Annotated in this window: 50 protein-coding genes, 2 pseudogenes and 1 riboswitch (1 of these 53 running past the window's edge); of the genes and pseudogenes, 11 read left to right on the top strand and 41 right to left on the bottom strand. The window is 33.1% G+C overall.

Translation table 11 applies throughout. The features are described from left to right. The 7 genes from BLV68_RS15995 to BLV68_RS10705 all read right to left on the bottom strand — a co-directional run. Positions 1-53, bottom strand: partial view of a hypothetical protein gene (locus BLV68_RS15995; protein ID WP_234949891.1) — the beginning only. Its footprint begins 205 nt before the window's first position; the window shows 53 of its 258 coding nt (coding positions 1-53); the start codon lies at positions 51-53; its stop codon lies beyond the left edge, outside the window. A gap of 164 nt (positions 54-217) precedes the next feature. Then, entirely contained in the window at positions 218-640 is a 423-nt protein-coding gene (locus BLV68_RS15990; protein ID WP_234949890.1) for a thiamine pyrophosphate-dependent enzyme, read from the bottom strand. 201 nt (positions 641-841) lie between these two features. Beyond that, positions 842-2,311, bottom strand: coding sequence for an alanine/glycine:cation symporter family protein (locus BLV68_RS10725; RefSeq protein ID WP_093753670.1), 1,470 nt, complete (start codon positions 2,309-2,311; stop codon positions 842-844). Positions 2,312-2,437: 126 nt separating this feature from the next. Then, on the bottom strand, positions 2,438-3,274 hold the full coding sequence (locus BLV68_RS10720) for a response regulator (protein ID WP_093753668.1): 837 nt from the start codon (positions 3,272-3,274) through the stop codon (positions 2,438-2,440). Next, positions 3,249-4,547: a sensor histidine kinase gene (locus BLV68_RS10715; protein ID WP_234949889.1), complete on the bottom strand. Its 1,299-nt coding sequence runs from the start codon at positions 4,545-4,547 to the stop codon at positions 3,249-3,251. The genes BLV68_RS10720 and BLV68_RS10715 overlap by 26 nt, the downstream gene beginning before the upstream one ends. A gap of 105 nt (positions 4,548-4,652) precedes the next feature. Further along, a complete protein-coding gene (locus BLV68_RS10710; protein ID WP_093753666.1) occupies positions 4,653-5,324 on the bottom strand; it encodes a P-II family nitrogen regulator in 672 nt (223 codons plus the stop codon). Continuing rightward, positions 5,311-6,801 (bottom strand): DUF1538 domain-containing protein, encoded by a 1,491-nt coding sequence (locus BLV68_RS10705; RefSeq protein WP_093753664.1) that lies wholly within the window; start codon positions 6,799-6,801, stop codon positions 5,311-5,313. The genes BLV68_RS10710 and BLV68_RS10705 overlap by 14 nt, the downstream gene beginning before the upstream one ends. A 757-nt stretch (positions 6,802-7,558) precedes the next feature. Between BLV68_RS10705 and BLV68_RS10700 the strand changes: the two are divergent. Then, a pseudogene (locus tag BLV68_RS10700) lies at positions 7,559-8,247 on the top strand (SDR family NAD(P)-dependent oxidoreductase); the annotation flags it as partial. A 142-nt stretch (positions 8,248-8,389) separates the two neighbouring features. Here the strand turns inward: BLV68_RS10700 and gatB are convergent. The 5 genes from gatB to BLV68_RS10675 all read right to left on the bottom strand — a co-directional run bounded on the left by gatB (position 8,390) and on the right by BLV68_RS10675 (position 13,241). Beyond that, positions 8,390-9,820, bottom strand: a complete 1,431-nt coding sequence (gene gatB / locus BLV68_RS10695) for an Asp-tRNA(Asn)/Glu-tRNA(Gln) amidotransferase subunit GatB (RefSeq protein WP_093753662.1) — start codon at positions 9,818-9,820, stop codon at positions 8,390-8,392. Further along, on the bottom strand, positions 9,810-11,261 hold the full coding sequence (gene gatA, locus BLV68_RS10690; RefSeq protein WP_093753660.1) for an Asp-tRNA(Asn)/Glu-tRNA(Gln) amidotransferase subunit GatA: 1,452 nt from the start codon (positions 11,259-11,261) through the stop codon (positions 9,810-9,812). Before gatA ends, gatB begins: the two co-directional genes overlap by 11 nt. 13 nt (positions 11,262-11,274) lie before the next feature. Beyond that, positions 11,275-11,559, bottom strand: coding sequence for an Asp-tRNA(Asn)/Glu-tRNA(Gln) amidotransferase subunit GatC (gatC, locus tag BLV68_RS10685; RefSeq protein WP_093753658.1), 285 nt, complete (start codon positions 11,557-11,559; stop codon positions 11,275-11,277). A 789-nt stretch (positions 11,560-12,348) separates the two neighbouring features. After that, positions 12,349-12,822, bottom strand: coding sequence for a chemotaxis protein CheX (locus BLV68_RS10680; protein ID WP_093753656.1), 474 nt, complete (start codon positions 12,820-12,822; stop codon positions 12,349-12,351). Beyond that, a complete protein-coding gene (locus BLV68_RS10675; RefSeq protein WP_093753654.1) occupies positions 12,822-13,241 on the bottom strand; it encodes a bacteriohemerythrin in 420 nt (139 codons plus the stop codon). Before BLV68_RS10675 ends, BLV68_RS10680 begins: the two co-directional genes overlap by 1 nt. Before the next feature lie 385 nt (positions 13,242-13,626). Here BLV68_RS10675 and BLV68_RS10670 point away from each other — a divergent pair, with 385 nt between their 5' ends. Continuing rightward, positions 13,627-14,976 carry a hemolysin family protein gene (locus BLV68_RS10670; protein WP_093753652.1) on the top strand — a complete coding sequence of 450 codons (1,350 nt, stop codon included), beginning with the start codon at positions 13,627-13,629 and terminating at the stop codon, positions 14,974-14,976. Positions 14,977-15,025: 49 nt separating this feature from the next. Here BLV68_RS10670 and BLV68_RS10665 read toward each other — a convergent pair whose 3' ends face one another. The 17 genes from BLV68_RS10665 to BLV68_RS10585 all read right to left on the bottom strand — a co-directional run bounded on the left by BLV68_RS10665 (position 15,026) and on the right by BLV68_RS10585 (position 35,068). Beyond that, positions 15,026-16,366, bottom strand: coding sequence for a TldD/PmbA family protein (locus BLV68_RS10665; protein ID WP_093753650.1), 1,341 nt, complete (start codon positions 16,364-16,366; stop codon positions 15,026-15,028). Position 16,367: 1 nt separating this feature from the next. Next, entirely contained in the window at positions 16,368-17,759 is a 1,392-nt protein-coding gene (locus BLV68_RS10660) for a TldD/PmbA family protein (protein WP_093753648.1), read from the bottom strand. Between the two features lie 63 nt (positions 17,760-17,822). Continuing rightward, positions 17,823-18,365 carry a phosphodiesterase gene (gene yfcE, locus BLV68_RS10655; RefSeq protein WP_093753646.1) on the bottom strand — a complete coding sequence of 181 codons (543 nt, stop codon included), beginning with the start codon at positions 18,363-18,365 and terminating at the stop codon, positions 17,823-17,825. A gap of 265 nt (positions 18,366-18,630) precedes the next feature. Beyond that, the gene (locus BLV68_RS10650; protein ID WP_093753644.1) at positions 18,631-18,858 is read right to left on the bottom strand and encodes a heavy-metal-associated domain-containing protein; all 228 of its coding nucleotides are present in this window, start codon (positions 18,856-18,858) and stop codon (positions 18,631-18,633) included. 86 nt (positions 18,859-18,944) lie between these two features. Further along, a complete protein-coding gene (locus tag BLV68_RS10645; protein ID WP_093753642.1) occupies positions 18,945-20,798 on the bottom strand; it encodes a heavy metal translocating P-type ATPase in 1,854 nt (617 codons plus the stop codon). Positions 20,799-21,070: 272 nt separating this feature from the next. Further along, positions 21,071-22,261 (bottom strand): [FeFe] hydrogenase H-cluster maturation GTPase HydF, encoded by a 1,191-nt coding sequence (gene hydF, locus BLV68_RS10640; RefSeq protein WP_093753640.1) that lies wholly within the window; start codon positions 22,259-22,261, stop codon positions 21,071-21,073. Positions 22,262-22,276: 15 nt separating this feature from the next. After that, positions 22,277-23,647 (bottom strand): [FeFe] hydrogenase H-cluster radical SAM maturase HydG, encoded by a 1,371-nt coding sequence (hydG, locus tag BLV68_RS10635; protein WP_093753638.1) that lies wholly within the window; start codon positions 23,645-23,647, stop codon positions 22,277-22,279. Continuing rightward, complete coding sequence (hydE, locus tag BLV68_RS10630) at positions 23,640-24,695, bottom strand: [FeFe] hydrogenase H-cluster radical SAM maturase HydE (protein ID WP_200773757.1); 1,056 nt, start codon at positions 24,693-24,695, stop codon at positions 23,640-23,642. Before hydE ends, hydG begins: the two co-directional genes overlap by 8 nt. Positions 24,696-24,782: 87 nt before the next feature. After that, a complete protein-coding gene (locus tag BLV68_RS10625; RefSeq protein ID WP_093753636.1) occupies positions 24,783-26,486 on the bottom strand; it encodes a [FeFe] hydrogenase, group A in 1,704 nt (567 codons plus the stop codon). Between the two features lie 3 nt (positions 26,487-26,489). Then, positions 26,490-28,361, bottom strand: coding sequence for an NADH-quinone oxidoreductase subunit NuoF (locus BLV68_RS10620; RefSeq protein WP_093753634.1), 1,872 nt, complete (start codon positions 28,359-28,361; stop codon positions 26,490-26,492). Then, positions 28,362-28,838 (bottom strand): NADH-quinone oxidoreductase subunit NuoE family protein, encoded by a 477-nt coding sequence (locus BLV68_RS10615; RefSeq protein WP_093753632.1) that lies wholly within the window; start codon positions 28,836-28,838, stop codon positions 28,362-28,364. Between the two features lie 424 nt (positions 28,839-29,262). Continuing rightward, positions 29,263-29,637 carry a hypothetical protein gene (locus tag BLV68_RS10610; RefSeq protein ID WP_093753630.1) on the bottom strand — a complete coding sequence of 125 codons (375 nt, stop codon included), beginning with the start codon at positions 29,635-29,637 and terminating at the stop codon, positions 29,263-29,265. A gap of 17 nt (positions 29,638-29,654) precedes the next feature. Continuing rightward, on the bottom strand, positions 29,655-30,200 hold the full coding sequence (locus tag BLV68_RS10605) for a hypothetical protein (protein ID WP_093753628.1): 546 nt from the start codon (positions 30,198-30,200) through the stop codon (positions 29,655-29,657). Between the two features lie 295 nt (positions 30,201-30,495). After that, positions 30,496-31,158, bottom strand: coding sequence for a PHP-associated domain-containing protein (locus BLV68_RS10600; RefSeq protein ID WP_093753626.1), 663 nt, complete (start codon positions 31,156-31,158; stop codon positions 30,496-30,498). A gap of 164 nt (positions 31,159-31,322) precedes the next feature. Then, a complete protein-coding gene (locus BLV68_RS10595; protein ID WP_093753624.1) occupies positions 31,323-32,414 on the bottom strand; it encodes an ABC transporter substrate-binding protein in 1,092 nt (363 codons plus the stop codon). A 43-nt stretch (positions 32,415-32,457) separates the two neighbouring features. Beyond that, positions 32,458-33,429, bottom strand: a complete 972-nt coding sequence (locus tag BLV68_RS10590; RefSeq protein WP_093753622.1) for an ABC transporter ATP-binding protein — start codon at positions 33,427-33,429, stop codon at positions 32,458-32,460. Further along, entirely contained in the window at positions 33,419-35,068 is a 1,650-nt protein-coding gene (locus tag BLV68_RS10585) for an ABC transporter permease (protein ID WP_093753620.1), read from the bottom strand. Before BLV68_RS10585 ends, BLV68_RS10590 begins: the two co-directional genes overlap by 11 nt. Positions 35,069-35,307: 239 nt before the next feature. On the opposite strand from BLV68_RS10585, the gene BLV68_RS10580 reads away from it, so the two are divergent. Beyond that, positions 35,308-36,105, top strand: coding sequence for a hypothetical protein (locus tag BLV68_RS10580; protein WP_093753618.1), 798 nt, complete (start codon positions 35,308-35,310; stop codon positions 36,103-36,105). Beyond that, entirely contained in the window at positions 36,102-37,364 is a 1,263-nt protein-coding gene (locus BLV68_RS10575; protein WP_093753616.1) for an alkaline phosphatase family protein, read from the top strand. The genes BLV68_RS10580 and BLV68_RS10575 overlap by 4 nt, the downstream gene beginning before the upstream one ends. A 1,389-nt stretch (positions 37,365-38,753) precedes the next feature. Here BLV68_RS10575 and BLV68_RS10565 read toward each other — a convergent pair. Continuing rightward, on the bottom strand, positions 38,754-39,266 hold the full coding sequence (locus tag BLV68_RS10565) for a flavin reductase family protein (protein ID WP_093753612.1): 513 nt from the start codon (positions 39,264-39,266) through the stop codon (positions 38,754-38,756). A 215-nt stretch (positions 39,267-39,481) separates the two neighbouring features. Then, positions 39,482-40,573, bottom strand: coding sequence for a glycerol dehydrogenase (locus tag BLV68_RS10560; protein ID WP_093753610.1), 1,092 nt, complete (start codon positions 40,571-40,573; stop codon positions 39,482-39,484). Positions 40,574-40,764: 191 nt separating this feature from the next. On the opposite strand from BLV68_RS10560, the gene BLV68_RS10555 reads away from it, so the two are divergent. Continuing rightward, a complete protein-coding gene (locus tag BLV68_RS10555; RefSeq protein ID WP_093753608.1) occupies positions 40,765-42,438 on the top strand; it encodes a hydantoinase/oxoprolinase family protein in 1,674 nt (557 codons plus the stop codon). Then, entirely contained in the window at positions 42,431-43,738 is a 1,308-nt protein-coding gene (locus BLV68_RS10550; protein WP_093753606.1) for a histone deacetylase family protein, read from the top strand. The genes BLV68_RS10555 and BLV68_RS10550 overlap by 8 nt, the downstream gene beginning before the upstream one ends. 28 nt (positions 43,739-43,766) lie before the next feature. Here BLV68_RS10550 and BLV68_RS10545 read toward each other — a convergent pair whose 3' ends face one another. The 7 genes from BLV68_RS10545 to BLV68_RS10515 form a co-directional block, all read right to left on the bottom strand. Next, positions 43,767-44,117: a hypothetical protein gene (locus tag BLV68_RS10545; protein WP_234949897.1), complete on the bottom strand. Its 351-nt coding sequence runs from the start codon at positions 44,115-44,117 to the stop codon at positions 43,767-43,769. A 39-nt stretch (positions 44,118-44,156) separates the two neighbouring features. Further along, positions 44,157-45,542 (bottom strand): MATE family efflux transporter, encoded by a 1,386-nt coding sequence (locus BLV68_RS10540; protein WP_093753604.1) that lies wholly within the window; start codon positions 45,540-45,542, stop codon positions 44,157-44,159. A 180-nt stretch (positions 45,543-45,722) separates the two neighbouring features. Next, positions 45,723-46,826: a GerAB/ArcD/ProY family transporter gene (locus tag BLV68_RS10535; protein ID WP_093753602.1), complete on the bottom strand. Its 1,104-nt coding sequence runs from the start codon at positions 46,824-46,826 to the stop codon at positions 45,723-45,725. A 12-nt stretch (positions 46,827-46,838) separates the two neighbouring features. Then, positions 46,839-48,053: a Ger(x)C family spore germination protein gene (locus BLV68_RS10530; RefSeq protein WP_093753600.1), complete on the bottom strand. Its 1,215-nt coding sequence runs from the start codon at positions 48,051-48,053 to the stop codon at positions 46,839-46,841. Between the two features lie 3 nt (positions 48,054-48,056). Beyond that, positions 48,057-49,499, bottom strand: a complete 1,443-nt coding sequence (locus BLV68_RS10525; RefSeq protein WP_093753598.1) for a spore germination protein — start codon at positions 49,497-49,499, stop codon at positions 48,057-48,059. 98 nt (positions 49,500-49,597) lie between these two features. Further along, positions 49,598-49,855 carry a spore coat protein gene (locus tag BLV68_RS10520; protein ID WP_093753597.1) on the bottom strand — a complete coding sequence of 86 codons (258 nt, stop codon included), beginning with the start codon at positions 49,853-49,855 and terminating at the stop codon, positions 49,598-49,600. 11 nt (positions 49,856-49,866) lie between these two features. Next, a complete protein-coding gene (locus BLV68_RS10515) occupies positions 49,867-50,076 on the bottom strand; it encodes a hypothetical protein (RefSeq protein ID WP_200773756.1) in 210 nt (69 codons plus the stop codon). Between the two features lie 136 nt (positions 50,077-50,212). On the opposite strand from BLV68_RS10515, the gene BLV68_RS10510 reads away from it, so the two are divergent. From BLV68_RS10510 to BLV68_RS10495, 4 genes are all read left to right on the top strand, one after another. Beyond that, positions 50,213-50,476: a YkuS family protein gene (locus BLV68_RS10510; protein ID WP_159428681.1), complete on the top strand. Its 264-nt coding sequence runs from the start codon at positions 50,213-50,215 to the stop codon at positions 50,474-50,476. Between the two features lie 118 nt (positions 50,477-50,594). Next, a riboswitch (SAM riboswitch) is annotated at positions 50,595-50,696 on the top strand. Positions 50,697-50,818: 122 nt separating this feature from the next. After that, a complete protein-coding gene (locus tag BLV68_RS10505; RefSeq protein ID WP_093753593.1) occupies positions 50,819-51,823 on the top strand; it encodes a methionine ABC transporter ATP-binding protein in 1,005 nt (334 codons plus the stop codon). Beyond that, a complete protein-coding gene (locus tag BLV68_RS10500) occupies positions 51,823-52,464 on the top strand; it encodes a methionine ABC transporter permease (protein WP_093753591.1) in 642 nt (213 codons plus the stop codon). Before BLV68_RS10505 ends, BLV68_RS10500 begins: the two co-directional genes overlap by 1 nt. A gap of 13 nt (positions 52,465-52,477) precedes the next feature. Continuing rightward, a complete protein-coding gene (locus tag BLV68_RS10495; RefSeq protein ID WP_093753589.1) occupies positions 52,478-53,278 on the top strand; it encodes a MetQ/NlpA family ABC transporter substrate-binding protein in 801 nt (266 codons plus the stop codon). Between the two features lie 224 nt (positions 53,279-53,502). Here the strand turns inward: BLV68_RS10495 and BLV68_RS10490 are convergent, their stop codons facing one another. The 3 genes and pseudogenes from BLV68_RS10490 to BLV68_RS16335 all read right to left on the bottom strand — a co-directional run. Then, on the bottom strand, positions 53,503-54,096 hold the full coding sequence (locus BLV68_RS10490; protein WP_093753587.1) for an HD domain-containing protein: 594 nt from the start codon (positions 54,094-54,096) through the stop codon (positions 53,503-53,505). 157 nt (positions 54,097-54,253) lie between these two features. Further along, positions 54,254-56,215, bottom strand: a complete 1,962-nt coding sequence (locus BLV68_RS10485; RefSeq protein WP_093753585.1) for an FAD-dependent oxidoreductase — start codon at positions 56,213-56,215, stop codon at positions 54,254-54,256. A gap of 452 nt (positions 56,216-56,667) precedes the next feature. Further along, positions 56,668-56,766 (bottom strand): annotated as a pseudogene (locus tag BLV68_RS16335) (hypothetical protein); the annotation flags it as partial. A gap of 115 nt (positions 56,767-56,881) precedes the next feature. On the opposite strand from BLV68_RS16335, the gene BLV68_RS10475 reads away from it, so the two are divergent. Next, positions 56,882-57,671 (top strand): helix-turn-helix domain-containing protein (locus tag BLV68_RS10475; protein WP_159428640.1); only part of this gene is annotated, 790 nt, incomplete at its 3' end.

Raw genomic sequence — 57,671 nt, 5'->3', positions numbered from 1 at the left:
AGATAATATATCCTTTTCTTATACCATGCAAAGGTATCTACCCTATTCCACACTGCGCAGGGTTGTAATATATTTACTAATGTATATCCTGTATATTTTATGGCTTCCTTAATTAGACTTATAAATGAGATATATCTCCCGAAAAACCTCTCGTAACAAAACCTACCCCATAGTTAAAGCCAAAGCTAAAGGTTATATAGGCTAAAGCTTTACCCCATCAAATTGTAATGTTTTTTTGCCCCATAGCAGTCGTAGGAGAAGCCTGACCTTTAGTTAATCCATAAATCTGATTAATTATGAACAAAATGGCTATGTCTATGTTTCTCCTAATAGTGTGAATAAAATGATTTCCACCTTGTCCGTATGTATCTCCATCTCCAGACTCTACAATAACCTTTAAATCCCTGTTAACTAGCTTAATTCCTATTGTAGGAGGTATGGCTCTACCATGCAATCCATTAAATCCATTTGCTCTAATATAATGGAGCATTTTAGCTGCTTGACCTATTCCTGATACAATAACCACCTGATAAGGTTGGATTTTCAGTTCCTCTAAAGCTTGTTTTAAGGCTGTCCTTATCATAAGATTACCGCACCCTAGACACCAAGCTGGCTCATAAAGTTTGTAATCACATCCCATAATAAAACCTCACTTCATGGGCAAATACATCACCGGATTACTAATAGTATCATCCCCTGCTTACCTCTTTTTAAAAACCAATGCTAAAATCATTTCTAAACTTTTCATTTACTAATATATAAATAAAAAAATCCGATACAACCCCATATCTTTATAATATATTTCGGTTATATCGGATATGCTTAGCTATAAAATTCTCTATTATTTTATTGTTGTAGTACCCAATTCTCTCCCTAACTTGCGACCTCTATTAGCTGTTTCTGAGGCAATGTTTTGATACTGATAATCCCAATAAATCCTCCCTTTCTTAACGCATGTATCATAATCGTTTAGCATTGTAACTACTTCTTTAGATAATAAGAACAATGCTATAATATTGGGTAGTGCCATTATGCCCATAAACATATCAGCTAATTCCCATGCAAATCCTGCATCAATCATGGTACCTAATATTAGTGCAACCACTACTAAGGCCTTAAACCCAGCTATTGTTATCGGATGTGAATTAAAAACATACTTGACGTTGGATTCAGCAAAAAAATACCATCCTACTATTGTAGTTAACGAGAAAAACGTTAAACATATGGATAAAAATATTCCACCAAATGTACCAAATCCAATTACAAAACCTGATTGGGTCATGATTGTTGCGCTTTGAGACATTTCTGCTGCAGAGATATTTGGATTATATGCGCCTGAAGTAAGGTTTACCATAACCGTAGACAAACAAATTAGGAAAGTTGATATAAATACACCTATCATAGCAGTAAATCCTTGTTCTGCTGGATGCCCTACATCTGCAACTGCGTGTGAATGAGGAGTTGAACCCATGCCTGCTTCATTTGTAAACAATCCTCTAGCCAACCCAAATCTAATAGTTTGCTGTATAGTAATTCCAAGTACTCCACCACCTATTGCTGATGGCTTAAAAGCTCCAAGGAATATACTTTTTATAGCAGGAAGAAAATTGCCTATATTAATAAGAACTACCAACAAACTTCCAACAATATAGAAACCAGCCATGAAAGGTACAATTTTCTCTGCAAAAGCAGCAATCCTTCCCATACCTCCTACAAGTATGAGAGCTACAATTATAGCAAGCCCAATAGAAATAAGAAAATTTGGCACCCCAAAGGCATTGCTAACTGAAACTGCAATTGAATTGGACTGCACCATTATACCAACTATACCTAATGCTAATATACAAGTTATTGCAAAAAACATGGCTAATTTCTTTGATTTTATTCCATTTCTTATATAGTATGCTGGTCCACCAACTAGTTCTCCATTCTTTAATTCTCTATATTTTTGTGCTAATACGGATTCACTAAATATGGTGGTCATTCCAAAAAAAGCAGAAACTAGCATCCAAAATGCTGCTCCAGGACCACCTGCAGCTATTGCCGTTGCTACCCCTACTATATTGCCTGTACCAACTTGCGCTGCAACAGCAGTGGATAAAGCTTGAAAAGGAGTCATTTTTCCCTCTTCAACTGGCTCTTTCTTAACAACATCTAAGATCATCTTCTTCAAGGCAGGAAAAACTCTTGTAAACTGTGGAAATCTAAGTTTAATTGTCATATAAACCCCTATGCCAATTAGCCCAAATATTAAAATATAATCCCATAAAATAGTATTTACAAAACCAACTATTTCTTTGACAAAATCCATAATATAACCTCCAATATTATTGTTGTGACTAATTATAATAGACTATCTTCAAATAGTTACAAAAAGTTTCACTAGAGATAAAAATTTAGTCAAAAAAATAGATGGGATTCTACTCCCATCTGTCCTTTATGATTCCCTCTTGCCATAATAAACCATTCCATCTATGAATTTCTTTATATTTACTTTACCCCTCTTATTACTTTTACCCCTAATATAATCCATTTCCGTCTTAATTTGTTCAAAGCTATATAATCCATTAGAATACTCCGTAAAAATCTCATTCATATAATCTTCTATTCCTAAATTTGCCAGATTTATCAGTCCAACAGTTGCAGTTCTTCTTATCCTCTGTTCCATAGTTTTTGGATTATTAGTAAACTTATTGCAAAGTTCCTTTATCGTTAAATCTGACATATTTTGGTCTGTATCAATTAAATATTTTGCTAATGTGATAATATCTCGGCTTCCTGCCTCCCCAATAATCCCAATCCTTTCCATAACCCTTTCTATTGCCTTAATACTACTATCATAATTCTCATTTGAAACATTAGAATCGGATACAAATAGATTTTGGATCAAATCCAATTTCTTATTCATTTGGAGCTTTTCTATGACCTTCCTAATTACCGTCTCAACTTCAATAGCATTTATAGGCTTTGAAATATAATATTCTATTCCACTTTCATATGCTTTAGCAATCATGTCCTTTGAAGATACTTGGGAAATCATAATATACTGAACATCGCTATAAAAACTCTTTGCTTCCTTTATCAATGTAATGCCATCCTTTCCTGGCATAAGCAGATCTACCAATACAATATCAGGTTTAAGTTTCAGTATATCCTCTAAAGCAGATATTCCATCGTATGCTTTCCCTACAACATCTCCCAAGTTCCTGTCAATGATTATCTTTTCCAATATCTTTACAACGTTGCTGTCATCTTCTACTATGAATATTTTCATCTAAATCTACCTCCAGCGACTCCCTAGGAATATACATAATAAAATTGGTTCCCTTCCCTTTTACAGAACTTACTTCTATACTCCCTTTTAACAGTTCTTCAACTATATATTTAACAACGCTCAACCCTAAACCTCTATTGATCTCACCTGTACTGTAATCGATTTTCGTGGAAAATCCAGGCGAAAAAATATGCTTTAAATTTTCCTCTTCTATTCCACTTCCATTATCAGCAACAATTAATACATGCTGATCCTTTTCCATTCTATGAATTACTTCGATTTTAGCTCCTTCTTTCAAATCAGGCATTGCATCAATACTATTCATAATTAGATTGCGTAATATGGACATAATATAATAATGCTTTAAAGTATAAAAATCATCTTGTAAGTGGAATACAAGTTCAACATTTTTCTTAATCCTATTTATTTCCCTTTTCATGGTCTCAGACAATATGTTTATTATATCCTTAAAGTTCATACCTTTATCGTCAAATTGATTCTCCGTAATCTGTTTAATCCCTCGAACAACTAACAAATTTTCTTTCTTTATTTCATGTATATCTCTAGCAATTGAAAGAGCCATTGAAGCCCAACTTTCCTTTTCTACGTTTAATTTGATTTTCTCAAACAATTTATATGACTCAGACATAACCCTTTCTATATTATCCATATTCTTTTCTATCCAATACACTTCAGTTTTTAATTCAGATGTTAACCATAATAACCTTTTATACCTTTCTTCATGTTCCTCTTTAATGAGAAACATTCTGTAATATTTAAACATATTTAATGCAGCCCAAATAATTCCCGAACGAGCCAAGGCTATTATTAATAAAGTAGGAATAATTTGCCATTGGTAATATGTTATTAAGAATCTAGTTCTAGTAAACATTTCTACCAGATTTGCACTAAAATCGCTAATGATTAAAACCATAAAAACAGAATTTATATTATTTTTATCTACTTTATCTATTAATAAGGCGTAGATGAAGGAATAAAATAAATAAAACAGTATTTCCAATTGATAAGAAACGATCACATCTTTAATATTTCCATTGGTTAATAAATATAAAAACAATCTAAATATATAAACCATGAAACCAGATAAAAGGCCTGTTTGAACTGGCTTCAAGTTTTCATAATAAAGAAGCAAAATGACTAATGCAATAATACCTGCTGAAACTCTAAAATCGTTAATCATCAATCCTATGCTAACTTGGGATGCTAATCCAACCAATAGGGATACAAAAAAAATCCTTCCATTAAATTTCAAATTACGTCACCTCTAGTTAAGTATATAAAATTTGAATAATTACTGCAATCTTTTAAGGGAAAATAAAAATTCGATAAAAAAAGAAAACCCTATAAAGGATTTTCATCATTTGTTTTTTACAAATAATCCAATAGCCCTGTTTACATCTACTACAAATAAAATACCTGCTCCAGGTTTTTCAATATTTAATTTGTCATTAATTGAATTTATTATGGGCTCGGTGTTTTCTGCCTCCGATAATATTAATACTATATCCTTTTCTGGTTCTATTTCCATATTGAATAACTTTTCCTTCTCATGTATTCCAGATCCTCTTCCATGTAATACAGTTCCTCCCGTTGCACCAGCACTTCTTGCCGCTTCTATAACATCTTCCGATAATCCTCTATCTACAATTGTCACAATAGCTTCAATTCCCATAGTATTACCACCTTTCTCTTCATGATTCGACTTAAATTTTAACCCCTTAAACCCTAATACTCTCTTCAATGGAATAGAAAAAGCTATTCCATGGTGAGGCTTGTCAAAAGAGAATTCTTTTGTTAATTCCTTGTGGAATATTTCTTCCAATTCTTCCTCTATAATCATCATCAAAATCTCTTTTCTTGTCTCATCCAAACCAAGAAATTTAAGCAAACTGCTGTTAACAGTACCTCTTCCTAAAACAAATGTACCTCCACTTGTACCTAATTCCTTTGATTTTCTTAAGATTTTTGTTCCCTTACCAAAATCTGCAATAACACAATATAAACAAAACCTCATATCAATAGCTGTCATCAATTTCAACACCTCTTTTCTTGGCTTTAATTTTAAATAGGAAGCCTAACATCTGTATTGCTACTAATGGAGTCATAGCCACCATAGCAATAACTCCAAATCCATCTATCAACACATTGGCCGTTGGAATAGCATCGGCAGCTCCCTGGGCAAAGGCTAACACAAAAGTAGCCGTCATAGGGCCAGATGCAACTCCACCTGAATCAAAAGCTATCCCAACAAAAATAGGAGGAACAATATAACTAATTATAATAGCAATAGCAAAACCCGGGAGCAAAAAATGCCATAATTTTAATCCTGGAAACATTATCCTCATCATAGACATAGAAACAGCAAATCCAATTCCTAAAGACAATGTAGCTAATATAGCCTTTTTCTTGATATAACCCCCTGTAACATCTTCCACCTGTTCTGTTAATACATGAACTGCTGGCTCAGCTAATACAACTACAAGCCCCAATAAAAATCCTATGCAAGGGAGTAACCATGGTTTGCCTAAACTCGCAATACCATACCCCATAACCCTTCCTACTTCCATGAATCCTGCATTGACCCCTACTAAAAACAAAACTAATCCAATATAAGTATATAAGAGTCCTTTTAATATTCTATTTCTGCTAGCTCTATTTAATTTAAATTTGTTGGCATTAAAAATTAAAAATATCACAGTAATGGGTAACAACGTCTTAATGGATTCCTTAGCTAGTTCTGAAAATGCTTCTATATAGGGATATAAAATGCCAGCATGGGGCACAAACGCCTCAGCTTGTCCTTGTATATCGGTTAAACCTGATATTACGCTCATCAACATAATTGCAAGTATAGGTCCAGTTGAAGCCATTCCAACTAATCCAAAGCTATCTTCCTCTTCGGTTTTACCACCTTTTAACTGAGAAACTCCTAAACCGAGAGCTAGTATAAAAGGTGTTGTCATAGCACCAGTAGTAGCTCCCGAAGCGTCTACTGAAATCGCCAAAAATTCCTCAGAAACCATTACCCCTAGAATAAAAATAATAAAATACGCCATTGTGTAGGTTTTATTAAGTGGTACTTCAAATATAATTCTTAATAAACCTACGGCCACCATAATACCTACTCCAACAGATACGACTATTAATATTGAATAAGCAGAAAGAATTCCGCCAGATGCATCTCTCACTTGGTAAGCTAGTATTTGCAAATCTGGCTCTGCTATAGTAATCATAAAACCTAATAAAAAGCCTAATATCCCTACAATTAACACCCTGTTGCTTCTTGCTAAATTTTCTCCCATCAAGTTCCCAATAGGTGTAATCCCAATTTCTGCACCAAACAAAAAAATTCCTAAGCCTAATATAACTGTTGTAGCACCAATTAAAAATCTTATAAACATATCTAGTTCTATGGGGACTACAGTAAGGCTTAATATAATTACTAATATACTTATTGGTACAACTGCAATAGCTACTTCTTTAAACTTGTTTAATAATAAATTCAATAATACCTCCTCCTTTTCATGCAAGTATTTTATTGCTTCATCAAAAAAGTTTCACTCCATAACCTCAAATCAATTAAGGGACATAGAAATCTTTAGGAGCAAAGCCACTAAAAATATCCGACTAATTGGCTTTGCATATAATTGTTAATTTTCAGTAATTTTAAAAATTAAATTTTACTATATTGCCCATTAAGCCTAAATAAACAATCCATCAAAAAAATTAAAAAGAACTTAAACGTACAGATTTCAACACAAATATTAAATAAGTCAAAGTACCATTATCATAAAAAACTTCAATTCCCCATTCAGAATATCAATAGAAACCATTTTAAATTCTTTATCATTAAATATATTATATATTAGAAAAGTTTAATCATACAACCAAAAATGCCATTATAACAAAAAATAAAACCTATTTCCTTGATAAGTACAACTAAAAAATATGTTGGTCATCTTTCAAGATTTAATAATTAAGGAATAAAGCTTTTAATACTGTGCACAATAAATTTGATCATATTTATCGTATAATCCTTAAGTGTTTTCAAGAATTGGTATAAAGTTCCAGAAAGATATTATAGCTTTTCTGTTAATTTTGATGTTTATTAATTAATCGTTTAATCAAATTTATCAATAGTATTAAATGTTGTTTGTTATATAATTAACGTGAAGAAATCGACATAAATTAGAAATATAAGGAGGGACAATAATGAAATTAAAGGGAAAGGTAGCTATTGTTACCGGTTCTATCTCTGGTATGGGGAGAGCTACTGCTGAGTTGTTTGCGAGAGAAGGCGCAAAGGTAATCGTTACAGGCAGAAATGAAGAAAGGGTAAAAGAATTAGTAGAAGAGATAAAGGAGAAGGACATGAAGCCATTTATGTAATTGCTAATATGCTAGATTTAAACGATGTAAAGAGAATATTCAATCGTACTATAGAAGAATACGATACAGTAGATGTATTGGTAAATAATGCAGGAATGCTAAGCATAACACCTCTTATAGATTTATCCATAGAAGAATGGGAAAATATCTTTAGAGTAAATGTAACTGCACCCCTGTATTTAACACAGTTAGTTGCTCCAATAATGAAGAAAAAAGGAAAAGGCGTTATAATAAATATAAGTTCTGTAGCTGGAGCCCATGCACATCATGGAACAGCATCCTACGTTTCATCAAAACATGCACTTGCAGGATTGTCAAAATCCATGGCCTGGGAACTTGGACCTGAAATTAGAGTTAATGCTATATTGCCAGGAGCAATAATGACAGCCATGTTAGAAAGCGTAGGAGGTGAAAACGCAGTTTCTCATCTAATTGAAGGCTCACCACTTAAGAGAGTAGGAACATCACAAGAAATCGCCACAGCAGCTTTATTCCTAGCTAGCGATGATTCTACATTTGTTACAGGACAGTTATTAAGAGTAGACGGAGGAATAGATATTTAAGAAAACTTAAATATCATTGTTTTTCAAACCTAACATTAGTATGGCTATGGTAAGAATATGGCTATTGGCTATATGCCAATAACCTTTCTTTGTTTTGTCACGCTAACCCATCTTAAATATAATATGTCCTTTAAGGAACCTATTATTTTTTATCTATCAAATCTAATATCATTTTGCTTACTAATTGAGGATTAGCCTTTCCTTTTGAAACCTTCATTACTTGACCTATTAAAAAGCTTAAGGCTCTATCTTTGCCATTTCTATAATCTATAATGGATTGCTTATTTTCGTCTAATACATTTTCGACTATTTCTAAAATTTGAAACTCATCCCTAATTTGAGTTAAGCCTTTTTCTTTAACAATTTCTTCAGGATATTTGCCTGTTTCAAATACTTCTCTCAAGACTTTCTTTCCAGTATTATTATTTATTTTTCCAGAATTAATTAAAGATATCAGTTGTGCCAAGGCTTTAGGAGTTAATTTAGTATCTTGTATTTCTATATCTTCATCCTTTAATCTTCGTAGAACATTTCCCATAATCCAATTGGTGACTAGTTTTACATCATCTATATATTTAATTGTTTCTTCATAGAATGAAGCTAATTCCTTTGAGGCTGTTAATACACCAGCATCATATTCTGATAGACTATATTCTCTCACAAATCTTTCTTTTTTATCATGAGGTAGTTCGGGAACCTTATTTTTTATTTCCTCAATCCATTCTTGAGATATTTCTATTGGCATCAAGTCTCCATCTACAGCAAACCTATAATCCTCTGCTTCATATTTTACTCTCATGGTTATAGTTTCATTATTAACTTCATCCCACCTTCTGGTTTCTCTTACTGTATTTTTACCTTCCTTTAGAAGTTGAATATGTCTCATTTTTTCGTACTCAATTGCTTTTACTGCTGCTTTGAATGAGTTTAAGTTCTTTATCTCTGTAATATTTGTCTTTGCTCCCGTTTTAGTATCTACAACATTTATATTTACATCACATCTAAGGGAACCTTCTTCCATTTTACAGTCTGATACTTCAATATATTTTAGCGTGGATCTTAGTTTCTCCAAAAATAACCTAGCTTCTTCTGGAGTATTCATTTCTGGTTTAGTTACAATTTCAATTAATGGTACTCCACATCTATTAAAGTCTATTAAAGTATCCCCATCTGTTGTATGAATAAGTTTTCCAGTATCTTCTTCCATTTGAATTCTTTGAAGCCCTATTTGTTTTGCGCCACACTCTAATTCTATCTCAACATATCCTTCTTCACATAAAGGTATCTCATTTTGAGAAATTTGGTATCCCTTAACTAAATCCGCATAGAAATAGTTTTTTCTATCCATTCTAGTTTTTGTATTAATTTTGCAATTAAAGGCAATTCCTGCTTTAATAGCATATTCCACCGCTCTTGTATTAACTACAGGCAAAGCTCCTGGTAAACCTAAACAAACAGGACAACAATTAGTATTAGCTTCTCTACCAAAGGTATTGGGGCAACCACAAAACATTTTAGTTTTGGTAGCTAACTCAACATGGATTTCAAGACCTATCACAGTTTTATATGCCATTTTTTATCCCTCCTTCAAGTGCAAGACCAGCTTTTATAATGTTCATTTCCTTATATCTATCTCCGATTATTTGAAGTCCTGCTGGAAGTCCATCTACATATCCACAGGGAATACTCATGGCACATAATCCCGCTAGATTTACCGGTACTGCAAAGATGCTTGTAAAATCTTTAACTGTAAACTCATCCTTTAACTTTCCTATTTTAAAGGGTAATATAGGAGATGTAGGTGTTAATATTACATCATAGTCTTTGAAAACTTCATTGAAGTCATCGATAATTAATGTTCTCATCTTTAATGCTTTTTCATAATAATCCCTTCCATGGCCAATACTCAAATAATAAGTTCCCATTAGTATCCTTCTTTTGACCTCTTTACCAAAGGCTTTAGTTCTTGAATTTTTATATAATTCATCTACGCTCTTATACTCTTTTGCCCTATGTCCATATCTTATACCATCGAATCTGGCCATATTAGAGCTTGTTTCTGCTCTACATATGACATGATAAGTAGATAATCCATATTTAAAATGAGGTAATGATATTTCTTCCACATCAGCTCCCAGGGACTCAAATACCCCTATTACTTTACCCATCTTTCCTATTAAACTTTCATCTAATTCATCAATATAAATTTCCTTTGGAATCCCAATTCGCATTCCCTTAACATATTCTGAAGGCTCTAAATTCCTTTCAAATGTTAAATCGACGGGATTTTCATAAGAAGTAGAATCCTTCTTATCATATCCTGCAATGGATGCAAGCATAAGAGCTGCATCAGCGACATATCTTCCAAAAACTCCTACTGCATCTAAAGTATTTGCTAAGGGGATAACACCATACCTAGATACTAAGCCATAGGAAGGTTTAATACCTACAACATCGCAATAAGCTGCAGGTTGCCTAATAGAACCTCCAGTATCTGTACCTAAGGATAAAGCAACTTCATTAGCTTTCACTGCTGATGCTGATCCCCCTGATGAACCTCCAGGTACTAGTTTTGTATTTATAGGATTTTTGGTTGGACCAAAAAATGAAGTTTCATTAGTTGACCCCATGGCGAATTCATCCATATTAGTTTTCCCTATAATTATTCCATTTTGATTTCTTATTCTCTCTACTACTGTTGCATCATATGGGGAGATGAAATTTTCTAACATTTTAGAACCACAGGTAGTTCTAACACCTTTCATTACAATATTATCTTTTATAGCTATTGGAATCCCTGCTAATGTTCCTAATTCTTCACCATTTTTTACCTTTTCATCTACTCTTTCTGCAGCTTTTAATGCTTCCCCATTATATACAGAAATAAAAGCATTTATATCCTTATCAATTTCTTCTATCCTATTGAGGTAAGCCTTTACTACTTCTACAGCAGATAGCTCTTTTTTCAATATTTTTTCCCTAATTTCTACTGCAGATAATTTTACAATTTCCATAGTTTCACCCCTTTTATTCAACGATATTTAGCAGTTTAAAATATCCACATTGCTTTTCTACTGTGTTTGCTAGTACTTCCTGCCTGCTTAAAGTTGGTTCTACAATATCTTCTCTAAACCTTTGAGTATTTTTATTTACCCCAAATGTAGGTTCTACATTTTCTAGATCTACTTTGTTGAATTCCTCTAAGCTTTGTAAAATTAAAGCAAACTCATAAATTATTCTTTCCTTTTCTTCTTCAGAAAGCTTTAATTTGCATAAATCAGCAATATGATCTACTTGTTTTTTTGTTATCATAATTCTCCTCTCCCTCTTCCAATCGAAAATTTATAGATCACAATTATTCAGGATTAGCTTAGATGCTTAAGATTCTTTGCTGACTCTCAAAAAGAGGCTTCATGTTAATTCATATTTTAATCATTCCAAACTATATCTATTATTTTTAGTTTACTCTGCTTAAATATTATATATCATTTTCTACCTTTCAATTTCTTCTATTATTCCTTAAAAATTTTAGCATTTCTTTATGGCTATTAAAAGTTTATCCTTCTATAAATCTTAAACTCTAAAAAAGGCCTATTATATCCTATTCTATAGATAAAACCTAAATATCCTAAAACAAACAAGATGAAAAGCACCTATATTTCACAACTTGTTATTCGATAAATAAATAAAAAGAACTCAAATTTGAGTTCTTCAAATGCATTCTATAACTATCCATTGATTTTAATCTACTATGTCTCTCTAATTCAGTAGCTGTCGTGTCACAACACCTTTAAATTTTTTATTTTGCTGTTGCCCTAAATCTAATTTTTTGTATCCCTCACATAGTTTTATTTCCTCACTTCTGGATCCCTTTACCTATCATCCAATGAACTCATTATCATCTAATCTATCTAGTTTTTCAATATAAATCTTTAGAGTTCTACATCAATAATGTTCATACCTCCCTTAGCATTCTACAACATAATTCATAATAAAACTAGACGTTAAACAATAGGAATAGCTATGGATAATTAATATATAGCTCTCGATAAGTATTTGATAAGTATTATTGAATTACATATCGTTAATAAGCGTAGTTGTTTATAATTTCTTCTTATCATCTGTAATAAAAATATTGATATCAAATTCTCCTATATCCGTCTTAATTGGAACAAGCAAAGCTTTTTTATTAGCCATTGATAGAGATTTATATTCCCCTATAATAACCTGCGGAGGCGCAAGGTCACAAACATAATTATAACTAGTTAAATTAGTTAGAGCATTCCCTCCTATTATATTTGCAACTTCACCCAAGGCAGATGAAACAAAATTATCTATCGTCTTCATCTCTAAACCTGACATTATTCGAACCATCTCCAATATCATATCCCTAGTAAAACTAAAAAGAACAGAACCTTTTAAATCCCCTGTAACGCCTAGAACTACATTGGCATTTTTGCTACTAACTAAACCCTCTACAACTTCTAAATCACCTCTTTCAACATCTAGATCAAGCATTAAATGAAATACATCTTTAGTTGCTATATAAAATGAGTTCACATATTCTGCTTTCATTATGCATTGCCCCCCTTTGATCTAACATATTCTCCGATTCTTTGGTCCATCTTTCCCACATGCATAATCAGCCATGTCATTAATTTTGCAGCAAACTCTTTTATCTTTTCCTCATTAAATTGCCCTTGTTCAAAAATCCTAACATATTCATTTATTCCTTCTCTAAATTTATCATGTGCTTCCCTGTGTTCTTCCAATTCTGGATAATTTATTTCCTCTTGATATCTTTCTTCATCGTTGAAATGGTAAATAACATATTCTTTCATAAAATCTAATGTTTCCTTTACATCATCCATTTTATCTTCCCAGATAGTATCTTTTTGTACAGTTTGAATAAAACGAGATAATCTGTCGAAAAGCTCCTTGTGCTGGTTGTCTATTACATCTACACCTATTCTATACCTTTCCTTCCACATCATAATAATTCTCCCCCTTTTCAGTTTTATTTTTTACCCAAATAATATACCCATTAACTGTTATTTATAAAGCAAATTTCTTATTTTTATCGTATTTATCATGCCCATAATTATATACATAGCTTTATCAAAATCAATAAATAGGGCATATTGACTAAGTTGATAATTTATGTTATCATTCATAATAAGAAAAGGAGTGTTCTATAAAGTGGACGATTCACCATATCCGAGTCAGAATACTTTTATTAATTTACAAAGGGAATATCTCAAAACTATAATTCTAATTTTGTAAAACCAAGACACTTAACAATGGTAGTTGGTTTTTCCATTACTGCCATTGTCTAGGTGTCTTTTTTGACTTTTACTATTACTTTAGGAGGTCGTTTAATTGTCAGAAGGTACGTTATGGAAGCAGCTTATACTTCAAATAATCTTAATATTTACTAATGCAATTTTTGCATGTGCAGAAATTGCAGTTTTATCATCGAATGAAAATAGATTGGAAGCAATGAAAAAGGAAGGTAATAAACGTGCTAGCAGAATATTACATCTAATGGAAGAGCCTTCTCGGTTTCTATCAACAATACAAGTAGCTATCACTTTTGCTGGATTTCTTGCTAGTGCCTTTGCTGCTGATAATTTTGCAGGTCGTTTAGTAGATTTGGTTATAAAATTAGAATTAAATATTAATGTTAACACATTAAATACCATATCTGTTGTGATTATTACTGTGATATTGTCTTATTTTACTTTAGTCTTTGGAGAGTTAGTTCCTAAGAGGATTGCAATGAAGAATCCTGAAAAGGTTTCACTAATGATCTCAGGCCTTGTATTATTTGTAGCTAAAATTACTAGCCCACTTGTATATATACTTACTAAATCCACCAATGGCGTCCTAAGGCTCATTGGAATAGATCCATCTGCTGATGAGGAAATTGTAACCGAGGAAGATATACGTATGATGGTAGACCAAGGAAGAATAAAGGGATATATAAATCCAAATGAACATGAGATGATTAATAATATTTTTGAATTCGATAATAAGTATGCTCAAGACGTAATGACACATAGAACAGAAGTGAGCCTACTATGGCTTGAGGAAAGCGAGGAAGATTGGGAAAAGACTATTCATCAAAGTAGACATACCTATTATCCTGTATGTCATGAAAGTACTGACAATATAATTGGAGTGTTAAATACCAAGGATTATTTCAGATTAGAAGATAAATCGAGAAAGGTAGTTTTAGAAAAAGCAGTACGTCCTCCTTACTTTGTACCTGAAACAGTCCGAACAGATATATTATTCCATAATATGAAGAAGAGTAGAAATCACTTTGCTGTAGTTTTAGACGATTATGGGGGAATGACCGGTATTATAACCATAAATGACCTGCTGGAACAGTTAGTAGGAAATCTCGATGATGATGATACGATTCCAGTAGAACCACCATTAATTGAACGCATAGATTCAAGAACTTGGAAAATCCAAGGAAATACACCAGTGGAATTAGTAGCTGAACAGTTGGAAGTAGCACTGCCTGATATTGAAGAATATGATACTTTTGGTGGATTCGTATTTGGGTTACTAGGAACTATACCAGTCGATGGAAGTACTCCAGAATTGGATGTTGCAAATCTCCATATAAAAGTAATTTCCATTAAAGACCATCGAATGGAAAGAGCAGTTGTTTATGTAGAACCAAAAGAAGAAAATAAAGATAACAATGGGTCAGAATAAAAGAGTAGAAGGTTATAACCTTCTACTCTTTTATTCTGATTATTTATCATTATTCGCCAGCTACTGCTAACTTTTTAACTTTTATGCTAGGGGAACCTACTCCATCCATGGAAAATCTAAGGTCATTTCCTATTTCTTCAATATCCATTAACGTCTCAAATATATTTCCTGCAATAGTTATTTGGTTTACTGGTCTTTTTATTCTTCCATTTTCTATTTCGTAACCAAGAGCTGAAAGGGAATAATCTCCAGATACCGGATCCAATCCAGAATGTAATCCTTGCACATCAGTAATCAGTAGTCCTCTATCCATGGTTTTTAATATTTCCTCTAAAGATTTGTCTCCTTTCCCCACATATAGATTAGAAGTTGAAGTGGATATAGGAGATTTATAGGATGTCCTATACCCATTTCCGGTAGATTCAACTCCATCCTTTAAAGCAGATCTCCAATTATACAAATAAGTTCTTAATATGCCATTTTCGATTATCTTATTAAATTTAGTTGCAGTACCCTCATCGTCAAATGTATTTATAACCAAGCCATCTTCATTAAAAGGGTCATCTACTAATGTAAAATTGCTAACAGCTACTTGTTTTCCTACCTTATCCTTAAGTAAGGACAGCCCTTTTTGAACATAGTCAGCAAAGAATATAGATTTAAATGCTGACAATATATCTGCAAAAACTGTATTTTTCAATACAGCCGAATACTCATTAGATTTTATTGATTTAGCCCCAAGATAGGATAAGGCTTCTTCAACAGCTTCTTGCGCCATTCCTTTATAGTCAAGACATGAAAAATCCTTAGCTATTCTATAGCTAAGTCCAGTTTTTGTTTCCTCTCCTTCTTTTGCAACAACCATAATATAAGCAACGGCTAAATTCACATTATTGCTTAAATTTAAACCCTTAGTATTATATAAGTACTTGCTGCTTTCCATTTCCTTATATATACAATAGCTTACAGCTACAATTCTAGAATCCAACTCAAAGGCTTCCTTTTCTAAAGCTTTAATAAATTCTATTTTATCCTCTAAAGGTGTTTCTTTAAGACTAAGATTGAAACCATCTAAGTCTTTGTATTTATCTGAGCCTTCAAAAATTATTTCCCTATCTTGTGCATCAATATATTTCCCATTTTCATAAGCTTCTTCAATTAGCATGTCAATAGAAGATTCATCCACCTTCTCAGTATAGGAATAGCCTAGTTTGCCATTGTTAATTCCTCTGAAAGATAGCCCTTCTGTTTCAGAGATATTATACCTATCTATTTCTCCCTTAAACACTGCTATTTCAATTTCCTTGTTATTTTCTATATAGACTTCCATATCCTCAAATTTGCTCTTTCCCTTTTCGAATATTTTATCCACTAATCCTTTATATTTCATCCTATTCATCCCCCTTCCTTCCACCAACGGTTAGTGCTTTTATCCTAATAGTGGGTTGCCCCACATTGGTAGGTACCATACCGCTTAAGGATCCACATACGCCTTGACCAAAGGTTTGGTTATTGCCAACCATGTCTATATTCTCTAATACTTTAATTCCAGTTCCTATCAGAGTTGCACCTCTTACTGGTTTAGTAATTTCCCCATTTTCTATTAAGTACCCTTCCATTACTGCAAAATTAAATTCTCCAGTAGCTGGATTTACACTACCTCCCCCTAACTTTTTAGCAAATAATCCTCTTTCAGTATTGGAGATAATTTCTTCAAAGGTTGAATTTCCGTTGGCAATAAATGTATTATTCATCCTTGAAGTAGGAGGGAACTTATAGGACTGCCTTCTTCCAGAACCAGTCGATTCCATACCCATTCGTTTCCCATTCAATTTATCAATTAGATAGGATTTTAAAATCCCATTTTCTATAAGCACATTCCTTTGGGTTGGAGTTCCTTCATCATCTACATTTAGAGAACCCCATTCATTAGGCAAAGTGCCATCATCTATGGCGGTGACTAAAGGGGATGCTACTTGCTCACCTAATTTACCAGCAAATACAGAAGTACCCTTAGATACAAAGGTTGCTTCTAATCCATGACCACATGCTTCATGGAATAATACTCCCCCAAACTCATTATGAATGACTACTGGCATAACTCCACTTGGACAATAATCAGCCAGTATCATGGTCTTGGCAATCCTAGAGGCTTCTTTACCTACTTCTTCTACATCAATAACATCGAAAAATTCAAATCCCATAGATGCTCCAGGCCCATAATACCCAATCTGGGTCTCTCCATCCTTTGAAGCCACCGACTGGATTTTAAATCTAGTCCTTATTCGCCTGTCTTCAACCATCAATCCGTCTGTATTGGCTATTAATACATGCTGTACTTCATCAAAATAGTTAGATGTAACTTGGCTTATAAGGGTATCATAGGACTTTGCACTTTCATAACCCCTTTTAAGCAACTCTACTTTCCTTGCCTTTTCAGCCTTATTAGGCATTATTTTTACTATATGTCTATTATCCACTTTAGATTTCATTAAATTTAATACGAGGTCCTTTTTACTAGATTTTATTGCCAAGGCTGCTTCTTTTGCTACCTTTATCAGATTATCTTCCTCTGAATTGTTAGTATAAGCATAAACACTATTTAATCCATGGAATATCCTAACTCCTATACCAAAATCCCTGCCAGAAATGCTATTTTCTACATATCCTCCAACCATATCGATATTTGTACTAAATCTATCCTCTACAAATATTTCTGCAAAATCTGCGCCAGTGGAAAGAGCTGCAAGAAGTACATTTTCTATAACCTTTTTACTAAGCAAAAAATTACCCCCTTTATAAAATTTATATTAACTATCCTATATTATTAATTTAAAATATAGATCTTAAAAATTAATCTCTTTATAGATATTCCCTTCCAAATCCTTAACTCTAAATATACTATTTTCCAATATTCCATATGTATGAGGATTATTATCCTTTGGCAATGTAATGCTGCCTGGATTAATTATATATAAGTTTTCCTTCTTTTCTAATTGTGGTATATGAGTATGACCAAATATGAATACATCTCCATCTTTGAGCTTAGGCACATTCTTCTCATTATATATATGCCCATGTGTCAAAAATAATCGCCTATTATCATATAGTATTGTAGAATAAGTAGCCATTATGGGAAAGTTCAGTAACATTTCATCTACTTCACAATCACAATTTCCTCTAACTGCAATTATTCTATCTGCAAAGCTATTAAGAATTTCTATTACCTTTTTGGGGTTATATTCAGCAGGTAATGGATTTCTGGCACCATGATACAAATGGTCGCCTAATATAATGATATAATCTGCTTTTTCTTCTTGGAATCTTTCTATTGCTTTGGCCAAATAATAGGCTGATCCATGAATATCTGATATAAAGAAAAGTTTCATATCCATTTCTCCTTTCCAATGTTATTCCATTAATAGTACTGCAGAAACTTTTATGTGTTTTGAATTTATTGTGTATAAATCGAATTTATAAAGAAAAAATTATTTTTGAAAATTATAGCAACAAATTAATTATTCTATTTCAATTAGAAAAATCCTTCTTTTTTATAAAGAATACCTCTTTTTTCTCCCCAATAATCAATATTTTTCATAGCAAAACCCCTAGAACCAGAAACTCTTTAATCTTTCGATTCTAGGGGAATCATATTTATTTTACTTTAGATTTCAATACATCAAAACCTACCCTATTAATAGCCAACTCTATATCTTCTATTGAAACCTTCTCTTCATCAAAATTTACCTTTACTTTGCTAGAATTAAATAATACCTTTAATGTTTCTTTATCAACTCCATCTAAATTCTTTAATGCACCTTCAATTTTTTGCATACATGATGGACATGTTAAAGTTTCCAATTGGATTGTTGCTGTTTTCATATAAATTCTCCTTTCATAAATACTTTATTATCGTATTTAATTCTACCCCAATTTTTCTAAATATGCTTTAGTTTATTTAAATTTCATTAATATTTTAACTTATAACTTAATAATCTCATACCATTAAGGATAACTGCTAAGATGCTTGCTTCATGTACTAGCATACCGATTGACATATTTACCCATTCACTAAATAATACTCCTGCTAATAATATAAATACAACACTCACTGCTATAAATATATTCTGTTTCATATTCCTCGCCGTAGCCTTTACTAAGCCTAAAGCATGGGGCAATCGACTGAAATCTGAATTTATCAATACTACATCAGAGGTTTCAATGGCTACATCTGTACCGCTACCCATAGCTATGCCTATATCCGCTAAAGCTAATGAAGGGCTGTCGTTAACTCCATCCCCAACAAATGCAACAATTTGTCCTTTTCCTTTTAACCTCTTAATATATTCGGATTTATCTTCTGGTAGCATGTTCCCGTATGCCTCGGTTAGCCCTAATTCTCTGCTAACTATATCAACCGTTCCTTGATTATCGCCTGATAGCATAATCAAGTTCTTTACTCCTAATCTCCGTAACCTTTGTAAGTCTTTTTTGACGCCTTGACGAATTTGGTCCCGAACTCCCATTAAAATCTTTAATTCTCCATCAACAGCAGTTAGGACTAAAGAATTCCCTTTTCCTTCGAAACGAGCTATATCGCTCCTAACCTTTTCATTTAGTTCAATATTTTCCCTTTCCATCAAGTGTACATTGCCTACTGCTATCTTGTGACCATTAACATTTGCTATTATTCCTCCGCCTTTAATAACCTCTGTATTTTCAACAGAAAAAAAGGTTGTTTCTCCAATTTCTTCCAAAACCGCTTTAGCTAATGGATGGTCCGATTCCCTTTCAACGCTGGCAAGATAACTAAGTACCTCTTCAATATTATCCCCATAATACTCTGTCTCTGCAACTGTTGGATTCCCTAAAGTTAATGTGCCTGTTTTATCGAATACAATTGAATCCAATTTACTAAAATCATTTATTACTTCGCTCCCCTTTAATAGCACACCATTTCTAGCACCATTTCCTATGCCAGCCACATTGGATACAGGTACACCTATTACTAAAGCTCCTGGACATCCAAGAACTAGAATGGTAATTGACAACTCAATATCCTTTGAGATTAACCACACCAAAAGGCCAATAACTAGAACAGCTGGTGTATAATATTTGGCAAATCGGTCTATGAATCGTTCTGCTTCGGATTTTGAATCCTGAGCTTCTTCCACTAGCTCAATAATCTTGCCAAATGTTGTATCTTCTCCTACCCGATCAGCAACAATTTGAAGGGTTCCGTTATCTAATATGGTACCTGCATAAACTTTTGAATCTTTAATTTTCTTCACTGGAACCGATTCCCCTGTAATGCTGGCTTCGTTAATGTAACCTTCACCAGATATTACCGTACCATCAACAGGAACCTTTGCACCCGTTTTTACAAGTAGAATGTCCCCTACTTCTACCTCGTCTACTTCTACTTCTTCATACTCACCATTCTCCATTAGTTTTAATGCACTCTCTGGTGCCATTTCTATTAACTCCTTAATAGCTGAACGAGTTTGATTTAAGGTACGTTGCTCTAAATAAGCACCAAATAGGAATAGAAAAGTTACAATTGCGGATTCTTCATAGTTGTGAATTAAAAATGCACCAAAAACTGCTATGGTTACTAAAACATCAATACTAATTACTTTTACCTTTAAGGCCTGATAAGCTTGAATAACTATAGGCGCAGCACCAAGTAAGGAAGCAATTATTAATGACCAAGTAAAAATGTCCATATTCTCTACTGTCCATTTGCTGGTAAACGCAACTGCAATTAGAATACCACTAATTAATGTGATTGTGTTTTTTTTACTTAAGATATATCTTTGCATATTTCCTCCTTTAATCTGTCATATTGTTTTGTATACTTTAATATCCTACATATACGATAACTTACGGATAATCCATTGATCAATTTATCCATTAATTAACTTTCTTCCTATAAACATTCTAACATGACTTTATTAAAAACAAATTGACTTAAATCAATTATCATAAATTTCTCTTATTTCCAATCCTTATATATAATAAAAAAGGATACATTATACAAAATATAATATATCCCCTTTTACATTTACTAAAGCTAATTTATCATAAATCATATCTATATGAAAACCTCAACTGCTCTATCCAGTATGCCTGTCAAATACGCTAATAATATACCATAATTTGTAATAGGAACCCCTTCTTCCCTGCAGGCTTTAATTCTATTTTCCATAGTCCTTTTATTCAACATACATGAACCACAATGTACTACTAAGTCATAGCTTTCAAGATCTACAGGAAAATCCTCTCCCATTCTAAATTGGAATATAATTTCCTTATCTAAATATTGGGTCAACATTTTTGGAATCTTGACCTTCCCAATATCTTCATGGGAAGTGTTATGGGAACAACTTTCCATAATAAGAATTTTAGGAGTTCTCATTTCTTTCAATTTTTCAATAGCTTTAATTCCATCTAAAAAAAAGTTTAAGTCCCCTTTTTGCCTAGCCATAATAATTGAAAAACTAGTAAGCTTTATGTTCCTAGGAACTATCTTATCAACTTCTTTAAAAGCCTGCGAATCCGTTATCACAAGGTCTGCATCTTTTAAATCATCTAAAGCAGATTTAAGTTCCTTGTCTCTTACCACATAGGATTTAATTCCATGGTCTAGACAATCTCTTATTAATTGAACCTGAGGGAGAATTAATCTACCCTTTGGTGCCTCTTCATCTATTGGAATTACCATTATTACTTTGCCCCCATAGGGAATAATATCTCCAATTAAAGTTTCTTCTTTAACCATACCCAATTTTTTTATTATCTCATCCTTAAGATTAGATATGGTAATGCTATCTTTTGTTGAAATGAAAACGGCATTATTCCACCTTTCTTTTATCTTTTTTAATACTCCATCGGATACCTTGTCAATTTTATTCATAACCGTTATATGTGGAATATTTCTCTTATTAAATTCGTCAACTATTTCCTCATAGAATTCATCATCTACATTATCTACTTCCATTACATATAAAGCTAGGTCCACTTTCCCTAGTGTTTTTATAGTCTTTTCTACTCTTAATTTGCCCAGTTCTCCTTCATCATCTATGCCACCTGTATCTATAAAGACTACAGGGCCAATGGGAATCAGCTCCATTGCTTTTAACACTGGATCAGTTGTAGTCCCTTTAATATCCGACACCAATGATATTTCCTGCCCTATTATAGCATTCATTATAGATGACTTTCCAACATTTCTCTTTCCATATAAACCTATGTGTATTCTATTGCCTTTTGGAGTACTCTTCACATTTCTCACCCAACTTTACAAATACAAATCTCTTTGTCCTTTTCTAATTCTACTTATTTTATCTACCACAACATTTCTAATATCTTCTCTTTCTATCTTCAATATTTCTCTCTCAATCACATCATCTACTATAGCTTGAAATTCTTCATCTCCATAATCTAGTGCATACTCCAACAGGGTCATAATCGCATTGGGGGTACATACATTTTGAATCTCCCCTGATTTCGCCAATTTCATAAACCTGTCACCAGTTCTGCCCTTTCTATAGCATGCTGTACAATAAGATGGAATATGACCTTCCTCAATTAATTCCTTTATTACATCAAATGCTTTCCTATTATCCGATACCTTAAATTGGATTTTACTCTCTCCCTTTTCACTTGCCTTATAACCTCCTACTCCAGTACAGGAACCAGCACTTATTTGAGAAACTCCGTATTTTATTACCTCTTTTCTCATTTCGGGGCTTTCCCTAGTAGATAAGATAATTCCTGTAAAAGGAACAGCCAACCTTATTATTGCAACTATCTTTTTAAATTCTTCATCAGTAACTATATGTGGAAAAGAATTCAAATCTACACCTTCAGCTTGTTTAAGCCTTGGTATAGAAATAGTATGAAAACCCACTCCATATTTACTCTCCAGATATTCATTGTGAAGCATTAAAGCAAGTACCTCGAACTTGTAGTCATATAGTCCAAATAGTACTCCTGCACCTACATCATCTATGCCAGCTTCCATTGCCCTATCAAAAGCGGTTAGATGATATTCATAATTTGCCTTTGGTCCACTTAAATGCATCTTTTCATAAGTAGCTTTATGATAGGTTTCTTGGAATAATATATAGGTCCCAATTTTCGCTTCTTTTAATTTTTTATAATTCTCTACTGTAGTTGCAGCAATATTTACATTAACCCTTCTTATTTCCCCTTTATCAACATAAGTATCATATACAGCTTTTATGGCATCTACAATATAATCTATATCACAATTAACAGGATCTTCTCCAGCTTCTAAAGCCAATCTCTTATGTCCCATTTTTTCTAGCAGTTTTACTTCCTCTTGTATTTCTTCCCGTGTAAGTTTTCTTCTTTTAAAATTATTTTTCCTCCTATAGCCACAGTACACACAATTATTTACACAATAATCACTCATATAAAGCGGTGCAAATATCACTATTCTATTACCATATATTTTCTTTTTTATCTCGCCGGCTATTTTAAATATTTCTCTTAAATCCTCTTTATCTTCTGCCTGAAGTAAAATAGCCATATCCCTATGAGACAGCTTAGTTTCTTTAGATTTATTTAATACCTCTCTTATATCCTTTTTAGTTGCCTTCTTCCCTTCCTCTAATAGACTATATATATATTCGTGATTAATCATATCTTTTCCTCCAATTTATATGATCTCCTCGAGACATATCTACTGAAAAACCTGCTGATACTATTCTCTTTTCTATACAATTTCTACATTCTGCAGCTTCATCTCCTGTACAAATCTTTCCATCATATAAGCTGTATTTCTCCCTCACACTAGTGGGGGATAAGTTTGGCATAACTACATTAGCTCCAGCCTTTAACCCCTTTTCTCTGCCTAATGGGTCTATAGTTCCTAAGGCTGTAGTTGCTGGCAACAAAGAATAGGGTAAAAACAATCTGGTCAATGCAATCATAGTAATAGTATCCTCAAGGGTTCCCGCTTGTTCATCTTTATAGATGGTATCCTTATGGGGGATAAATGGCCCAATACCTACCATTTCTGGTTCTAACTCCTTTAAAAATAAAATGTCTTTAGCTAGATCCTCTTTGGTTTGACTTGGTATCCCTACCATGAATCCTGCTCCTACCTGGTATCCTATCTTCTTTAAATTCCACAAACATTTCATTCTATTTTTATAGTATGAATTAGTGTGTATTTTTTTAAACAATTTAACATCAGCTGTTTCATGTCGCAAAAGATACCTATCTGCACCAGCCTTAAAATATTTCTCATAAGATTCATAAGACTTTTCACCTATGGAAAGGGTTATGGCCACATCGAGATATTTATCCTTTATAGTTTTGATGATTTCAATCATCATTTCATCTGTATAATAATCATCTTCTCCACCTTGTAATACAAAGGTCCTGTAACCTAAATCATATCCAATTTCACAGCATTGGAGTATTTCTTCTATATTCAATCTATACCTTTCAATATTTTTATTTGCTACATTTATTCCACAATATTTACAACCCTTTTTGCAATAGTTAGTAAATTCTATTAGGCCTCTCATATAAACTTTGCTTCCATAGGTTTTCATTCTAATCTTATTAGCTTTCTCGAAAAGGTACTCTTTACCATATTCATCCATGTTATATATCAAATATACCAACTCATCATGTTCCAAGTAATTAGTTTTATATAGTTTGTCTATCAAATCTATTATCATCCTTTATCCTCTTCTTACGTTATTTATAATTATATGGCAATATGGGTAAAAACCCATACTGCCATGCAATCGTATTTTTCATAGCAACTAGGATTCTACTTCCATTTTTTTATGGACATGCAATAATTCATGATTGTCCTTTAATATACCTTCAAATAATGACATTACTAAAGGATTTGTATCTGAACTTTTAATATGTGATATCCTATCGAGCCTATATAGACCCTTCGCCCTTCCCTTTCTAGTTTCTAAATTCATAGGTATTGGTTGGCCTCCTCCTGCTATACATCCGCCTGGACATGCCATTACTTCTATGAAATCATAATATCTTTTCCCAGATTTAATTTGCTTTATCAGTTCATCAGCATTATTTAAACCATGGACAACTGCAATTTTAATTTCCTTACCATCTAAATTAAAACTTGCTTCCTTTATGTTGTCCATTCCTCTAACATTGCTAAATAATAAATCTTTAGTATTATGGTCAGGCTTATTTTTCAATAGCCTAGTAACTACTGCCTCCGCTACTCCACCAGTAGCTCCAAATATTATACCGGAACCACTTGCTAATCCAAAAGGCATATCAAAAGATTCCTCTTCTAATTGTTCGAAATTAATTCCAGCCTCCTTGATTAGAAGTGCCAGTTCTTGAGTTGTAATTACTATGTCTACATCCCTAACTCCATTATGCTCAAACTCTTCCCTAGCTGCTTCTGCTTTCTTAGCAGTACAAGGCATTACTGAAATCAATATGGTTCCCTTATTTTCATCCTTATCTTTTTCTTTATAGTACTCTTTAATAACAGCTCCAAACATTTGTTGCGGAGATTTGCATGTAGATATATTATCTACCATATCTGGATATTTGTTTTCTGCAAATTTTACCCAACCTGGACAGCAAGATGTAAATAAGGGTAATTTTTCTCCTGTCTCGAATCTTTCTAAAAATTCCTTACTTTCTTCTATAACAGTCATATCTGCAGAAAAAGCAGTATCATAAACTTCATCGACACCGATTTTCTTCAGGGCTGCTACTATTTTTCCGATAGTCACTTGACCAGGTTCAAGGCCAAATTCCTCCCCTAGCGCTACCCTTACTGCTGGGGCAATCTGTGCTATTACCCTCTTTGATTTATCATGAACTACTTCCCACACCTTGCCATTATCATTTTTTATAATAATGGCTGCTGTAGGGCATACTGCTCTACATTGACCACAGTTTACACAGTTTACTTCTGCAATATCTCTATTAAAAGCAGGAGCTACTGTTATATCCGACCCTCTATTTACAAAGCTTAAAGCTCCAACCCCCTGTACTTCTTCGCATACCCGAACACAGTCTCCACATAGTATACATTTATTAGGATTTCTTATAATACTTAAACTAGACTTATCAATTGGAAGCCTTTTTCTGATAGGATCAAACCTAATATCTTTTATTCCAAATCTAATAGCTAATTCTTGTAGCTGACATTTTCCTGTTCTAGTACAGGTAGTACAATCTCTATCATGATTTGCTAAAATCATCTCTAAAATTAATTTTCTATATTTTTGAACCTTTTTAGTGTTAGTAAATACCTCCATGCCATCCCTTGGCAATTGAGAACAGGATGCAAATATATTTCCCCATTTATCTTCTACTATACACATTCTGCAAGCACCATATATACTTAACTCCGAATGATAGCAAAATGTAGGTAAATCAATACCAGCTTTTCTAACTACTTCTAATACATTCTTTTCTTTATCAAACTCCACCTGTCTACCATCTACTATCATTGTACCCTTCATACCCTAAGCCTCCTTTATAGCTTTAAATGCACAGGATTCTATACATGCACCACATTTTATACATTTGCTTTGGTCTATTAAAAATGGTTCTTTTATCTTTCCACTAATAGCACCCACAGGACATATTCTGCTACATTTGCTACAACCCTTGCAAAGTTCAGGCATTATCTTTATTACCTTTAACCCTTGACAAGTCTTTGTAGGACATTTTTTATCGACTACATGGCTCAAATACTCGTCTCTAAAATACTTTAAAGAGCTGACTACAGGATTTGAAGCAGTCTTTCCTAAACCACAAAGAGCTGTTTCAGTTATTGTATTTGACAATTCCTCTAATAGGTCTAAATCTTCAACTTTTCCTTTGCCATTAACAATTTTTTCTAATATATCAAGCATCAGCTTTGTACCCTCTCTACAAGGCACACATTTACCACAAGATTCATTTTGGGTGAAATTCATAAAGAATCTGGCAACTTCAACCATACAGGTATCTTCATCCATTACTACCATACCTCCGGAGCCTATCATCGCACCCACATCTTTTAATGAATCGAAATCCAATGGTAAATCTAAATGTTCTTCGGTAAGACATCCGCCAGATGGTCCACCTATTTGAACAGCTTTGAACTTCTTGTTACCCTTTATTCCTCCCCCTATATCAAAAATTATTTCTCTAAGGGTTGTTCCCATTGGAACTTCAATTAGTCCAGTATTATTTACATTTCCTGTTAAAGCAAAGGCTTTTGTGCCTGGACTCCCATTAGTACCATAGGATTTATACCAGTCTGCACCATTCATAATTATATGTCTAACATTGGCAAAAGTCTCAACGTTATTCAAAACTGTAGGTTTCTTCCAAAGCCCTTCCTCAACGGTTCTCTTTGCCTTTACCCTAGGCATTCCTCTTTCGCCTTCAATTGAAGCAATTAAAGCACTTCCTTCACCGCATACAAAAGCTCCTGCTCCTTGATTAATGTGTATATCAAAGTTTAAATTGGACCCTAAGATGTTTTTTCCTAATAAACCATATTCCCTAGCTTGTTCAATAGCTTTACTCAACCTTGCAACTGCTAGCGGATATTCAGCCCTCACATAAATATATCCTTCACAAGCTCCTGTAGCATAAGCTGCTATGGTCATTCCCTCAATTATATTATGAGGGTCTCCTTCCATAATGGACCTGTCCATAAATGCACCTGGATCCCCTTCATCGCCATTACATATTATATATTTTGTATCACTTGAATAAGAAAGGACTTGAGACCATTTCCTACCAGTAGGATATCCTCCTCCGCCTCTCCCTCTAAGATTAGCTTCTGTAATCTCTTTACATACTTCTTCTGGTGTCATTTCTTCTATCGTTTTAGCTAATGCTTGATAACCACCATATGCAATATATTCTTGAATTGATTCTGCGTCTATGTGGCCACAATGTTCTAATACAACTCTAGTTTGAGATTTATAAAAAGGTATTTCTTCTTGCTCATGATAAACCTTGTCTTCTAATCTGTACATAAGTCTCTCAACAGGTTTTCCTTCTATTAAAGTCTTGTTCACAATCTCTTCACAATCTTCAACTTTAACCTTTAAATATAGAAATTTATCTGGCTCAATCCGGACCAACGGACCTGCTTCACAGAATCCATGACAACCAGATTTTTTGATTCCTATTCCATTATCCTCTTCATATAAATCCACCTTAGCCAATAAACCCTTTTCTTCTATTAATCTCTTTATCTCAGCATATACCTCTAAAGAACCTCCTGCTACACAACCAGTTCCTCCGCAAACTAATACTTGCTTACGCTGTTTATCTAAATTACTCTTAAATTTTTCAGATATTTCCCTAAGTTCATCAACGCTATTAATTCTCATCTATGCTTCCTCCCTTAACTTATTTATAAGTTCAACTGCATTTTCGGGAGTCATCTTCCCATAAACCCTATCATTGATATTTAAAACTGGTGCCAATCCACATGCTCCAAGACAAGACACAGTTTCTACTGTAAACAATAGATCTTCTGTAGTGTTTTTCTCATTATCAAGCCCTAGCTCTTTTTGTAACGCATTAAGTATGGGGATAGATTTTTTAACATGGCAAGCTGTTCCATCGCAAATTTTAATTACATACTTACCTTTAGGCTTTAAAGAAAAGTTCTCATAAAATGTAGCAACGCCGTAGATTTTAGCAGGACTAATATCCATCTTATTTGCTATGTACTCTAGCACATCCTCGGGTAAGTAATTAAATCGCTCCTGAATATCTTGAAGAATTGAAATAATTGAGGATTGTTTGTTACCATGCTTCAGCACAATATCATCGATTATATCTTTCATTTCTTGATTAAGCATATAAAACCTCCTAACCACTTATAATGATGTTAAATTTTTAACTTTAAACTTTGCAAAAACATTGTTAGCCTAATTAACACATATTTTTATTACCTAAAAAACCACAATTCAATCTTATCAAAATGTAATTTTTAGTCAATAGTAACTTTTATTCTCAGGGTTTTTATAAAAAATTTTTATAATTCATATTCAGGTTAATATTTTGACTAATAATGACATAATAACCATATTTATTACGTTAAAATATTGACATATATTTATGGTTAAACTCCATTTTGATAATAAATTGAGTCCCCTATCTAGTAAAGTATGATTAATTCAAAAAAATATTATTCTTTATCTAATTTTCAGTTTCAAGATTACAATAAAATATCGAAAAAAAACTACCAAAAAGAAAAAGCCTTTTATTTTTGGCTTTTCCTTTTTATAAAATCCTCTCTTTTGCTTTCTTAATCCCCAACCATGTAAAACATGAAATGGCCGCTATGGAACCTAATCTTCCTCCTACTCCTACAAATGCTTCTTCAGCTAAAATAAATACTATGCCAGATATAATTCCAACAAATATCATATCTGTTAATTTAGGAAACCTTTCCCTAGAAACCATAGCTGCATAGGACCCTGTAGTTGCAACGGTAGCAAGTAATACCCCCTCCTCAGGAAAAAAATGAGGTAAAATAATTCCCGATGCTAATGTTACTATTGCTGAAGCAAGTACAGGCCCTTTATTTAATTTGAATATGATAAAATAGGTCAAACTGGTTGCAAGCACTGCTACAGCTATTATCTTTATTGCCACAATTAATCATCCCACTTTCATATGAATAAACCCATTAATAGTCTAACTATCTGAGTGGATAGAGCTGCAATTGTACCACCCTTCCCTCCAATGCCATCATATACCTCTTTAGAAAAGATTATTACAAAACCTGCAAACAAACCAATAAGGCCTGCCATAAACATAGAAGAAACTATTTTTTCTCCTGACATGCCTACAAAAGAAGCTATATAAAAAGCTCCTGCCTTTTGTTTCGAAAACAATAATCCAACAAATATACCAACTATTCCATTGGCTATTATATGCCCATATCCTAATGTATGGTTTATATGCCAGGTTATAGATGCAGCAAATGTAGTTCCTAATATTAGTAATATGTTTTCAAAATTTACCTTCCTTATTTTGCTTTTCACTTGGATTAACTCTTTTATTTCATAGAAATGATCCCATATAGCCATTCCAAAAAACACTATTATCCCTAATATCAAAATTCTATTTATAATTGAATCATTATTTTTAAAAGCAATATAAAGTATACTTAAGCTAATCAATATATAATAAAAAAAGAAATTTTCTTTTCTCATTACCTCACCTCATCAAATTTATGTCCTAATTAATCTTTCTTATGTCAAAAATAATAGAATATAAACCTTCTCTGAAGCATAACAAAAATAATTATACCACAAATATACCCAATATCAATATTAATATTAATATTAGTATTAATTCCTACTATTTTAGTAAGAATTAATATAATTAAATTCTATTCAGGTCATATTAACTTAATAATCTGAAGATAATCTCATAAACTTTATCTGAGAATTAAAGGTAATTCTTTTATAGGAAAGTAAAGCTAAGATAATCGAATGATTCTATATCTTAGCTTATCTCAATCAAATTAAAACTCTCTTCTATTTCAGGGCATGCTAAAACGAATTCAGTATCTTTTTTCATCACGGGATAACAGTTTGAGCATTTTATTGCTTCAATAAAATCTATATGGTCCCTAATTCTCCCTTCAAAATAAGTAGCATAGGTTCCTAATTTTTCTAACTTGTGGGCATCGCTTGCTCCTAATATAGGAAGGTTCAATCTATTAGCCAGTTTATAAGCTTTCATATTATAATCATAATAAGTGCTTCCATTGAAAGCTTCTACTCCAGACAATAGAGGGGCTAATCTAATCATGTTGTTTCCTATTCCCCTATTGTTATTCCTAAAGGGATGGGCAGCAATAGCAATTCCATTATTCTTTTTCACCAAATCTAATAATTCCTCTGAACTAACCATTTCCTTAGGTATGCCCTTTAGTCCGAAGGTCAAAATATCACCTTCAAAGGTTAATACCTCAGCACCTACTATGACTAGAATCCCATCTATATAAGCAGAATCTCCTATTTCGTTTCTTAGAAGATTGTTATCATGGTTTGTAACACAAATACCATCTAATCCTATGCGCTTAGCTTCTTCAATTGCTTCATAGAAATCCAACTTACTATCGTCAGAATACTTGTTATCATGTACATGGCAATCAATTATCATTTTGCCCTCCCCCTTTTTGCACACTAGTATTATAGTACCACATTATGTATTAAATTAGCTCATGTATAGATTTATTTCATATTAAGTAATTTGCTATAAATTTTGCTAATAGTACTTCAACATATAAACAGGCATATTCATTCTTATATGCCTGTTTTTTTATGCTATTTGTCTCCTACTAATTCAACCCATCTTTCAATAATTCCTTCCCTTCTTTCTCCAAATACGCTTAAATCTTGTTCTACGAATCTATCCATCGGTACCCTTAAGTCATAAGCAGTTATACCTGGTTTAATCATCATATTGGTATCCTTCATATCTATTTCAGCCAACATTTGCATATTTTCATTCTTTAGCATCCAATCAAGAAAAGCTTTTGCCCCTTCCTGATTTTTAGCATTCTTAAATATAGCCATACCTTCTGCAATCCATGGTATAAAATCTTCAGGATAAATTATAGATACATTGTATTGCTCTTCTAACTCCAATATCGATTTATTAATGTATGTTATACCAATTGCTACTTCCCCTTCAACTACCTTTGTATAAGGATCTCTCCCCCTCTTGCCATAATAAGGAATATTCCTATCTAGTTCTTTAAAATATTCCCAACCACCTTCTTCTCCCATTGTTTCTAATACTCCTGCAACAAAAGCAAAAGCATTTCCTGAAATAGCAGGATTTGCAGCCATTATCTCTCCCTCATATGCTGGATTAATCAAATCTGACCACGTTTTGGGAACGGGTAGATTTTTCTCCTCTAAAATATCATTGTTAACAATAAAAGCTATAATATTTAAGCCCTTACCATACCAATAGCCATCTTCGTCCCTATATTGAGGATAGATTTCTTCATATCCTTCAGGAAAATATTGTTCCAAGAGACCTTCGTTCTTTGCCATCATAAATGCATCTATTCCACCACTAAACCAGAGGTCTGCCATTGGCTTTCCCCCTTCAGCCCTTGTCCTAGCTAAAACCTCACCAGATGACATTTCCAAAAATTCAACTTTTATTCCGGTATCTTTTTCAAATTTTTCAAATAGCGGCGAATACATCTCACCCGATGTGGTAACTATGTTTAGCGTGGTACTCCTTAAGTCAGTTTTTTCATCAACATCCTCAACTTCATCTACAATGTCCTGAACTTCACTCTTCCCAGAAGCCTCTTTTGATTCTGAATTGCCACATGCTGCTAAAGCAAGTGATAATACCAATATTAGTATCAGAATCATCATGAATTTTAACCTTTTCATTCTTATTCCCCCTCTGATATTTAATATATAATTAATTGTGAACTTAAATATTGCTATGCTTCTCTAAACTTATATATCTTTCTTTATAAGTAAGATATACATATTCACCTAATTCAAATCCCTCATTACCAACATTTTGAGCTTGGACATTTAGTTTATTCTTTTCTGTCTGAACTACATAGGATATATAGGAGCCAATAAATTTTCTTTTAACAACTTTCCCATAAGTATTCCCTTGATGCCTATCCATAATTATTTCTTCAGGTCTTACAAAGCTAATTGATCCCGAACTTTCTTCTATTACATTAGAATTCCCAATAAAATCTAGAACAAATTTACTTTTTGGGTTACAATAAACTTCTTGCGGGGTCCCAATTTGTTCCAACTTGCCTTCATTCATAACTGCTATAATATCAGCAATATACAATGCTTCTTCCTGATCATGGGTAACGAATATCATAGTTATCCCTAGTTGCGACTGTATGTCCTTTATCTCTTCCCTCATCTTTACTCTAAGCTTTGCATCTAAATTAGAAAGAGGTTCATCTAATAAAAGAACCTTAGGAGTTACAACAAGAGCCCTAGCTAAAGCAACTCTTTGTTGCTGTCCACCACTTAACTGTTGAACATTTCTATTTCTATAAGGCAGTAATCCAACTATTTCTAAGTACTCCTCCCCTTTCTTTATCGCTTCTTTCCTAGAATAACCCTTAAATTTTAATCCATAGATTACATTTTGAAGTACTGTCATATGGGGAAATAGAGCATAGGATTGAAAAACTGTAGAAGTTGGTCTTATTTCTGGAGGCAAATTGGTAATATCCTGACCATCAATGATTATCCTTCCACTATTTATCTTTAAAAATCCACCGATAGATTTTAAAGTAGTTGTTTTACCACATCCACTAGGTCCTAATAAACACATTATCTGCCCTTTTTCTACTTTGAAACTTAATCGGTCTACAGCAATTACTTCATTGAATGTCTTTGTAACATTTTCTAATTTAACAAACATTTTTCCACCTCATTATCAATCTAGACATCAATAAATTTATGGTCAGTGTTATAAAGATTATCATAACAGAAGCAGCTGCTCCAACCCCATATTTACCTTCTCTAATTGCAGAAAACATTTCTAGTATAGCTAATTTCTTTCCAGGATATATTAAAAATATAATGGCTCCCACCGTCGTCATAGTATTTTTGAAATTATTAACAAAATTAGTCATAAATGCAGTCTTACTCATTGGAAATATAATATCTTTAACTATATAAATACTAGGTGCACCCAAATCCTTTCCTGCATCAGCTAACTCTGGTCCTAGTTGTGATAAATTAGCATTATAGATCCTAGTATTAGATGGCAACTGTCTAAACATAATATTTAATATAACAATTGCAGATGTGCCCGTAAGCTCTAAGGGTTTATTGTTGAAAGCAAGTATATAAGCTATCCCCATAAAGACACCTGGTACTATACTTGGCAACGTAACTACAAAATCTATCAGTCTGGATGCCCTAAATTTCCTTATCTCAACATAATAGGAGATAAAGAAACTTAAAACACCTCCGCCTATTCCTGTGATAAATCCATATGCAATACTTCGTATGAAGCTATCGCTTAAATACTTTCTTAGATGTATAAAATGCTCTAAAGTAAAATACATCTCCCCATGGCTATATTTTGTAATTGCAGTTAAAAAAATTGTCAGGTATTGTATTATCATTGTAAACAAATACAAACTTGTAAAAATTTGAATGAATTTCCATAAGAATCCACTTACCTCTATGCTTTCATCTGCATCTTTATTAAACATATCATTTGTCACTGTATTTTGCACATATAAGATGTTTTTTCGTGTAAAAATTCTATACTGGGTAAAAGCAATTACAGCAGGAATTAGTATCAAAACACAAATTGCTGCAGCTAATTCCATCTTTGAATAAGCTATAACATTTAAATAGGCTTGTGTTGCTAGAACATTAAATGCTCCCCCAATGGTCATGGGAGTCCCAAAATCAGATAAAGACCTAACAAAAGTAAGAAGTGCAACATTTAATATGCCAGGTTTCATCATAGGGAGGATAATACTTCTTATTGTATAAGAAGTGCTTGCACCTAAATCCAGAGAACTCTTTATTATATCTTTATCTATTCTATTAATGATGCCTATCAATATGAAAGCATTCATAGATGAAGTGCTTAATGACTGCATTGAAACAATGCCCTGCCAACCATAAGTGTTGAGAGCAAGACCTAATAATTCATGTGTAATAAATCCCCTTCTCCCAAATAGCTTTATATAAGCTAAAGATGAAAGAAATGGGGGCGATATCATGGTTAACATCAGGAGCAATATTAATATTTTTCTAACTTTCCCTTTTGAAAGGCTTGCATAGATTGCTACATTGACGGAGATTACTACTGATATTATGGTGGTTAAAGTGGCAACAAACAGGCTATTTTTTATCAACCTAATATTATTGCTAAACAAATTTCTGTATACATCTAAGGTAAATTGACCATCAAGTATAAAGCTTGTCCTAATAATGGAGTATATTGGTCTCAATATGAATATAAATAGGAGTATTAGTAAAAGGGTAAATATGAAATAGTCTATAATTTTATATGCTACAATTTTGCTTTTACACATCCAAATCTACCTCTATGTTTATATTTGTCCTCTAGCCCTTCTATATATTACCATATAATTTATAATAATTACTTATTATATATTTTTTTTATATCAATTCTAATTCTATAGATTATTTTTATATATGTTATTGAATTAAATAATTTTTCTCCCTTTATCAGCAATTTTCTCTGTAATTGGGTAAATATATGATATATTATGTATAATATTAGCAAATTACTTCAAAGGAGAAATGAATTATGGAAGAAAAAAAATTGTTCGAAATATATGATTTAACTAAAGATTTGCCCAAAGATACGGTTATAGGTGAATTTGCTGGAAGAGATAGTGTTGCTGCTATTTTAAAAGCTATGGAGGATAGCTCAATCAGTAACATATTACCTATAGCTTCCTTTGCCCCTACAGAATATGGTAACTTTGAAATACTTAAATTTAATTATGAAAAAATGATCAAAAGAGCAAAAGAACTTTATGGCAGTAATAAAACCATATATCCGCTTGTTTATTATAGCAATTTTGATTTATGGAGTGTCATAAATGGCAGATTTGTTGACTCCATTATTGAAGGATTTAATTTCTATACCCCCTGTGTAGGCTGTCATGCATATTTTCATCTGCTTCGAATTCCCATCGCCCTTAGACTTAGCAAAAAAATAATAGCTGGCGAAAGAGAAAGCCACGACGGAAGGATTAAAATCAATCAAACTGCTGAATCACTTGATGCCTATGAAAAAATGGCAAAAGCTTTAAATGTAGAGCTAATAATGCCACTTAGATACGTAGAAGATGGAAATAATGTAGAAAAAATATTGGGCTGGGAGTGGAAGGAAGGAAAAGACCATCAAAGATGCGCTTTCAACAAGAATTATGTTAATCCAAAAGGTAATGTTACTTATAATAAAGATAAGATGAAAGAATATATTGACAAGTACCTGTATCCTGTATGTGTTGCTCTAGGAGAATTATTAATCGGTGAAGGAGAACCTACCAAGGAAAGAATGATACAAGCCTTAATGAATAGGAGTGGTATATTTTGAAAATAGTACTTTTACTATTAGATGGTTTAGGTGACAGACCTCATAGTATTTTAAAAGGAAAAACCCCATTAGAATATGCTAATACCCCTAATTTAGATAGACTATGTAAAAATGCTGAAACTGGTATAATGATTCCTTGGAAACAAGGGCTCCCATTAGGTACTGAAGTGGCTCATTTCATCCTATTTGGTTATGATATGAAGGAATTTCCTGGTAGAGGTATTATCAATGCATTATCTAGAGATGTAGAAATAGAAGAGAAAGCGGTTTACCTTTGCACCTCCTGGGCCTGGGTTGAAGAAAAAGATGGTCTTTTCATTGAAGAGAGATTTACTGAAGACCTGTCTACAGAAGAAATTTTAGAATTAATGAAATTGCTGCCTAAATCGGTTAATAATTATTCATTCAAGTGGCAACAATCCATCGGCATCCATGGAGTTCTCGAGATAAAAGGAGAAAATATAAGCAGTGATATTTCCGATAGCGACCCCTTTTACGATAATAGCTACGTAATGACTGTTGAGCCATTTGAAAGTAATAGTTCATCTGCTATTGAAACTGCAGAAGCTCTTAACATTTTTTTGAAAAAAGTTTATAGGGCCCTGAACGCTTCAGAAATCAATCAAAAAAGAAAGCAGAATGGTAAGCAACCTGCTAATTTTCTCTTAACTAAATGGGCAGGTAGAAAACCTGATTTACTTAACTTCGAAGAAAAACATGGACTAAAGGCATGTATAGTTAGCTCTGGAATATTAATGTATGGCATTGCCAAACTTTTAGGTATGGATTTCATTAAATATAATAGTTTTAGCGAAGGGGTTAATCTAGCATTAAAAAGTGACTACGATTTTATCCACCTTCACACTAAGGAAACAGACGAGGCAGCTCATACTAAAGATCCCAGAAACAAGGTGAAAGTATTAGAGGAAATTGACAGCCAAATTGGTCCATTAGTTGAAAGTGCTTTAAATGAAGATATTTTTTTAGTTGTAACAGGTGACCATACTACCCCTAGTTTTGGACCTATGATCCATTCTGGAGAACCGGTGCCAATTATGTTCATTGGCAAAAACACAAGGGTAGATTATGTGGACACATTTGGAGAAAGAAGCTGTACTAGAGGAAGTATTCGAATGTATGGTTCTGATTTAATGCAAATGTTATTAAATTATACGGATCGGGCTCAGTTTTATAATTACAGGCAAGGGTCTAAACAGCTAAACCACATACCAAAAAAAATAAATAAATTCTGTCCTTAAGATGTGTAATTGTGATAATGTCAATCACTGATACTATCACGATTACACAATCACTCCTATTTTTATCTAATAATACTGACTATTCCTTTAAATCCTTTTATTTTAGTTATAACTTATTGAAGAAGTGCCTAGTAGAAGTAGAGCTGATTAGAACTATAAATCTGTTACTCCAAATTTTTTACTCATCAGCATAATTTTCTTCTAAAGCAATAGCACTTAATCCCATGTATGCTAATAATTTTAGACTTTTCTTTATGGTATTATGATAATATCTTTTCTTCTATTTTTCGTTATAAAATAAACTCCTCCAACAAAGTCACTGTTGTATGAAAGCAATTGACTTAGCGATATCCAGTTCTTTATATGGCAGTTTTCCAAGAATATACTACTGGCATACACGTTCCACTAAACCATAGCTGATTCTTACTTTTTTAAGCAGGGATAAAGCCAAAAACTCATTATTAACATCAACGTTTACAGTATGTAATGCCATATAAATTGTCCTATTATGTCTGGCAATTTGTTCTTATTTTATAGGGGTAGGTATCACCATTAGTATATCACAAAGATATTGTAAAATTAAAATACATGAAATAAACTTCATATTCTATTGATAATCTAAATTAAGTGGTTTATGCTCTACATGTGAAATTTATACTATATGTAGGAGGGGTAATAAAGTTTAGGTGGACAGTTCACAAGTTGAGGAAATAGCATAGGTTAGCGACGCGAAATAGCTTTATGGAACATTGGCATTATCGTTTCAATCATTTTAACACTTGCAAAAAACATCGAGTATATGAAGATACTAACCTTTCAATCGACTATTCTCTGTTAGGTATTAGGCTCAAACCATCTTATTTTATTTTTGCAGGATTTTTCATTTGCTTACATAATTCACATTATAGGTATTTTGGAGGTTTTGCTCTTAGGTGGTATTTTGAGGCCATTTTATTATGCAAATCCAAATGGTAATATTTGCCCTTACCACTTTTATAACTTTAGTCCAAAAAATTTATTACACATATGATACATATAATGTAAAAGATATGCCTTAATTATTTATTTTTAATATAATACATACCTAAAGAAACCCCATTTAGCACAAAAGTGCTTATTAACAAAATTATAGAAAGTAAAGTGCTCGTGCCGCTTGTATCCATAAGTGCAAACCAATCTCCTACCTGAACAATACAATTGCTATAATTTACTTGAAAACCTATAGCAATTGCACATGCAGTAATAACTAACAATAGAATAAATACTCCAGTTCTTATTATGGTTAATTTTATACTTAACTATATCCACACCGGATAGTATTAACCCAGTAAAAGACTTCCTAACATAAGAAAATTAATCATAATAATGCCTTCTAATCTTAAGTATTTTTTACCCCTTAAGCAAATAAGTATCTAATATTTCTCCAAAATATAATACATGATAATCGTTATTTGGATAAATGCTGTTCTTTATCTCTCTATCTAACGCTGACGGTTCCATGGCTTGCTGATAAATAACTCTACATTCATAATGTAATTCACATTCTCCGATTATTGGTGTAGATATCTTTTGACCTTTTATAATAGTTAAATTGCATTGTTCAAATTTATTCATATCTCTTCCGGATTTAGTTCCACAATAGACTAATTCATTTTTTAAATCTTTTTCCAAAGGGATACTAACTGTAAACTCTTTTGCATTTTCTATTAACTTATAAGTATATCTTGAATATCTAACTGCAACCATGAATATTGGTTTGTTCCAAATATAACCTATGCTGCCCCAACCTATTGTCATTGTATTTACTTCATTTCCATTTTTCACAGTTAGAAAGGCTCCTTTCTTTAACTGTTCTAATGTTTGTAATGAATATTTTTCAAAATTAATCTTTTTGATTTCCATAATATTATCTCCTTTCCTTTTTTATCATAGTTTTATTATAGCTTATGCAAACTATTTGCAACTTCATAACTAAACGATAATATCGTATATTTTTCTTAAAAACATAATTCTATAGGAATTTCACACAAACACAATAGTTTAATAGTCCAAATATTTCAAATAAAATTTTTATAAAATAATAAGGGTCAGTTAAATAGGAAACTGACCCATTTTTGCTATAGCTTAAAATTTTCGCCCAAAGCATCAGCTGCCAATATAGCTGCATAAACATCTTCCGGTGTGACTTCAAAAGGCATATTGAAAATGGTCTCTCCTTCCGCGCAGCTTAATTTTGCAACATCCATTAATTTTTCTTTCGATACTTCTTTAATATTTAATTCTTTTAATGTAGTTGGCAATCCTACTTCATTGCAGAAATATAGCACTTCTTCTATTTCGTCTATAGGCGCATTTTCCAATACCAATTGTACTAAAACACCAAATGCAACCTTTTCGCCATGATATAATTCATGAGTTTCTTCAATGGCTGTTAAACCGTTATGAATAGCATGAGCAGCTGCAAGGCCACCACTTTCAAATCCAATACCACTTAATAGAGTATTTGCTTCAACTACTTTTTCAACTGATTTAGTCACTACTTTCTTATCTACAGCTAATTTAGCTTTTAACCCTTCGTTTATTAATGTTTCGTAGCAAAGATTAGCTAATGCCATTGCAGCATCTGTAGGATATGCCCCAGCCATATTCTTAGCCCCAGCTTTTGCTGCAGCTCTAGCTTCAAATTTTGTGGCCAACGCATCTCCCATCCCTGCTACCAACAATCGTGAAGGAGCATTAGCAATTGCATCAAGGTCAATTAATACCATATCTGGATTTTTAGGTAAGAATAAATATTCATCGAAAATTCCATCATCAGTATAAATAACAGACAAAGCACTACAAGGTGCATCGGTACTTGCTATAGTTGGCACAATAACTACAGGCACCTTTTCATAATACGCAACCGCCTTTGCAGTATCTAGAATTTTACCTCCTCCTACTCCTATAATTACATCGGATCCCTTTGCTTTAAACTCATCACGCAATCTATTTATTTCATTTTTTGAACATTCGCCATTAAATTCGACGAAGTCTATTTTTACAGAACCTCCAAAGCTTTCTTTTATTGAATCCCCAAACCTTTTATACCCTGATTTGCTAATGAGGATAAAAAATGAACTTCCTAAATGCTCTACATGATTTTTAATTCTTTTTAGTTCTCCACTCCCCTGAACATATCTTCCAGGGAAAATTGCTGTTTTTGTCATAAAAACCCCTCCTTTTTCTCTGAAAAGTAATATACCCATAATTGACAATAAATAAACAATTTAATCTTTTTTATATTATTTTTTTAATATAGAATCTATTCTTTAAGAATATGGTAAAAACTTGATAGCTAACTGTTAGCAGGGATATAATATTAATAGATAAAAAATTATGTAAATAAGGAGGATTAAAATTGATTATCGGCCTTGATATGGGTGGAACCAACGTTGACGGAGTTATTATAGAGAACGGAAGAATAATAAATAGGGTTAAAAAAACAACTAACAGGAATGATCTATTTGACTCCATTTGGGCTGCTTTAAAAGAACTATTAATTGGAATTGACAGGTCTAAAATAGATAGAATAAATCTAAGTACTACCATTTCCACTAATGCCATTGTGGAAAATAAAACGGATCCTGTAGGAATGATTATACAACCAGGTCCTGGAATACCTTGTGATTTTTTAGCCTGTGGTGATGAAAATATCTTTATTTCCGGATATATAGACCATAGGGGTGAAATAATTGAACATTTTAAACAAGAGGAAATTGAAAAAGCAATTAAACTATTTAGGGAAAAAAACATAAAATCCTGCGGAGTAGTAACTAAATTTTCTACAAGAAATCCAAAGTTTGAAAAAGATATCAAAGAAATTTTAGAAAAGGACTTTTTCCCCATTAGTATGGGACATACTGTTTCTGGTAAATTAAATTTTCCTCGAAGAGTATATACCACTTATTTGAATTCAGCAGTGCACAATACTTTCAATGAATTTTCTAGAAGCATAAAAGAATCCCTATATCAGGAAGGAATCGATGCTCCAATATTCATATTAAAAGCAGATGGTGGAACTATGAATATTTCTACTGCAGAAGAAAGACCAGTAGAAACCATATTATCCGGTCCTGCTGCCAGCTTTATGGGAATGAATGCAATGGTTCCCACCAATGAAGATGCAATTCTACTAGATATAGGCGGAACTACTACAGACATATTCTTTCTTGTTGATGGAGTTCCCTTATTCGAACCTTTAGGAATTAAGATAGATAGATATAAAACCCTTGTAAGGGCTATTTATAGCGTTTCTATTGGTTTAGGCGGAGACAGCAGCATTAATATTGAAAATGGGCAAATAAAAATAGGTCCATTAAGGGAAGGAAAGCCCTATGCTTTTGGAGGTCCAAAGCCTACTCCTACTGATGCTATGATAACCTTAGGATTGATGAATACAGGTAATAGGAAAAAAGCCTATGATTCTATGGTTTCATTAGGGAGGGAATTAAACATATCTCCAGAAGAAGTTGCCCAATTGATCCTCGATACCATGGGGGATATTACAAAAGATAAGGTAGAAGAACTCTTAGCAGATATTAATAGCCATCCCGTTTATACCATTAAAGAATTATTATACGGAAAGAAAATTGAGCCAAAAGTTGTAAATGTAATAGGAGGGCCTGCAAAAATATTGGCTCCAATACTAGAAAGAAAATTCAATTTGCCCTGCTGCTTCCCCAAGGATTATCATGTAGCTAATGCTGTAGGAGCTGCCTTAGCAAAGCCTACTACAGAGATAAACATGTTGGTAAATACTTCTAAAGGAATACTTTCCGTTCCTGAATTAGAACTATTTGAAAAAATAGATAGAACATTTACCATAGATAAAGCTAGAAGAAAAGCTATGGAACTAATAAGAGAATCGGCTCTATCTTTAGGAGCTATAAACGAAGAGATAGAAGCAGAAATCGTCGAAGAAAGTAGTTTCAATATGGTAAGGGGATTTTATACTACTGGAAAAAATATTCGAATTAAAGCACAAGTTAAACCAGGGCTTATCTTTGAATTGAGGAGTGATATTAATGATTAAGGCTAAAAATAGATTAGGACTTGTTTTCTTCCCCGCTTTTGATTGGGCTATTAGCAATACTCACCCTGAAAGAGAGGAAAGACTTTTATATACTCAAGACCAAATATTTGAGGAAGGAATTGAGGATATAGAAGGAATAAAACTATATAATCCCATTGTAGCTGATGAAAAGGATATTGAAAGGGTACATTTCGCCATACCCAATGTCAGGTCTAGGGTTACAAAATCCCATCTTATATCCGCTGGTGGTGCTTATAAGGCCTTTCAAGTTTTAATGGAAAAAGAAGTAAATAAATCCTTTGCCTTAGTTCGTCCTCCAGGACACCATGCCCAAAAAGTAGTTTATGGAGATAGAGGTTTTTGCATAGTCAATATTGAGGCAGTAGCTTTAGAAAGGATTAGGCAAGAATATGGTGATTTAAGGGTAGCAATAGTAGATACCGATTGTCACCATGGAGATGGCACCCAAGATATCTATTGGAATGATAAGGACACTCTGTTCATATCCTTCCATCAGGATGGAAGAACCTTATACCCCGGCACTGGATTTATAGAAGAGGTTGGGGGACCTAATGCCTATGGTTATAATATAAATATCCCTTTACCTCCTGGTACAGGAGAAGAAGGCTTTTTATATGTTTTAGATAATGTGGTAATGCCCATTCTAGATGAGTATAAACCGGATATAATTATAAACTCAGCAGGTCAAGACAACCACTATACTGACCCAATTACCAACATGAATTTTACTGCCCAAGGTTATGCAAAGTTAAGTGACAGGCTTAATCCAGATATTGCAGTTTTAGAAGGAGGCTATTCTATCGAAGGAGCCCTCCCCTATGTAAATCTTGGAATTATACTAGCTATGGCAGGTATCGATTACTCCATGGTCAAAGAACCCGATTATGATAGAGAAAAATTAAAACAACCTAAACAGATTACTGAATACATTAAGCAAATAAGCAATGTGGTTTATAAAAGATGGAAAATGAAAGAGGATTTACGCCTAAAGAATATAAATGGTAAAGAGTATGTCCATAGACAAAAACAAGTCTACTATGATACGGATGGAATAATGGAATACCAGGTACAGAACTTTAAGGTATGTAATAGATGTTCTGGGGTTAGCACCATCGACTCTAGAAGCGATAGGGGTTATCATATATTAGGCATAACCATCCCAAGAAATGCTTGTTCTAACTGCGTAGATGAAGGATATAGCTTATACAAACATGCTCCAAATAAGTATACTAATGTCTATTTACAGGACAGAGTTAATGATGAATATCTAGCTAAATAAGCATAAGGGCAGAGGTTTAGATCTGCCCTTATGACTTCTTACCTATTGAAAATTGAACGCCATAATCTTCCTCTTTGATGTTTATATAATGATTTTCATAGTTGAATACTAGGTTCATTACTGTAGATCTTAAATCTATGTTTCTTAAGAAATGAATTGTGCAAAGATTGTTGTTCTCCTCCGTAGTAAATCTTATCAACACGCTTCTGATATCTAATAGCTGGATTCTATTATCCATATATTGAGGCATGCCTTCCAAATATAGGTTTAAAGTTCTATTTCCCAATGGAATGAACAAATCTATATCTGCCTCTTCTTCCATAAAGGGCTTAATTTCATAATCGCTTTTTATCAATAGATTTCCATTCCTATATTCCATCAAATAAATCATACTCCTTTGTTCCTCTATTAAAAATCATCATTCAGACTCAATAGAAGCATCAAATCGTGCTTCCATATATGGAACTTTTTTGAGAACTACAATATACCAAATGGTCAACACTAAACCCTTTAAGGCACTACTTATACTTATGCTCCACCATATTCCATCTAATCCGAGGAATGTAGAAGAAAACACTAATGCCATTGGTATGCGCAAGGCATTAAAGACTACTCCCACAATAGAAGGTGGAATGGTTTTTCCAATACCATTAAAAGCTCCCCTGCTTGCAATTTCAAAGGTCATTAGTATTTCGGATACTCCTAATATCCTTAAATACCTAACCCCAATTCTTAAGGCTTCTAAGTCATCAGGGATGAAAAATCTAAACAGTGGATTTGCTCCAAAAATGAGCACTATGGTGGAAAAGAGTCCTATAGTCCCCACTATTTGCAGCCCTTTTTTATAACCTTTTCTAATTCTGTCCCACTTATCTGCTCCATAGTTTTGTCCTATAAAAGCAGATATGGCGGTAGAAAATCCTGAAGCTGTCATCCAGGATATGGACTCAATCTGATTTCCAACCTTCTGGACAGCAACTGGCGTAGGCCCCCATTGGGCAATTATTCTAGCCAGTATCATGCCGATACCTGCAAAAATACCTTGTTGGACTGATGATGGTAGCCCAAGTTTAAATATGGTCTTTACACAGTCTTTATCAAAAGGTATTTTTACTATATTTAAATCCTTAAATAGTTGATTCTTTTTGTTACTAAATAATACAAAGATTACAGTTACAATTGTTTGTGCAATTACCGTAGCCCAAGCAGCCCCTTTAACTCCCATTTCAGGGAAAGGACCTATCCCCATTATCATTAAGGGGTCAAGAATCATATTAGTTATTAGCCCAATGGAGTTTATCTTAAAAGGTGTGGTACTATCACCAGCCCCATTAAAAATTCCTGAAAAAACTGGATTAACAAAGTAAAAAACAAGTCCATAAGATATAATCAGTAGATAATCAATGGCCATAGTTATAACTTCAGCATCTCCTAGTTTAAAAAAACCTATAATCTGATGTCTAAATATTATAAGTATTAATGAGTATATTAATGCAATAAGAACACTTAATTTCAAAGTATTTGATGCAAATTTTCTGGCAGAATCCATATCTTCTCTTCCAAAGGATTGAGCTACACCTACTTCTGCACCAATTTTGGGTATCATAAATAAAGCCGATGCAAACCATGTAAAGAATCCTGCTGTTCCCGATGCAGCTACCGCTTTAGTTCCAACTCTTCCAAGCCATATCATATCTGTCATATTATATGCTACTTGTACAAAGGATGTAGCCATAATAGGCAAAGCAAGTTTTATCAAAGCTTTAGAAATATTGCCTTCTGTTAATTTTACACTCTTGTCCATTCTAAGCCTCCATATCCAACAAATTATTTCCTATCACTAACCTAGTATATTCTACAATATTGCTTGATATTGTTCAAGCAATTTAAACCAATAGCTTTACAAATAAATAATAAAAAAACGGTGTTAGATGAATGTATAATTGTTGACCTGATTGATACCAGTCTATAATCAATAATGCCCTTATAATTTATTTTTCCTAAAAAAATAAGCTATTAACAACACTATAGGAATAAGTATTATAGAAATAACCGATATAATCAGTGTAATTTGACTAAAGGGCTCATTCACACCTAATACAGGCCTTCTATCCTTTATTAATTGTACAGCAATAAATATTAGAATAGCAATTGGAATTATAAATCTATCATTTCTAATTCCCGTAAACTGCTCTAATGATACTGAAGTAATGAACAGATATCCTGAAGTTCTAATTATGTTCCCTATTATCCAAGATACTATATATATTGATTCAAAACCCTGTATTGTCTGCTCAAAGTTAATTAGTCTTGTATAGGTCAAAAATGGAAAATTAATTCTTTTAGCAAATTCCGTTCCCAATGTGCATTGAATAGTAATTACTATGATTAAGATAATTAGTAAAGAAAATAGAGTTGACCTAATGTAGATCTTGTTCAACTCCTTCTTATTTGCCAAATAAGGGGTTAACATAGTAGCTATAAGAATATCTACAAACCTTAAACCTATTATTATAGCACCTTTGTTGATTTGACTGATGGTCGAATCGCTTAAAATTGGAAATAGATAATCGAATTGATAATTGCGAAGACCTAATATAACAAATATAAACATAGTTATAATCATTATTGGTATTACAAACTCCCCAAATCTAGCTAAATTCCTAAGCCCCTTATAGCCTATATAAACACAAGTTATTAATAATAAAGAAGCGGTTGCCCAGGTTGGTGTCTCCCTAAACAATGAATAATCTAATATTTCTACAAAATTACTTGAAAACATGGTGAGATAATATAAAAATACCAAAATATAAAAGGCCCCAAGTATTTTCCCAAATATTTTACCCATTAATTTTTCTATTATTTCAATTAAGCTCAAATCACTAAACTTATTGCTTAAAAATAATAAAGGAAAAGATAAAATTATTACATAGGGAATAGATAAAAGCAACACAATCCACGCATCTTGGTTGCTGGGAGGAACTCTTAATATGGGTAAATTGTTTAAGCCCATAATAATTCTAAAATTTATCAATAGTAATAGAGCTTGATTATAGTATATTTTATTCCTTTCCCTCATATCATACATAGCATACTACTCCTAATCTATAAATATAGGGGTATTGATAAGCCCAGTCCCTACTAAATTAGTTTCTACTTCTATTTGAAAGTCTGCCTGGGAAAATATTTCATCCCAGTGGTCCTTAATCTTTTTATATTCTTCAGGATACTTTCTATGAAACACATGGCCAAACCCAAATATGTCTAATCCTATTTCCCGCTGTACCTTCCTGACGGTTTGGCTGATAGCGGTCTTAGTGGTATTAGAACAAGCCTCTTCTAGCATTTTCAATTCCTTTTCATTATATACATTAATATCTCCTGCAACTTCTCCTATAGAACCCTTAATTTTAATTTTAGTCTTTAATCCAATATTGCCATCTTTTAATTCAACATCATTCTTTGCTTTTACCTTTATTAATATAATAGAAGTTAAATGCCTATGATGTGGGTCTGATCCCTTTTCCTTTGTGACTCCTCCAAGAGTTGGAAATGTTATCAATCCACTGGTAACATTATTCCTAATAAAGTTAAGGGATTTAGTATCATTTCCATCTAAATAACCAACTAATATATCATCTCTAAAGATAGCTGCACCTATAACAGTCAATTCATATTTTGAATCTTCACTGTTACTCACCTCTCCATTTATGCCTTTCCTTTCTATCTTTTCCACTACTCCAGCCATTGTATGACGTCCACCTAGGTAGTGGTCTCTAAGATATCCCATTATGTTCACATCTACAGTTTTAGGATTATCCCTTATATTTTGAACCAGTCTTAATATATAGCTACCTGGTATTTCTTCTAAACCACTGTCAATCCCCATTACCTCATAGGCTTTTGCTCCTTTGGCAATTAACATGTAGGCAGTTTCCCTCTGTTCCCTATCCCTAAATAATTGATCCGTATGGCTGACCAAACCCCTTCTAGCAAATTCTTCCCCAAATATAATGACCTTATTATGGGATGTAAAAATTCTCCTATCAAATTTTAAAGTTATATCCCTAAAGGCTTCAAAAATTGTATTCCCTACACCTTGTACATATTTAACAGGACCACCTTCTTTTCCTCCACTACTTTTTTGAGCATAAGAGGGATCCACAACTTCTAAAGTAATTAATATCTTATTATCTTCAATATCCAAACCCATTACCAATGAAATTCCTAATTCATTTAGTTCTCTGGCATTCCAACAGCCCGTTAATAAAATTATAAAGATAAGAAGTAAAACACAGGCAATTTTTCTACTCATATCCTATTTCCTCCACGGGGAAATTTGCCTTCTTACATTCCTCTTTGCAATGGCTCTTGGTCTAAAAAGTCTCTTCCATAAAGGAAGTCTGACAAAAGTATCTTTTTTAAAACCATCCCATTCTCTAGGTGCAATGGGCCAAGTATATGGAACTCCAAAGGAATCTAAGGATACCAGCTGCATATTTATGAAAACAAAACCACAGGCAATTCCATAAAGTCCCATAAGCCCTGCAAGAAATAATATGAATAATCGATATATTACTATACCTTCCATAAATCCAGGCACAACAAATTCAGCTATTGCTGCTGTAGACACAACTATTAAGGTTATTGCATTAACAACTCCAGCTTCTACTGCTGCCTGCCCTAATATCAATGCCCCAACTATGCTCACTGTGGTACCAACGCTCTTAGGCAACCTCAATCCCGATTCCTTTATCAACTCTAAAGCTAAAATCATAATCAATACTTCTAACATTACAGGTAAGGGTACCCCTTCTCTTGCACCTGCCATATTGATCAAAAGAACTGTCGGAATCATTTCCTGATGGTATAATTGTAAGGCTACAAATGTCCCTGGTAAGTAGACTGATATAAAAATGCTAATGCCTCTTAGTAGTCTTAAAAAAGTAGCATAAAAAGGCCTTATATAATAATCTTCACTAACCATTATCCCTTCAACAAGTATTCTTGGTACAGTCAACACATGAGGGGTTCCATCAACTAATATGGCAACTCTTCCTTCTAGAAGTTTTCCAGCCACAATATCAGGCTTTTCCACATTGGAAACCGTACCCATTAAGGAAAATGGATCATCCTCTATTAATTCTTCTATATAACCACTTTCTAATATTGAATCTACGTCAATCTTTTCTAATCTCCTTTTTAATTCCTTCAACACATCTTCATTAACAATACCTTTAATGTAAGCTATGCTTACCTTTGTATTGGTTTGTTTCCCATATTTATAATCTTCAAAGACCAGGTTATTGTTTCTCAATTTTCTCCTTAATAATACCTTATTTACTTCTATATCCTCTATAAATCCTTCCTTAGGCCCCCTGACTACTGCCTCTGAATTTGGTTCTTCTACCATTCTTTTATCCCATTTAGTTAATTCGACTACATAACAATTAGCATTACCTTCAACAAATATAGCAACCTTCCCGTATACTATTTCATTTTTTACCTCTTCCATGGAATTGACTATTTGAATTTTAGGAGTGAAAATTACCTTTCTTAAATTCTTTGGATCATCAAGTTGTAAAATTAAAGGACGAAGTATATCCCTATCAAATAAATCCTCATTAACAAATCCCTCTATGAAGCATATTAATATTCTTATATTAGATCTGGTCTCAAACTCATAGGCAACGAAATCGCAAGAGTTATTGAAAATTTTCGTTATCTCTTCTCTGTTAAAGCTAACACTCTTTGAAATCATCTAAATCACCTTTCAATTATACCCTTAATTAGTATGACCATATTTTTTTGGATTATTATTCGTACAAATAGAAATAGCCCGAAAGGGCTATTTGGGAATTATTTCATTCCTCCACCAGTAAGACCTGATTTTACCTGCTGAACATCATTTGAATTAGCCGGAGGTGCAGGCTTATAATAACCTTTTTGTTCTGCTATCTGGAATAACTGGTATTGTAGTTGCTCAGCTTCATTCCTCAACTGTTGTAATGTGCTTCTTAACTGCTGATTAGCACATTCTGTTATGGCTTTATTATACATTTCTATGCTTGCTTTAGTAGTAGTAATAGCATCATTGACCATATCTCGTTCTTGCATTTCATTCCCTCCTATTTTAATGAATTTATGAAATTAGTAACGGTAGTCTGCGCATCTTGACTAGATTTTTTAAACAATTGTTTAAGCTGAGGGTCGTGGCATTGGTTGGAATAGAAATCATATTTAGAAACCATGTTCTGATGAACTCCTATAATTTCCCTTAAATTTTGCAACTCTAATTGGTTTATATTTCCCATATTAATAGGATTTTGAAGGGTCATATTGTTACTCCTTTCTTTAAATTATTTTAATTTCATTTAATATTCTGGCTTGTGGGCTTTTTATTTATTCATGGAAAAAAAATATAAATATTATAGTAGACTTAAGAACATAATAATTTTAAATGGAGGTGAAAATATGAAAGATAAAATTGTAGTTGAAAATACATTAACACCTTTTATTGAGCATTTAAAAAGTTTAGGCTATGACGTTTATACCCTTTATAAGAATTCCAATTTAGAACACATTACTTCTGATGAGTATAAAGCAATAGTTGTGTCTGGAATAGATGTTTTATCAAGTAGCGATTCTACTGGTCAAATTCCCCCAGTTCCAATTGTTGAAGCTAGAGGTAAAACACCTGAGGAAGTCCACCAAATTATACAAGATAAGCTAGTATAAGGAATAATTTGTCATTAATTATTCCTTATATTAAATTAAATTAAATTTTATAAAAAAAGATGTTGACAAATATAGAATTAAGTATTAGAATTGGTTTTAAATAAAAGTTAATAACATGCTCTTATCAAGAGTGGTGGAGGGATCTGGCCCAGTGAAACCCGGCAACCTGTGTACACAAGGTGCTAAATCCAGCGGTATGTGTTATACCGAAAGATAAGAAAGAGTATTAGACCTCTTTCTTGTAAAGAGGTTTTTTACTTAACCTCTATCTTTCATAGAGGTTTTTTTATTAAATAGAATGTACATTCTTTATGACATCACATAATGTAAGGGGGACTCTCATTGATTCGAATAGAAAAGCTATCCAAAAGTTTCGAAACTTCAGGTGAAAAAATCTGGGCTTTAAGGGATATAAGCCTTCAAATAAATGAAGGTGAAATATTCGGAATCATCGGTTTAAGTGGTGCAGGAAAGTCTACTCTAATCCGATGCATCAATAGATTGGAAGAGCCCACTAGTGGCAAAATATACATCGATGGAATAGACATTACCTCTCTTGACAAGAAGGCTTTGAGAAAATCTAGAAAAGATATGGCGATGATATTCCAACATTTTAATTTATTAAACCAAAAAACTGTATATAAAAATGTTGCATTCCCCTTAGAACTTGAAAGGCTTCCAAAAAAGGTGATTGACGATAGAGTAAATACATTGCTTGAATATGTAGGACTTTCCGATAAAAGGGATGCTTATCCTTCTCAGTTAAGTGGTGGGCAAAAGCAGAGAGTCGCCATTGCAAGAGCTTTGGCCAATAATCCTAAAATACTATTAAGCGATGAAGGAACATCAGCACTAGATCCTAAAACCACCAAGTCCATACTGGAATTGCTTAACAGAATAAGGAAAGAGCTAAATGTTACCATTATACTAATAACTCACCAGATGGAGGTTATAAAAGATATTTGCGATCGAGTAGCCATTATTGAAGATGGTAGGATAATAGAAATGAATACTGTAGAAGAATTATTCAAAAATCCAAAAACTAAGACTGCTAAATCCTTCATCTCCAGTTTGAATCCAAATGATGATAACGGCTTGATAAAGCCAGAAAATTATGATGGCACTCTCATCAGATTAAGCTATTTAGGGAAAAGTGCAAAAAAGCCTATTGTCTCACAAATGGTCAAAAAATTTAATATCCATGTAAACATATTATCCGGTAATATTAATCAACTGATGAGCACAAGTGCTGGATATTTAATACTAGAACTTTCAGGAAGCGATGAAGAAATAGTTAATGCAATAGCATTTCTTAAAAGTAAAGATGTAGGCGTGGAGGTGATATAATGGCTGAATTAATTATTCCTGCTCTATTTGAAACTCTATATATGGTGTTTTTCTCAACGCTTTTTTCCTTAATAATAGGTTTCCCATTAGGAGTACTATTGGTTATCACGGAGAAAGGCAATATATGGGAAAAACCTTTACTTAACCAAATATTAAATGGGATAATTAATATATTGCGTTCCTTCCCATTTATTATTTTAATGATTATTGTATTTCCCATATCCAAGTTAATTGTGGGACAAAGTATTGGCACTACTGCAACTATCGTGCCTCTTTCCATAGCAGCTGCACCATTTGTAGCTAGGATAATGGAATCTTCTCTAAAGGAAGTGGACAAGGGAATAATTGAGTTCAGCCTATCTATGGGAGCAAGCATACCTGAAATAATATTCAAGGTGCTCATTCCAGAAGCCTTACCTTCCTTGATACTGGGAATAACTTTGACAATAATTAACCTAATAGGCTATTCCGCTATGGCAGGCGCTATCGGTGGCGGCGGATTAGGGAATTTAGCCATCAGATATGGCTTATATAGATTTGAAACAGGGATTATGATTGCATCAGTCTTTGTAATCATATTGTTAGTTCAAGGTATACAATTTATAGGAAATAGATTATCAACAATTATAAATAAGAAGTAAGGAGGAATTTAAAATGAAAAAATTCGTATTAATTGCAATAGCCTCTATATTGATTTTAACAACTTTAGTAGGGTGTAATAGTAAAAAAAGCGCAGATAATGTTATTAAAATAGGAGTTTCTCCAAAACCTCATAGGGAAATAGTTGAATTGATCGTAGATGATTTGAAAGAAGAAGGAATTGAGCTTGAGATTATAGAGTTTGATGATTATGTTAAGCCAAATTTAGCATTGGCTGAAAATGAATTGGACGCTAATTTCTTCCAACATAAACCTTATATGAATAATTTTAAGGAAGAGAATAATATTGACATCATTTCCATCGGCGGAGTTCACGTAGAACCAATGGGGTTATATTCGGTCAAATATTTAAGCATTGAAGAACTTGAAGATAATAGTGAAATTGCCATCCCCAACGACCCAACTAATGGAGGAAGGGCTCTACTACTCCTAGAAAAATACGGATTGATTAAATTAGATCCTGATGCAGGAATTCTTGCTACTGAAAATGATATAATTGAGAATCCAAAAAATTTAAAATTCACTCCACTAGAAGCTGCCTATCTTCCCAGGGTATTAAATGAGGTAGACGCTGCAGTTATAAATGGAAACTATGCTTTAGAAGCTAGTTTAGTACCTACTGAGGATGCATTAATATTAGAAGATAAAGACTCCCCTTATGCCAATATAGTAGCTGTAAGGACAGGGGAAGAAAATGAAGAAAAATTTGCTAAACTGATGAAAGCTCTACAAAGCGACAAAGTAAGAAAGTTCATAGAAGAAAACTATAATGGCGGTGTAATACCAGCTTTCTAGTTCAAAAAGAGTGGCCAAGCCACTCTTTTAATTTTGTAGTTGTGAATTGTGAACTTTATGTTGCTTTACCTATAGCATATTTGGGAAGAACTCCCCCTCTATTCAAGATTCGGGAAGCATCAAGAATATTCCATAAGTCAAGGCTTATCTTCCCAAATATATAAATTGAATTTTAATTGTGCATTGCGTATCATAAATTATACTTTATTAAAAATTATCCATTGTCAGTTATCTGTAATGTATCCTTTTCTACAGGCATCTTCTATCATGTTAATAGCAATTTGCCACAATTCATCTGAGGCTTCTTTCAATGGTGCTATTCTTTTGTAAACTTCACCTTTTGGGATATTGAATTTTTTCCAAGTCCCACCACCAGAATAATAGTTATTAAAAAAGGGCTGAAGTCTATCCATAGAAGCTGCAAATATTGCCTCTTTAGTTTTCATCTCTTCAAATTCCTCCCACAGCCTTCTTAACTCTGATCCTTTATCTTCATCCAACATTCCAAATATCTTATCCGCTGCCTTCAACTCCCTTTCCCTTTTATTCATATTGGCTTGTTTATCATAACAGAAAGTATCTCCAGCATAAATTTCCACTAAATCGTGTACCAATAACATCTTTATTACCTTACAAATGTCTATTTTCTCATTAGCATATTCAGCCAAAACTAAAGCCATTACGGATATATGCCAGGAATGCTCTGCATCATTTTCTCTCTTGGAATTATCAATTAAACTAGTCTGCCTTAATACAGATTTCATCTTATCCAGTTCCACAATAAAATCTATATCCTTTAGTAATCGTTCACTAAGCAAAATATCATCTCCCCATTGTATGGTAAAAGTATTATTCCCATATTAGTTTAACATATTTTATAGGCAGGGTAATACTACAAGCAATCAACCTGGCAATATGTTTTACAAAAGATAAAGGAGACCTTAAGTCTCCCAAATATTCAATTAATATCTATAGCTATTGCTTTGAATTTTTAACATATTCAGCTGAATTTATCCCTGCTAGTCTGCCCGATGTATATGCAAAACCCAAGGTTCCACCTTCAAAATCCACATATGATTTACCATACATTCCTCCTGCATCAGCTCCTGCAACATATAGACCAGGAATAGGCTTCCCGTTTTTATCCATAGCTTCTATCTTTTCATTGATTCTCACACCACCAAGGGTACCCAGATTGCGTGCAACATATTTAACAGCATAGAATGGTCCTTCTACTACAGGGATTAGACGTTCCGTATCTGCAAAAAACATATTATCTATACCCTCTTCTATAGCTTTGTTATATTGATTGACACTTTCAATAAACCTATTAGCATCTACACCCATATTTTTAGCTAATTCTTTTAATGTATTCCCTTTAAATACTACACCAGTCCCTACTGCAGCATCAAGAAGGGGAGTATAATCTATTGGAGTATTTTCCCATTTGATCAACTCATCTGTGTCCGTTGGCATATTAAATTCCATAAAAAACTGGCGATTGTCCTTCCATATTCCATAATGCTCCTCTACAGAAGCATATCCCTTTTCTGCAATTTGCTTTAATACACTGGTATCTAAAATTATGAATTCCGTCTGATTAGGTTGCATATGAATTTGTGCTCCGTGAATTACAAAGTTGCTGGCCATTGTTTCATCAGAAAAACGTTGACCTAATGTATTTACTCTCAAATGAGGATAAAATGTAAAATCTGTAAGGGACATATAATCATAACCTAGAACATTGGTTAATGCCTTTACATCACTTTGTGTAAATTTCTGCCAAAAATACTGAGCAGTGGAAGTTCCATATTCATCTGCACCAACATCCCAAGCCATCCTAATGCCGTCACCAACATTCTGTGTAATTTCACCTAATGTATATTTGTCTCCAAAATATTTTTTCATCATCTCTTCATTTCCACCAAATCCTCCAGTAGCCAATATTACAGCTTTAGCATATATCTCAAGTATAGTTCCGTCTTCCTTCTCAGCTACAATCCCTTTAATATTTCCTTCGCTATCTTTCATAAGCTCTTTAGCAGGAGTTGAAAACATCACATGGCCACCATTCTTTTTGAAGGATTCTATTAATTTTTCAATTGCAACTCTTCCTCCCTCTTTATAGCCATGAAGAGTAGCTGGCATACCTACATGAGCATAACTTCCTCCGGTCCCTGCATCAACTAAATTCAATTCACATCCATTTTCAATCAACCAATCTACCGTTTTACCCGATTCTTCAATTATTGTGCGGACTAATATAGAATTCATATATCCAGATGAAGCCTTCATATACTGGTCAAAAAGCCATTTCTTATCTACCGTTTTTCCTGCTTTTTTCTGCAAAGAGCTATCAGCAGCAAACAACCCTCCTGCAAATACACTAGCACCCATTGGTCTAGCTGTTTTTTCTAGTAATAATACGCTATCATTCCTCTCGCTTGCAGCTAATGCAGCAGCAGTTCCAGCTGCACCTGCTCCAACAACTACTATATCGTATTCTAGCACTTCAACTTCGGGAGGTTTATCATCAGTTTTTCTCTTTATTAAAGTATCTAAATTTCCACCCGCCTGTCTTACACAATCTTCAACTGCTCTCAAAATAGCAGTACTTGTAAAGGTAGCACCACTTATGACATCTACCGCTATACTCTGCTCTGATACAATCCTCTTAGGAATCTCTTCTACTGCCAAATCACCGATCCCTGCCAAATCATGATGTTCTACTACTTTAACCGATTTAATCCTATCGGATGTAAAAGTAACTTCTACAACCACATCTCCATCTCTTCCAATACCCTTTGCTTTATATGTACCAGGCCTATACCTTTTTTCACTTTTAACTCCTAGTGATGGTAATAAGGGAAATTGAAGAATAAGTATTGCTATTATTAATGCTATACATGTCAGGGGAAACAATAAATTTCTTTTCAAGGCTAATCACCCCTTTATAAATATTTTAAATTCCTTACAAAATTCTCCCCCATGCCAATCTTTGTTATTATTTTATCAGATAGACTTGTTGTTTTCAACTCTATCAGGGTTCTTTGATTTGCTGTCTATAATAGATGAAAAAAACTAGGAGATAACTTTATCATGACCTAGTTTAAAAAATATTGAAAAACAAAAGAAAGGAACATATTATATACAAAATATGTCCTTTCTTTTTCACAAATCTCAAAACTTGTTAATAGATTTGATTATAATCTTTTGATACATATAATATCAATAATGTGAATTATTTTTCTATAATGCAAGAGTGCAGATTTTCTACTTTATGTTTTGTCTGTAATTTAATGTCTTTTCCATGTAATACTTCTCATTTATTATAGGGTATTCCTTTTGAACATAAACCACTCTATTCCCATATTTGAAATAAATGGTTTTTATTGGAAATTCATAGTAGTTAGGAAGGCTTTTGTACACCCGTTATCCATACCTATTCTTTCCGCTTCAAATAATAACTTTTTACCTAAACCTCTACCACGATATTCATCTTTTGTTTATGTTAATCTAAAAGTGGTCCACCATTTCAGTTGAAAACTGGTCCACCTTTAAAATATAATACCCCTATGAATGTTTTTTAGGGGGAGATGGAAGGTGATAACACTGGACCAGAAAGCAGAAATATTACTAAAATATTTCAGAGAAAATAAGTCACAAAGGGCAATAAGTAAAGAGCTTGGTATTTCAAGAACCACAGTACAAAAATACATTAAGGAATTTCAATCTAAAAATGAAAGATTGCAAGAATTAGCAAAAGGCGAAGAAAGAAATAAAGCTGAAATACTTCTTTTAATTGAAGAAATGGCATCTAAACCTAAATATGATACTAGTAACAGGAAAAAAGTAAAATTAACAGATGAGGTAATGGAAGAGATAGATAAGCTTATCTTGCTAAATGAAAGAAATAAAGAGCTGGGAAGAGCTAAGCAACTAATGAAAAAGATAGACGTACATGAAGCCTTAATAGATAAGGGATATGATATTGGATATACAACAGTCTGCAACTACATAAAAGAAACTTATGAACAAAAAGAAGCATATGTTAGGCAAGAATATACTTTAGGAGAAGTATTAGAATTTGATTGGGGTGAAGTTAAGCTTACCATTAATGGGAAAAATACTACCTTAAACATGGGACTTTTCACAACTGCAAAAGGTTCATACCATTATGCAAGGCTTTACCATAATCAAAAGATGGAGAATTTCTTAGATATTCATGTAAAGTGTTTTAATCACATTGGGGGTGTTCATAGGGAAATAGTTTATGACAATATGAAACAAGCAGTAAAAAGATTTGTATGTAGAAATGAAAAAGAAGCCACTGAAGACTTAATTAAAATATCCTTGTACTATGGCTTTAAATACAGGTTCTGTAATGTAGCTA

The organism is Tepidimicrobium xylanilyticum (assembly GCF_900106765.1).
In the GTDB taxonomy this organism is placed as follows: domain Bacteria; phylum Bacillota; class Clostridia; order Tissierellales; family Tepidimicrobiaceae; genus Tepidimicrobium; species Tepidimicrobium xylanilyticum.
Note: the sequence above shows the minus strand (reverse complement) of the source record. Positions and strands in the feature narration are given on the sequence as shown.

Bases quoted from the DNA above. Each gene is read 5' to 3' on its own strand.
- BLV68_RS10560 (WP_093753610.1), bottom strand. From the start codon at position 40,573: ATGACAAAAACAGCAATTTTCCCTGGAAGATATGTTCAGGGGAGTGGA.
- BLV68_RS10550 (WP_093753606.1), top strand. From the start codon at position 42,431: ATGATTAAGGCTAAAAATAGATTAGGACTTGTTTTCTTCCCCGCTTTT.
- yfcE (WP_093753646.1), bottom strand. From the start codon at position 18,365: ATGAAACTTTTCTTTATATCAGATATTCATGGATCAGCCTATTATTTG.
- BLV68_RS10725 (WP_093753670.1), bottom strand. From the start codon at position 2,311: ATGGATTTTGTCAAAGAAATAGTTGGTTTTGTAAATACTATTTTATGG.
- gatB (WP_093753662.1), bottom strand. From the start codon at position 9,820: ATGGCATATAAAACTGTGATAGGTCTTGAAATCCATGTTGAGTTAGCT.
- BLV68_RS10680 (WP_093753656.1), bottom strand. From the start codon at position 12,822: ATGAAAGCAGAATATGTGAACTCATTTTATATAGCAACTAAAGATGTA.
- BLV68_RS10605 (WP_093753628.1), bottom strand. From the start codon at position 30,200: ATGAGAAAAGAAAATTTCTTTTTTTATTATATATTGATTAGCTTAAGT.
- BLV68_RS10510 (WP_159428681.1), top strand. From the start codon at position 50,213: ATGAAAGATAAAATTGTAGTTGAAAATACATTAACACCTTTTATTGAG.
- BLV68_RS10665 (WP_093753650.1), bottom strand. From the start codon at position 16,366: ATGAAATATAAAGGATTAGTGGATAAAATATTCGAAAAGGGAAAGAGC.
- BLV68_RS10580 (WP_093753618.1), top strand. From the start codon at position 35,308: ATGGAAGAAAAAAAATTGTTCGAAATATATGATTTAACTAAAGATTTG.
- BLV68_RS10625 (WP_093753636.1), bottom strand. From the start codon at position 26,486: ATGAAGGGTACAATGATAGTAGATGGTAGACAGGTGGAGTTTGATAAA.
- gatC (WP_093753658.1), bottom strand. From the start codon at position 11,559: ATGATAACAAAAAAACAAGTAGATCATATTGCTGATTTATGCAAATTA.
- BLV68_RS10495 (WP_093753589.1), top strand. From the start codon at position 52,478: ATGAAAAAATTCGTATTAATTGCAATAGCCTCTATATTGATTTTAACA.
- BLV68_RS10585 (WP_093753620.1), bottom strand. From the start codon at position 35,068: ATGTGTAAAAGCAAAATTGTAGCATATAAAATTATAGACTATTTCATA.
- BLV68_RS10615 (WP_093753632.1), bottom strand. From the start codon at position 28,838: ATGCTTAATCAAGAAATGAAAGATATAATCGATGATATTGTGCTGAAG.
- BLV68_RS10710 (WP_093753666.1), bottom strand. From the start codon at position 5,324: ATGACAGCTATTGATATGAGGTTTTGTTTATATTGTGTTATTGCAGAT.
- hydE (WP_200773757.1), bottom strand. From the start codon at position 24,695: ATGATAATAGATTTGATAGACAAACTATATAAAACTAATTACTTGGAA.
- BLV68_RS10530 (WP_093753600.1), bottom strand. From the start codon at position 48,053: ATGAGTAGAAAAATTGCCTGTGTTTTACTTCTTATCTTTATAATTTTA.
- BLV68_RS10675 (WP_093753654.1), bottom strand. From the start codon at position 13,241: ATGATGTGGAAGGAAAGGTATAGAATAGGTGTAGATGTAATAGACAAC.
- gatA (WP_093753660.1), bottom strand. From the start codon at position 11,261: ATGGAAATTGTAAAATTATCTGCAGTAGAAATTAGGGAAAAAATATTG.
- BLV68_RS10720 (WP_093753668.1), bottom strand. From the start codon at position 3,274: ATGAAAATATTCATAGTAGAAGATGACAGCAACGTTGTAAAGATATTG.
- BLV68_RS10520 (WP_093753597.1), bottom strand. From the start codon at position 49,855: ATGCAAGAACGAGATATGGTCAATGATGCTATTACTACTACTAAAGCA.
- BLV68_RS10500 (WP_093753591.1), top strand. From the start codon at position 51,823: ATGGCTGAATTAATTATTCCTGCTCTATTTGAAACTCTATATATGGTG.
- BLV68_RS15990 (WP_234949890.1), bottom strand. From the start codon at position 640: ATGGGATGTGATTACAAACTTTATGAGCCAGCTTGGTGTCTAGGGTGC.
- BLV68_RS10515 (WP_200773756.1), bottom strand. From the start codon at position 50,076: ATGACCCTTCAAAATCCTATTAATATGGGAAATATAAACCAATTAGAG.
- hydG (WP_093753638.1), bottom strand. From the start codon at position 23,647: ATGATTAATCACGAATATATATATAGTCTATTAGAGGAAGGGAAGAAG.
- BLV68_RS10590 (WP_093753622.1), bottom strand. From the start codon at position 33,429: ATGTTTGTTAAATTAGAAAATGTTACAAAGACATTCAATGAAGTAATT.
- BLV68_RS10545 (WP_234949897.1), bottom strand. From the start codon at position 44,117: ATGGAATATAGGAATGGAAATCTATTGATAAAAAGCGATTATGAAATT.
- BLV68_RS10535 (WP_093753602.1), bottom strand. From the start codon at position 46,826: ATGTATGATATGAGGGAAAGGAATAAAATATACTATAATCAAGCTCTA.
- BLV68_RS10650 (WP_093753644.1), bottom strand. From the start codon at position 18,858: ATGAAAACAGCAACAATCCAATTGGAAACTTTAACATGTCCATCATGT.
- BLV68_RS10645 (WP_093753642.1), bottom strand. From the start codon at position 20,798: ATGCAAAGATATATCTTAAGTAAAAAAAACACAATCACATTAATTAGT.
- BLV68_RS10600 (WP_093753626.1), bottom strand. From the start codon at position 31,158: ATGATAATTGATTGCCATGTACATGATAACAAGTATTCTGACGATAGT.
- BLV68_RS10565 (WP_093753612.1), bottom strand. From the start codon at position 39,266: ATGGAAATCAAAAAGATTAATTTTGAAAAATATTCATTACAAACATTA.
- BLV68_RS10525 (WP_093753598.1), bottom strand. From the start codon at position 49,499: ATGATTTCAAAGAGTGTTAGCTTTAACAGAGAAGAGATAACGAAAATT.
- BLV68_RS10595 (WP_093753624.1), bottom strand. From the start codon at position 32,414: ATGAAAAGGTTAAAATTCATGATGATTCTGATACTAATATTGGTATTA.
- BLV68_RS10540 (WP_093753604.1), bottom strand. From the start codon at position 45,542: ATGGACAAGAGTGTAAAATTAACAGAAGGCAATATTTCTAAAGCTTTG.
- BLV68_RS10620 (WP_093753634.1), bottom strand. From the start codon at position 28,361: ATGAGAATTAATAGCGTTGATGAACTTAGGGAAATATCTGAAAAATTT.